Annotated in this window: 58 protein-coding genes (1 of these 58 only partly in view); 30 read left to right on the top strand and 28 right to left on the bottom strand. The window is 72.8% G+C overall.

The window, feature by feature from the left end:
- Together AB0L34_RS08175 and AB0L34_RS08170 are read right to left on the bottom strand one after the other, a co-directional pair.
- Positions 1-420, bottom strand: the 5' portion of a protein-coding gene (locus AB0L34_RS08175; RefSeq protein ID WP_363702972.1) for a hypothetical protein. Its footprint begins 105 nt before the window's first position; only the first 420 of its 525 coding nucleotides appear in the window; it begins with the start codon at positions 418-420; the stop codon falls past the left edge of the window.
- A gap of 78 nt (positions 421-498) precedes the next feature.
- Complete coding sequence (locus AB0L34_RS08170) at positions 499-1,722, bottom strand: erythromycin esterase family protein (protein ID WP_363702970.1); 1,224 nt, start codon at positions 1,720-1,722, stop codon at positions 499-501.
- 59 nt (positions 1,723-1,781) lie between these two features.
- Here AB0L34_RS08170 and AB0L34_RS08165 point away from each other — a divergent pair, with 59 nt between their 5' ends.
- On the top strand, positions 1,782-2,537 hold the full coding sequence (locus tag AB0L34_RS08165) for a TioE family transcriptional regulator (RefSeq protein ID WP_363702968.1): 756 nt from the start codon (positions 1,782-1,784) through the stop codon (positions 2,535-2,537).
- Between the two features lie 299 nt (positions 2,538-2,836).
- On the opposite strand, the gene AB0L34_RS08160 is transcribed toward AB0L34_RS08165, so the two are convergent.
- The 3 genes from AB0L34_RS08160 to AB0L34_RS08150 are packed head-to-tail and all read right to left on the bottom strand — an operon-like array spanning position 2,837 to position 5,049.
- Positions 2,837-4,066, bottom strand: a complete 1,230-nt coding sequence (locus AB0L34_RS08160; RefSeq protein ID WP_363702966.1) for an RNA polymerase sigma factor — start codon at positions 4,064-4,066, stop codon at positions 2,837-2,839.
- Positions 4,063-4,386 carry a YciI family protein gene (locus AB0L34_RS08155; RefSeq protein WP_363702964.1) on the bottom strand — a complete coding sequence of 108 codons (324 nt, stop codon included), beginning with the start codon at positions 4,384-4,386 and terminating at the stop codon, positions 4,063-4,065. Before AB0L34_RS08155 ends, AB0L34_RS08160 begins: the two co-directional genes overlap by 4 nt.
- A gap of 54 nt (positions 4,387-4,440) precedes the next feature.
- On the bottom strand, positions 4,441-5,049 hold the full coding sequence (locus AB0L34_RS08150) for a dihydrofolate reductase family protein (protein ID WP_363702962.1): 609 nt from the start codon (positions 5,047-5,049) through the stop codon (positions 4,441-4,443).
- A gap of 296 nt (positions 5,050-5,345) precedes the next feature.
- On the opposite strand from AB0L34_RS08150, the gene AB0L34_RS08145 reads away from it, so the two are divergent.
- On the top strand, positions 5,346-5,834 hold the full coding sequence (locus AB0L34_RS08145; protein ID WP_363702960.1) for an endonuclease domain-containing protein: 489 nt from the start codon (positions 5,346-5,348) through the stop codon (positions 5,832-5,834).
- Positions 5,835-6,147: 313 nt separating this feature from the next.
- Here AB0L34_RS08145 and AB0L34_RS08140 read toward each other — a convergent pair whose 3' ends face one another.
- Both AB0L34_RS08140 and AB0L34_RS08135 read right to left on the bottom strand, forming a co-directional pair.
- Entirely contained in the window at positions 6,148-8,187 is a 2,040-nt protein-coding gene (locus tag AB0L34_RS08140) for a glycogen debranching N-terminal domain-containing protein (protein ID WP_363702958.1), read from the bottom strand.
- Complete coding sequence (locus AB0L34_RS08135; protein ID WP_363702956.1) at positions 8,184-8,561, bottom strand: SCP2 sterol-binding domain-containing protein; 378 nt, start codon at positions 8,559-8,561, stop codon at positions 8,184-8,186. The genes AB0L34_RS08140 and AB0L34_RS08135 overlap by 4 nt, the downstream gene beginning before the upstream one ends.
- A 33-nt stretch (positions 8,562-8,594) precedes the next feature.
- On the opposite strand from AB0L34_RS08135, the gene AB0L34_RS08130 reads away from it, so the two are divergent.
- Positions 8,595-9,149, top strand: coding sequence for an SCP2 sterol-binding domain-containing protein (locus AB0L34_RS08130; RefSeq protein ID WP_363702954.1), 555 nt, complete (start codon positions 8,595-8,597; stop codon positions 9,147-9,149).
- Positions 9,146-11,209 (top strand): glycogen debranching N-terminal domain-containing protein, encoded by a 2,064-nt coding sequence (locus AB0L34_RS08125; protein ID WP_363702952.1) that lies wholly within the window; start codon positions 9,146-9,148, stop codon positions 11,207-11,209. Before AB0L34_RS08130 ends, AB0L34_RS08125 begins: the two co-directional genes overlap by 4 nt.
- A gap of 56 nt (positions 11,210-11,265) precedes the next feature.
- Here the strand turns inward: AB0L34_RS08125 and AB0L34_RS08120 are convergent, their stop codons facing one another.
- From AB0L34_RS08120 to AB0L34_RS08105, 4 genes are all read right to left on the bottom strand, one after another.
- On the bottom strand, positions 11,266-12,726 hold the full coding sequence (locus AB0L34_RS08120; RefSeq protein ID WP_357461954.1) for a hypothetical protein: 1,461 nt from the start codon (positions 12,724-12,726) through the stop codon (positions 11,266-11,268).
- Positions 12,727-12,883: 157 nt separating this feature from the next.
- Positions 12,884-14,428, bottom strand: a complete 1,545-nt coding sequence (locus tag AB0L34_RS08115; protein ID WP_363702950.1) for a glycosyltransferase family 39 protein — start codon at positions 14,426-14,428, stop codon at positions 12,884-12,886.
- A 77-nt stretch (positions 14,429-14,505) separates the two neighbouring features.
- Complete coding sequence (locus AB0L34_RS08110; protein WP_363702948.1) at positions 14,506-15,186, bottom strand: ABC transporter ATP-binding protein; 681 nt, start codon at positions 15,184-15,186, stop codon at positions 14,506-14,508.
- Positions 15,183-16,253: an ABC transporter permease gene (locus AB0L34_RS08105; protein WP_363702946.1), complete on the bottom strand. Its 1,071-nt coding sequence runs from the start codon at positions 16,251-16,253 to the stop codon at positions 15,183-15,185. Before AB0L34_RS08105 ends, AB0L34_RS08110 begins: the two co-directional genes overlap by 4 nt.
- 179 nt (positions 16,254-16,432) lie before the next feature.
- On the opposite strand from AB0L34_RS08105, the gene AB0L34_RS08100 reads away from it, so the two are divergent.
- On the top strand, positions 16,433-17,632 hold the full coding sequence (locus tag AB0L34_RS08100; RefSeq protein WP_363702944.1) for a sensor histidine kinase: 1,200 nt from the start codon (positions 16,433-16,435) through the stop codon (positions 17,630-17,632).
- On the top strand, positions 17,629-18,261 hold the full coding sequence (locus AB0L34_RS08095) for a response regulator transcription factor (RefSeq protein ID WP_363702942.1): 633 nt from the start codon (positions 17,629-17,631) through the stop codon (positions 18,259-18,261). Before AB0L34_RS08100 ends, AB0L34_RS08095 begins: the two co-directional genes overlap by 4 nt.
- A 57-nt stretch (positions 18,262-18,318) precedes the next feature.
- Here AB0L34_RS08095 and AB0L34_RS08090 read toward each other — a convergent pair whose 3' ends face one another.
- Entirely contained in the window at positions 18,319-19,539 is a 1,221-nt protein-coding gene (locus tag AB0L34_RS08090) for an MFS transporter (RefSeq protein WP_363702940.1), read from the bottom strand.
- 68 nt (positions 19,540-19,607) lie between these two features.
- On the opposite strand from AB0L34_RS08090, the gene AB0L34_RS08085 reads away from it, so the two are divergent.
- The 6 genes from AB0L34_RS08085 to AB0L34_RS08060 all read left to right on the top strand — a co-directional run bounded on the left by AB0L34_RS08085 (position 19,608) and on the right by AB0L34_RS08060 (position 22,780).
- Positions 19,608-20,105, top strand: coding sequence for a MarR family transcriptional regulator (locus AB0L34_RS08085; protein ID WP_363702938.1), 498 nt, complete (start codon positions 19,608-19,610; stop codon positions 20,103-20,105).
- Positions 20,106-20,161: 56 nt separating this feature from the next.
- On the top strand, positions 20,162-20,680 hold the full coding sequence (locus tag AB0L34_RS08080) for a DUF2087 domain-containing protein (RefSeq protein WP_363702936.1): 519 nt from the start codon (positions 20,162-20,164) through the stop codon (positions 20,678-20,680).
- A gap of 52 nt (positions 20,681-20,732) precedes the next feature.
- Positions 20,733-21,206, top strand: a complete 474-nt coding sequence (locus tag AB0L34_RS08075; RefSeq protein WP_363702934.1) for a MarR family winged helix-turn-helix transcriptional regulator — start codon at positions 20,733-20,735, stop codon at positions 21,204-21,206.
- Positions 21,207-21,282: 76 nt separating this feature from the next.
- Entirely contained in the window at positions 21,283-21,696 is a 414-nt protein-coding gene (locus AB0L34_RS08070; RefSeq protein WP_363702932.1) for a DUF6069 family protein, read from the top strand.
- A gap of 69 nt (positions 21,697-21,765) precedes the next feature.
- Positions 21,766-22,278 carry a GNAT family N-acetyltransferase gene (locus AB0L34_RS08065; protein ID WP_363702930.1) on the top strand — a complete coding sequence of 171 codons (513 nt, stop codon included), beginning with the start codon at positions 21,766-21,768 and terminating at the stop codon, positions 22,276-22,278.
- A 70-nt stretch (positions 22,279-22,348) separates the two neighbouring features.
- Complete coding sequence (locus tag AB0L34_RS08060) at positions 22,349-22,780, top strand: Hsp20/alpha crystallin family protein (RefSeq protein WP_363702928.1); 432 nt, start codon at positions 22,349-22,351, stop codon at positions 22,778-22,780.
- Between the two features lie 37 nt (positions 22,781-22,817).
- Here the strand turns inward: AB0L34_RS08060 and AB0L34_RS08055 are convergent, their stop codons facing one another.
- Positions 22,818-23,810 (bottom strand): WYL domain-containing protein, encoded by a 993-nt coding sequence (locus AB0L34_RS08055; RefSeq protein ID WP_363702926.1) that lies wholly within the window; start codon positions 23,808-23,810, stop codon positions 22,818-22,820.
- 232 nt (positions 23,811-24,042) lie between these two features.
- Here AB0L34_RS08055 and AB0L34_RS08050 point away from each other — a divergent pair, with 232 nt between their 5' ends.
- The gene (locus AB0L34_RS08050) at positions 24,043-25,041 is read left to right on the top strand and encodes a tyrosine-type recombinase/integrase (protein WP_363702924.1); all 999 of its coding nucleotides are present in this window, start codon (positions 24,043-24,045) and stop codon (positions 25,039-25,041) included.
- Positions 25,042-25,132: 91 nt separating this feature from the next.
- Here the strand turns inward: AB0L34_RS08050 and AB0L34_RS08045 are convergent, their stop codons facing one another.
- From AB0L34_RS08045 to AB0L34_RS08030, 4 genes are all read right to left on the bottom strand, one after another.
- Positions 25,133-25,504 carry a VOC family protein gene (locus AB0L34_RS08045; RefSeq protein ID WP_350705553.1) on the bottom strand — a complete coding sequence of 124 codons (372 nt, stop codon included), beginning with the start codon at positions 25,502-25,504 and terminating at the stop codon, positions 25,133-25,135.
- Positions 25,505-25,567: 63 nt separating this feature from the next.
- Positions 25,568-26,053 carry a TrkA C-terminal domain-containing protein gene (locus tag AB0L34_RS08040; protein ID WP_363702922.1) on the bottom strand — a complete coding sequence of 162 codons (486 nt, stop codon included), beginning with the start codon at positions 26,051-26,053 and terminating at the stop codon, positions 25,568-25,570.
- Positions 26,053-27,579: a potassium/proton antiporter gene (locus AB0L34_RS08035; protein WP_363702920.1), complete on the bottom strand. Its 1,527-nt coding sequence runs from the start codon at positions 27,577-27,579 to the stop codon at positions 26,053-26,055. Before AB0L34_RS08035 ends, AB0L34_RS08040 begins: the two co-directional genes overlap by 1 nt.
- A 55-nt stretch (positions 27,580-27,634) precedes the next feature.
- A complete protein-coding gene (locus AB0L34_RS08030; RefSeq protein ID WP_363702918.1) occupies positions 27,635-28,933 on the bottom strand; it encodes an ArsB/NhaD family transporter in 1,299 nt (432 codons plus the stop codon).
- A 470-nt stretch (positions 28,934-29,403) separates the two neighbouring features.
- Here AB0L34_RS08030 and AB0L34_RS08025 point away from each other — a divergent pair, with 470 nt between their 5' ends.
- The 3 genes from AB0L34_RS08025 to AB0L34_RS08015 all read left to right on the top strand — a co-directional run bounded on the left by AB0L34_RS08025 (position 29,404) and on the right by AB0L34_RS08015 (position 31,591).
- Positions 29,404-30,360 carry a HAMP domain-containing sensor histidine kinase gene (locus AB0L34_RS08025; RefSeq protein WP_363702916.1) on the top strand — a complete coding sequence of 319 codons (957 nt, stop codon included), beginning with the start codon at positions 29,404-29,406 and terminating at the stop codon, positions 30,358-30,360.
- Complete coding sequence (locus tag AB0L34_RS08020; protein ID WP_350705562.1) at positions 30,357-31,004, top strand: response regulator transcription factor; 648 nt, start codon at positions 30,357-30,359, stop codon at positions 31,002-31,004. The genes AB0L34_RS08025 and AB0L34_RS08020 overlap by 4 nt, the downstream gene beginning before the upstream one ends.
- 128 nt (positions 31,005-31,132) lie before the next feature.
- Positions 31,133-31,591, top strand: coding sequence for a hypothetical protein (locus AB0L34_RS08015; RefSeq protein ID WP_350705564.1), 459 nt, complete (start codon positions 31,133-31,135; stop codon positions 31,589-31,591).
- A 4-nt stretch (positions 31,592-31,595) separates the two neighbouring features.
- Here the strand turns inward: AB0L34_RS08015 and AB0L34_RS08010 are convergent, their stop codons facing one another.
- The 4 genes from AB0L34_RS08010 to AB0L34_RS07995 form a co-directional block, all read right to left on the bottom strand.
- Positions 31,596-32,264 carry a thymidine kinase gene (locus AB0L34_RS08010; protein ID WP_363702996.1) on the bottom strand — a complete coding sequence of 223 codons (669 nt, stop codon included), beginning with the start codon at positions 32,262-32,264 and terminating at the stop codon, positions 31,596-31,598.
- Positions 32,265-32,367: 103 nt separating this feature from the next.
- Positions 32,368-33,756, bottom strand: a complete 1,389-nt coding sequence (locus AB0L34_RS08005; RefSeq protein ID WP_363702914.1) for an MFS transporter — start codon at positions 33,754-33,756, stop codon at positions 32,368-32,370.
- A gap of 16 nt (positions 33,757-33,772) precedes the next feature.
- Positions 33,773-34,540 carry a glycerophosphodiester phosphodiesterase gene (locus tag AB0L34_RS08000; RefSeq protein ID WP_363702912.1) on the bottom strand — a complete coding sequence of 256 codons (768 nt, stop codon included), beginning with the start codon at positions 34,538-34,540 and terminating at the stop codon, positions 33,773-33,775.
- A 225-nt stretch (positions 34,541-34,765) separates the two neighbouring features.
- Positions 34,766-35,542, bottom strand: coding sequence for a lysophospholipid acyltransferase family protein (locus AB0L34_RS07995; protein WP_363702910.1), 777 nt, complete (start codon positions 35,540-35,542; stop codon positions 34,766-34,768).
- Positions 35,543-35,738: 196 nt separating this feature from the next.
- Between AB0L34_RS07995 and AB0L34_RS07990 the strand changes: the two genes are divergently transcribed.
- The 3 genes from AB0L34_RS07990 to AB0L34_RS07980 are packed head-to-tail and all read left to right on the top strand — an operon-like array spanning position 35,739 to position 39,231.
- The gene (locus AB0L34_RS07990; RefSeq protein ID WP_357464753.1) at positions 35,739-37,154 is read left to right on the top strand and encodes a cytochrome ubiquinol oxidase subunit I; all 1,416 of its coding nucleotides are present in this window, start codon (positions 35,739-35,741) and stop codon (positions 37,152-37,154) included.
- Between the two features lie 15 nt (positions 37,155-37,169).
- Positions 37,170-38,168 (top strand): cytochrome d ubiquinol oxidase subunit II, encoded by a 999-nt coding sequence (gene cydB, locus AB0L34_RS07985; protein WP_350705574.1) that lies wholly within the window; start codon positions 37,170-37,172, stop codon positions 38,166-38,168.
- Positions 38,169-38,193: 25 nt separating this feature from the next.
- Complete coding sequence (locus AB0L34_RS07980) at positions 38,194-39,231, top strand: nitronate monooxygenase (protein WP_363702908.1); 1,038 nt, start codon at positions 38,194-38,196, stop codon at positions 39,229-39,231.
- A gap of 235 nt (positions 39,232-39,466) precedes the next feature.
- On the opposite strand, the gene AB0L34_RS07975 is transcribed toward AB0L34_RS07980, so the two are convergent.
- Both AB0L34_RS07975 and AB0L34_RS07970 read right to left on the bottom strand, forming a co-directional pair.
- On the bottom strand, positions 39,467-40,156 hold the full coding sequence (locus AB0L34_RS07975) for a hypothetical protein (protein ID WP_363702906.1): 690 nt from the start codon (positions 40,154-40,156) through the stop codon (positions 39,467-39,469).
- Positions 40,157-40,227: 71 nt separating this feature from the next.
- Positions 40,228-40,689: a peroxiredoxin gene (locus AB0L34_RS07970; protein WP_357461936.1), complete on the bottom strand. Its 462-nt coding sequence runs from the start codon at positions 40,687-40,689 to the stop codon at positions 40,228-40,230.
- Between the two features lie 161 nt (positions 40,690-40,850).
- Here AB0L34_RS07970 and AB0L34_RS07965 point away from each other — a divergent pair, with 161 nt between their 5' ends.
- The 3 genes from AB0L34_RS07965 (at position 40,851) to AB0L34_RS07955 (ending at position 43,442) form a co-directional block, all read left to right on the top strand.
- Positions 40,851-41,579 (top strand): SDR family oxidoreductase, encoded by a 729-nt coding sequence (locus AB0L34_RS07965; protein ID WP_357461935.1) that lies wholly within the window; start codon positions 40,851-40,853, stop codon positions 41,577-41,579.
- A 2-nt stretch (positions 41,580-41,581) separates the two neighbouring features.
- A complete protein-coding gene (locus AB0L34_RS07960; protein WP_363702903.1) occupies positions 41,582-42,331 on the top strand; it encodes a methyltransferase domain-containing protein in 750 nt (249 codons plus the stop codon).
- Between the two features lie 142 nt (positions 42,332-42,473).
- The gene (locus AB0L34_RS07955; RefSeq protein WP_363702901.1) at positions 42,474-43,442 is read left to right on the top strand and encodes a peptidoglycan-binding protein; all 969 of its coding nucleotides are present in this window, start codon (positions 42,474-42,476) and stop codon (positions 43,440-43,442) included.
- 144 nt (positions 43,443-43,586) lie between these two features.
- Here the strand turns inward: AB0L34_RS07955 and AB0L34_RS07950 are convergent, their stop codons facing one another.
- Complete coding sequence (locus tag AB0L34_RS07950; RefSeq protein ID WP_363702899.1) at positions 43,587-44,420, bottom strand: hypothetical protein; 834 nt, start codon at positions 44,418-44,420, stop codon at positions 43,587-43,589.
- 276 nt (positions 44,421-44,696) lie between these two features.
- On the opposite strand from AB0L34_RS07950, the gene AB0L34_RS07945 reads away from it, so the two are divergent.
- The 4 genes from AB0L34_RS07945 to AB0L34_RS07930 all read left to right on the top strand — a co-directional run bounded on the left by AB0L34_RS07945 (position 44,697) and on the right by AB0L34_RS07930 (position 48,567).
- Complete coding sequence (locus tag AB0L34_RS07945) at positions 44,697-45,140, top strand: helix-turn-helix transcriptional regulator (RefSeq protein WP_363702897.1); 444 nt, start codon at positions 44,697-44,699, stop codon at positions 45,138-45,140.
- 10 nt (positions 45,141-45,150) lie between these two features.
- Complete coding sequence (locus AB0L34_RS07940; protein WP_357461930.1) at positions 45,151-45,561, top strand: VOC family protein; 411 nt, start codon at positions 45,151-45,153, stop codon at positions 45,559-45,561.
- Positions 45,562-45,591: 30 nt separating this feature from the next.
- Positions 45,592-45,804, top strand: coding sequence for a hypothetical protein (locus tag AB0L34_RS07935; protein ID WP_363702895.1), 213 nt, complete (start codon positions 45,592-45,594; stop codon positions 45,802-45,804).
- Positions 45,805-46,173: 369 nt separating this feature from the next.
- A complete protein-coding gene (locus tag AB0L34_RS07930; RefSeq protein ID WP_363702894.1) occupies positions 46,174-48,567 on the top strand; it encodes an excinuclease ABC subunit UvrA in 2,394 nt (797 codons plus the stop codon).
- A 127-nt stretch (positions 48,568-48,694) separates the two neighbouring features.
- On the opposite strand, the gene AB0L34_RS07925 is transcribed toward AB0L34_RS07930, so the two are convergent.
- Positions 48,695-49,756, bottom strand: coding sequence for a saccharopine dehydrogenase NADP-binding domain-containing protein (locus AB0L34_RS07925; RefSeq protein WP_363702892.1), 1,062 nt, complete (start codon positions 49,754-49,756; stop codon positions 48,695-48,697).
- 104 nt (positions 49,757-49,860) lie between these two features.
- Here AB0L34_RS07925 and AB0L34_RS07920 point away from each other — a divergent pair, with 104 nt between their 5' ends.
- Positions 49,861-50,799, top strand: coding sequence for a helix-turn-helix domain-containing protein (locus AB0L34_RS07920; RefSeq protein WP_363702890.1), 939 nt, complete (start codon positions 49,861-49,863; stop codon positions 50,797-50,799).
- A 526-nt stretch (positions 50,800-51,325) separates the two neighbouring features.
- Here the strand turns inward: AB0L34_RS07920 and AB0L34_RS07915 are convergent.
- From AB0L34_RS07915 to AB0L34_RS07905, 3 genes are all read right to left on the bottom strand, one after another.
- On the bottom strand, positions 51,326-51,910 hold the full coding sequence (locus AB0L34_RS07915) for a TIGR03086 family metal-binding protein (RefSeq protein WP_363702888.1): 585 nt from the start codon (positions 51,908-51,910) through the stop codon (positions 51,326-51,328).
- A 53-nt stretch (positions 51,911-51,963) separates the two neighbouring features.
- Positions 51,964-52,746, bottom strand: coding sequence for a metalloregulator ArsR/SmtB family transcription factor (locus AB0L34_RS07910; RefSeq protein WP_363702886.1), 783 nt, complete (start codon positions 52,744-52,746; stop codon positions 51,964-51,966).
- Between the two features lie 112 nt (positions 52,747-52,858).
- Positions 52,859-53,422: an AAA family ATPase gene (locus AB0L34_RS07905; RefSeq protein WP_363702884.1), complete on the bottom strand. Its 564-nt coding sequence runs from the start codon at positions 53,420-53,422 to the stop codon at positions 52,859-52,861.
- Positions 53,423-53,480: 58 nt separating this feature from the next.
- On the opposite strand from AB0L34_RS07905, the gene AB0L34_RS07900 reads away from it, so the two are divergent.
- The 3 genes from AB0L34_RS07900 to AB0L34_RS07890 are packed head-to-tail and all read left to right on the top strand — an operon-like array spanning position 53,481 to position 55,702.
- Positions 53,481-54,491, top strand: coding sequence for a tyrosine-type recombinase/integrase (locus AB0L34_RS07900; protein WP_363702882.1), 1,011 nt, complete (start codon positions 53,481-53,483; stop codon positions 54,489-54,491).
- A gap of 20 nt (positions 54,492-54,511) precedes the next feature.
- Positions 54,512-55,501 (top strand): hypothetical protein, encoded by a 990-nt coding sequence (locus AB0L34_RS07895; RefSeq protein WP_363702880.1) that lies wholly within the window; start codon positions 54,512-54,514, stop codon positions 55,499-55,501.
- A 33-nt stretch (positions 55,502-55,534) separates the two neighbouring features.
- The gene (locus AB0L34_RS07890; RefSeq protein WP_363702878.1) at positions 55,535-55,702 is read left to right on the top strand and encodes a hypothetical protein; all 168 of its coding nucleotides are present in this window, start codon (positions 55,535-55,537) and stop codon (positions 55,700-55,702) included.
- Positions 55,703-55,977: the final 275 nt, after the last annotated feature.

The following is a 55,977-nucleotide window of genomic DNA, read 5'->3' as shown; positions in this document are numbered from 1 at the left end:
CCAGGCCCCACCTCGGGCCATCGGCCATGAGAAGCGGTAGTTGATCTGCCAACGCACCCACTCACCACGCCTCAACCACACGGCCGGTGGCCGGCGCCACCGGCGAGGCATACCCCAGGGTGTCACCGCCAGTTCCACGCGCAGCCGGCCGTCGATCTCCTTCAACAACACGTCGGCCCGGTCCGGCTGCCCGTCCCGTGACGACTCCCGCGGCTCGAATCCGCGCGCCTCGTCCATCGACACCTCGTGGACGGCGGGGCACCTGAGCGTCGGCAGGACGAAACCCACCGGCGCCGCGTTCCGAAGCGCCGCCGGTGGCCCACCCCGGGACCGCTTGGTCCACGACGTCCGCACCCACTGCGCCGTAACATCCACAAACCGATCATGGTAGTCGTCGGGCTGGTCGCCGATGGCTGCCACGTCGGGCCGACCCCGGCGACCGCCGAGGCGCTCCCGGACGCCCGGTCGCCACCTGGACCGTCGACGACCTGTCGACGCTCATGCCACCGGCCACCACGTCTGCCCCGCGGGGGCGTCCTTGACGAACACGATCCCGTCACTGCTTGCCAGGTGGGCCGGGTCGAGCGGGGCGTAGCCGAACCAGGGGGACACGCGGGGAGCGGGCGTCACGTCGCCGAGGGCGACGGCCAGCCGGCGGGCGTTGACGACGTATCGGTCCTCCGGGAGCGCGTACAGGAGCCCTTCGATGGTGTCCGGCGGTGGGGTGTCCACACCGTGGTGGCGGATCGTGCCGAGGGCCGTGGCCAGGAAGGCGTACTCCTCGCCCAGTCGGGCGCTGACGATCGCCCCGGCGCTCCACCATTGCACCGGCAGGCCACCCATCCGCATCCCGCTCCTGTTCCGCTGCAGATGCCCGTTGTGGGCGAACGCCAGCGCCGGGCCCCGCTCGGCGATGGCGAGCAGGTTGGCGGCCATCATCGAAGCCCGGGCGCCCAGCAGCCGCGCCATCCGGCTCGGTGACGGGTCGGCCATCCAGAAGTGGTACCGCAGCAGGCCGGTGGCGGTACGACCGTACATGCGTGCCCGGTCCCAGTCGTCGGGTGCCGACGCCGCGATCAGGTGTGGCGTCTGCGCGTCGAGCAGGGCTACCAGGTCGTCGGCGAGCAGCCGCAACTGTTTGGCCTCGGGCGTCTGCCCCACGGACCGGGACGGGTCCATCATCGCGGCGGGATCGGTCCACCGGTCGTCGGCGCCGAGCAGGCGGTCGAGCGTTTCCGGGGTGCAGGGGAGCAGGTCGGCGTCCACCCGGGCGGTGAGGTAGGCGTGGAGTGCGGTGAGGGCCTGCCGGGGGCTCGCGGCGCCGGTGATCTCCAGCGGGCCGTCGAAACCGGCGAAGCGCAGCCGCTCGGGCGCGGGCCGGCCGTCGTTGTACGCGCGCATCCAGCTCACCAGCTCGCGGTTGGCCGCGGACGCGCCGAACCCGTGGCTGAAGCCACGCTCCATGACCTCGTCGAGGGTGCCCGTGCCCGACGTGACGTAGTCGTCCACGACCAGGCCCGTCAGGCAGTCGCTCTCGATCGCGATCGTCCGGTAGCCCTCCTGCTCGACGAGGTGCCGGAAGAGATCGTTTCGCACGTCGAGCAGAACGTCCTCGCCGTGGGTGGGCTCGCCCAGGGCGAGCAGCCGCGGCCGAGCCGACAGCAGCCCCATGACGGAGGCCGCGTCAACGACATGAACGGTGTCTTCGATAGCGGTGGTCATACCCCTAAACGGTATCGTTGAACTTACGGTTGAAAGTTATGCGCTGAATAGGCGGGGCAGTGCGGCGAAACCTTCAAAACAGCGGACAGCTCAGGCCGGTCGACCTGGCGCGCCGGCACGGTCTGTCCACCCAGGCGATCAGGAACTACGAGGCGGCCGGCATCCTTCCGGACGCCGAACGCACCCCGCACGGCTACCGCACCTACACGCCGCTGCACGCGCACGCCCTGCGCGCGTTCCTCGCCCTCGTGGCCGGGCACGGCCACCAGACGGCCGCGGCGATCATGCAGGCGATCAACCGGGACGCGACCGAGGACGCGCTGCGGCTCATCGACGAAAGTCACGCCCAGCTTCTCGACGACCGCCACACCCTCCAGGCCGTCGAAGCCGCGCTTCACGACCTCGGTCCCGTGCCGCAGGAACGCGGCGACACGTTCGTCGGCCCCCTGGCGAGAAGGCTCGGCTTACGCCCAGCCACCCTGCGCAAATGGGAACGCGCCGGCCTGGTCCAACCGCGCCGCGACCCGCAGACGGGCTACCGGGTCTACAGCGCGGCCGACGTGCGCGACGCTCTACTCATCCACCAGCTCAGACGAGGCGGCTACCTGCTGGAGCAGATCGCCCCGCTGATCGTCCAAGTCCGCTCCGCCGGAGGCGTCGCGCCCCTTGAATCGATGCTGCACGACTGGCATGCCCGCCTCTCAGCCCGCAGCCGCGCCATGCTCACCGGTGCCGCGGCACTGGACGCCTACCTCGGCTGCCGGCCGGACCCCGCCCGGAGGCAGGCCGATCTGCCACCAGTTCCGGATCGTTGAGGCGGTAGCCGTGGAGATCGGCCGGATCGATGGATCTGACCGGCGCTCGCCCGTGACGGCCCAGTACGCCCGAAGCTACGACCGAGGGTCAGGTAGCCGAGCTGTAGCCCACTGACCCTGGTGATTTGGCCGCGCCGGCGGGGGCTGGACAGGGCCTCGGTGGCTTCGTGGACGGCGGCGAGGCCCGGTTTGACGTAGCGCCGCACCGACCGTAGGGATTTGTGTCCGGTCCTGGGCATGATGACGTGGCGGAGACGCCCCGGCCGCCGCTTGGCGCGCCGGTCCGGTGGGGATCCCGGCTACCCCAACTGGTCGCGGCGGCGGGTCAGGTAGGCGGTCTCGGCGGTGTTGCCCGCCAGTTCGATGGCTTTGTCGTAGGCCGCGCGCGACTCCTGGCCGCGGCCCAGCCGGCGCAGCAGGTCGGCGCGGGTGGCGTGGTAGGCGTGATATCCGGCCAACCTGTGCTCAAGGCGCTCGACGGCCGCGAGTGCCACGTCCGGGCCATCGAGCTCGGCGACCGCGATGGCGCGGTTGAGGGTGACGATCGGGGAGGGGTCGAGGCGGACGAGCTGGTCGTAGAGGGCGAGGACCTGTGACCAGTCGGTGTCGCGGATGTCGCGGGCGAAGGTGTGCACGGCGTTGATCGCGGCGAGGATCTGGTAGCGACCCGGAGCCACCCCGGCAGCGGCGAGGCGTTCGCGCACCAGCCGATGACCTTCGGCGATCAGCGCCTTGTCCCAGGCACCACGGTCCTGCTCGTCGAGCGCGACCAGTTCGCCGCTGGCCGAGACCCGGGCGGTGCGGCGGGCCTCGGTGAGGAGCATCAGCGCCAGCAGCCCGGCCACCTCACCGTCGTCCGGCAGGAGGGCACGGATCAGGCGAGTGAGCCGGATCGCCTCGGCGGTCAGGTCGTGCCGTACCGGATCGGTGTCGGAGCCGGTCGCCAGGTAGCCCTCGTTGAAGACGAGAAAGAGGACGGCGAGCACGCCGGAGACGCGGACCGGGAGATCCTCGGCGGACGGCACCCGATAGGGGATGCGCGCCGCCTTGATCTTTGCCTTCGCGCGGGTGATCCGCTGCCCCATGGCACTCTCGGCCACCAGGAAGGCACGGGCGATCTCGGGCACGGTCAGACCGCCGACCATGCGCAGCGTCAACGCCACGCGGGCTTCCATCGCCAGCGCCGGGTGACAGCAGGTGAAGATCAGCCGCAGCCGGTCGTCGTCGATGGCGCCGAGAGGCTCGGGTGGTGTGTTGTCGTACACCATCTGAGCCTCCTTGTGCTTGTCGTCGCGCTTGTTCTCGCGCCGGATCCGGTCGATGGCCTTGCGAACGGCGGTGGTGGTCAGCCAGGCGCCGGGGTTGGGCGGCACGCCGTCGGCCGGCCACCGCTGCACGGCGGTCGTGAACGCCTCGGCCGCTGCCTCCTCGGCGACGTCGAGGTCACCGAAGCGCCTGGTCAGGGCGGCGACCACCCGGGCCCACTCGTCGTGGTGGGCCCGGGTGATCGCCTCCTCGACGTCGCTCACTGGAACGGCCGTACCTCGATCTTCCGATCGCAGACCTTCGACGCCTCGGCGGCGAGCATGAGCGCCACATCCAGATCGGGGGCCTCCCACACCCAGACGCCGGCGAGGTACTCCTTCGACTCCACGAAAGGCCCGTCGCTGAACACCGCCTGCTCGCCCCGGTTGTCGATGACCGTGGCCGCGTCGGTGTCCGCGAGTCCGCCCGCGAAAACCCAGTAGCCCTCGTCGATCAGTCGTTCGTTGAATGCGCTGATGGCAGGCTGTCTGTCCGTGCTGCCGGGATTGCTCCTGTCGTCGATCACGGAAACCAGGTACCGCATCTGAAGATCATCTCCTTTTGGTGTCAGGAAAGCGTGGTTCGGTGGTCAGGGACCTCAGGCCGTCGCATACCGCGGGCGCCCGGCCGGCCGGTAGACCTGGATCGTCACGCCCTTCGAGTCGACCCGCGACTCGATCAGGTCGAGCGCAAGATCCGGACCGGTCTCCGGGAACAGTCTCGTGCCCTGGCCGAGGATCACCGGGATCACGATCAGAGTCATCTCGTCGACCAGATCGTTCTCCAGCAGCCACCGGGTCAGGGCGCCACTGCCGTGCACCTGCAGCTCGCCCCCGGCCTTGGCCTTCAGCTCACCGATGGCCGCCGCGAGGTCACCGCGGAGAACGGTCGTGTCCTCCCAACGCGGCGCGGTGAGCGTGGTCGAGGCAACGTACTTGGGGGCCTCGTTCAAGGCCACGCCGAGGGGATGTGCGCGCATCTGGTCGATTGACCCCCAGGAGCCGGCGAACAACTCGTAGGTGCGCCGGCCGAACAGGAACGCCTCGGCACGCCGGTAGGTCTGCGTGATGAACGTCCTGGTCTCGTCGTCACCCGCCCCCCGAGCCCATCCGCCGCGCTCGAATCCGTTCCTGCGGTCATCCGACGCGGCGCCGTTTCCCTGCATCACCCCATCGAGGGTGACCTGGGTCATGGTCGTCAGCTTCATGATCGCGGTTCCTCACCTCGGCGCCGCCCCCTTGCGGGCGGCCTCACCCCTGCTACGAACACCACCGCCCCGATCCGACACCGCCACCCGGAATGCTTTGGAGAACCTTCCTGATCGAGCTGCCCGGATGCCGACACGCTCCCGGGCGGGCTGCGCAGAGCCGTCCGCACGGACTATCGGATTACCGGTAATGACAATCCGGTAATCGGTGCGGACAAAGCCGGCAAACCGGCGGCACACCATAATGACTGTTCTTGGGTAACAACAAGATGCGATATTGTTGTGACGTGTCTAAAGTGTGCAGACGCTGCGAGAAGACGCGACCGCTCGACAGCTTCATGAAGGCCGGACGCGAGCTGCTCTCGTGCGCCCCGTGCCGCGAGTACGCCCGCGCCAACAACCACAAGAACCGCAGGGCCAATCCGGACAAGGTCCGAGCCGACAACCTCTGGTCCTTCTATCGAATCAGGCCACAGGAGTACGACGCGCGGCGCGAGGCCCAGGACCACCGGTGCGCCATCTGCGGCAAACACGAGAGCGAACTGAGGGTCAGGTCCCGAGGCCGGCCACGACTTGACGGGACGCCGAACTCCGAGCCGTTCCGCCTCGTCGTGGACCGTTGCCACAACTCCCGGCGGGTGCGCGGCCTGCTCTGCACCGAGTGCAACGTTGGCCTCGGCGCGTTCCAGGACTCGCCCGAGGTGCTCATGGCGGCTGCCCGCTACCTCCTCGCACGGGAGGACGTGCCGCTCATGCTGGAATCGGGCCCTGCGATGCAGGCGTGATCCGGCGGGACGGTACGCACTGGGGGACGGCGGCCGAGATCGCCGCCGCCCCCGGCCCCGGCATCGCCTCCGGCCGTAGCCGCTACTGGTCGCAGCCACGCGTCGCCGGGCTGGACGACCGCCGCTACGTCGTGAGGGCTGCCCGTAACCGGTGGACCGGATCCGTCCGGTTGTCGCGGTGCCAGGCCAGGGCGATGCGGTGCCGGGGCGCGTCCCGCAAGGGCGCCAGAGCAGTTCCGCCGATCGAGGACGACGTGCGTATCACCGACGAGGGTTGGGCCTGGTCGACGATCCGGCGGGTGCCCGGCGACGGTCAGGGTCGCTTCGGGTGGGCGCGTCCGAGGGCACCGGCTCTGCCCCACCGTCCGGGGATGTGGAGCAGTTCGATCCGGCCCATGCTCGGGGGCACGGCCGGTCTGGTCACCAGGTGCTCGCCGCGTGGCTCCATGCCGAGCATGGTTCGCAGCAGCAACAGGGGCGTGCCTGTGGACCACGCCTGCGGGCTGCACGCCGTGGGGTACAACACGGGATACCTGGTCAGCGTCCGCTCGTATCCGCCGAACGCCTCGGGCAGCCGCCCGTCGAAGTGTTCCGCGGCGTCGATGATCCCCTCGGCGATGTGCCCGGCCTCCTGGTGGAATCCGTAGCGACGTAGCCCCCAGGCGATGAACGAGTTGTCGAACGGCCACACCGTGCCGACGTGGTAGCCGATCGGGTTGTAGCGCCCCTGCCCCTGGGCGAGGGTGCGTACGCCCCAGCCGGAGAACAGTTCGGGGCCGAGCAGGTGTTCGGCGATCTTTCCAGCTCGGGATTCGTCGACGATGCCGCTCCAGAGGAGGTGGCCGATGTTCGAGGAGAGCGCGTCGACCTGGCGGCCGTCGCCGTCGAGGGCGAGGGCGTAGTACTCGCCGTCGGAAACCCAGAAGTCGCGGTTGAAGCGTTCCTTGAGGTCGGCCGCCTCCCGTTCGAGGCGGTCGGCGTACGCGGGGTCGTGCCAGAACTCGCGGGCCAGCCGCGCACCGCGGATCTTGGCGTCGTACGCGTAGCCCTGCAACTCACACGTCGCCCGGGGCAGGCCGGCCAGCCGCCCGTCCCGGAACGAGATCGAGTCCCAGGAGTCCTTCCAGCACTGGTTCTCCAGCCCGTTGCGTTCGTTGCGGCGCTGGTACCAGACGTAGCCGTCGCCCATGATGTCGCCGTACTCGTCGATCCAGCGCAGGGCGGCTCTCGCGGAACGCTCGAGAGACCGCACCAGGGCGCTGTCGCCGGTCCACCGCTCGTATTCGTCGAGCAGGATGACGTAGAGAGGTGTCGCGTCGGCGCTACCGAAGTACGGCGAATGCGGTTGCTCCTCGAACGCGGTCGTCTCCCCGTACCGCATCTCGTGGAGAATCTTTCCCGGCTCCTCCTCCCGGAAGTCGTGCAGGACGACACCCTGCCGGAGGGCGAGCATGTGCAGCGTCGTGGCGGCGAGGTCGGGCGCGAACGGCAGCGCCTGGATGCTGGTGAGGATGCTGTCCCGGCCGAAGATCGCCATGAACCACGGCAGCCCGGCGGCGGGGATGGCATGTGCGCCGGCGGCCAGCGGCGCGAAACGCAGCGCGGAGAGGTCAGCCAGGCTGCGCCGGTAGGTCATCGCCAACGTGGGGGAGTCGCAGGTGAGGCGGGGCGCCTCCGCGAGCCAGTCGGCCAGGTCCTGTCGTATCTCCGATCGAGTTCGGCCGGGTCTGCCCTCCAGGCTCTCCCGAAGGTCGCGTCCGCCCAGGCCCAGCGCCTGCACGTGCAGGTTGGTGATCCACTGGCCGTGCGGTCCGAGCCGAACGTCGTACGTCAGCCCCTGCTCGTCGACGCGTGCCGGCGCGGTGGACGAGACCAGGGTCTCCCGGCAGAACCCCTCCCGCTGATAGCCGAGGCGTAGGCACCCGGCGTCGATCCGGGTGTAGTACGTCCCGGACTTGTTCCGCACGTCCTTGATCTCGAAAAGGTCGGCGAAGTCGCTCTCGACGTCGATACGGATCCGCAGGTCGACGGGCTCGGGTTCGTGGTTGATCACCGTCAGCCGCTCGGTGAAGCTTCCACCGATGGAGCGGTCGCGAACCGCCGAAACACCGACGTCGACGAGCGGACTGGGGAGGGCCGGAGCGACGACCATTCGACTCTCGAAGAATTCGATTTCCTCGACGGTGAGCGCGTTCACCCGCTCGTCGTTGATGGACAGGATCCATTTCGACAGGAATCGCGTGTCGAACGAGAAGAAACCGGTCGGGATGGTGGGGGACGCGTCGATGTCGCCCGTCTCCTCGCTGACCACGAACGTGTTGCCGTCCAGCAGCCGGACGAGGCCGTCGCTCATGCCACACGTCTCCGCTCACGGCCGAAATCCCGAGGGTGGCGGGCTCCGGGCGGCGCCGGTATGAGCCGGCCGAAGATACGGAACAGCCGGACATCACCGTCCGTTCTGATCTCGTTGCGCAACCACGCCGGGTACATCTGTGACTGGCCACCGAGGATCCGGTCGAAGGTCGCCCGGCTGCCGTAGAAGACACAGTCGGCCTCGCCCCCATCCCGGGAAACGCGGACATCGCCCCGTTCGATCTCCACGAACCAGCGGTCGACGCCCTGCTCGTGCGTGAGTTCGAACCGCATGGTCGCGGTGGCGTCTTCGACGAGGGTTTCGTGGCCGCGACGGGCGAGCGCCTGGAAGAAGCGCGTGGTGGGATCCGACACGTCCGCCTCCCTCCGGATGGGTGCCGAGCCAGGATGAGCCGCGTACCCACCCTGACCGGGAGCGAAGCGCCGCCGCACCACCCGGATCGGGTGAATTTTTCCGCGTCGCTCGCGGCCGCAGCCCAGGTTCATCCGATCCGGGTGAGGCCGGCCCACCCCGGCGCGAACGACGCTGCTCCTCGTCCGGCGGATTTCTACGGGGGTGGTGCCATGTCGGAGGCGACCAGGACGTTCTTCGAGGCGCTGGAACGACACGGCCACGAACGCCTGCTGAAGAAGACGAACGGCACCATACGCTTCGACCTCGAGCGCGGCCGCGAGGTCGACCACTGGTTCGTGGAGATCCGCGGCGGCGCCGTCCGGGTGTCACAGCAGAACCGCGATGCCGACATCGCCATCCGCTCCGACAACGCCTTCTTCGACCGGATGGCGCGCGGCGAGGCCAAACCGCTCCCGGCGTGGCTGAGGAACGACATCACGTTCGAGGGACAGTTCCGGCTCATCATCCTGCTGGAGCGGCTCTTCGCGCCGCCGCCCGGCGCGCGTCACCCGCGCATCGCCGCCCGTGACCGTGGGAGGCAGGGTTGAAGACCGACAACGTCAGAATTCTCGACGGCAACATCTTCGTGCTGAGCGACGGCAGTGGCGACATAGACGCGAAGCCCACCGTCCCGTGCGGGTACTTCGCCTTCGACACCCGGTTCCTCTCGCGGTGGCTGCTGACCATCAACGGCGAACGGGTCAGCCCGCTGGCCATGGACGATTCGTCGTACTTCGAGGTGCGGTTCTTCCTGGTGCCCGGGGCTCCGACGCACTACGTGGACGCCAAGGTCTCGGTGATCCGGGAACGATCGGTCGTCGGCAGCTTCGAGGAGCGGTTGACGGTGCTCAACCATTCCGGGGAACCGGCCGAGTTCACGGTCCGGGTGGACGCGGGCTGCGACTTCACCCCGCTGAACGTCGTCGGACAGGACCGTACGCCACCCGGTCGGCTGTACCGGCGCGTCGAGGACGGGCGCCTGCACCTCGGCTACGTGCGGGAGAAGTTCCGGCGGGAGACGGTGATCTCCACGACTGAGCCGGCGCAGGTCGACGAAGAGGGGCTGACCTTCCACATCCGGATCGAACCGCACGGTCGGTGGGCCACGACGTTGCATGTCCGGGGGCTGGTGCTGCGCCCCGACGGTCAGGACATCCGCGACCACGTGCATCCCAGCCGCGTGCAACGTGACCGGGCGGAACTCCAGGGCGACCTGCGGCAGTGGCTCGGCAAGGCCCCGCAGCTGAGCTGCGACTGGAAGCCATTGGAACGGACGTACCGGCGCAGCCTGGTCGACCTCGCCGCGCTCCGGTTCTCGCCGCTGACGCTACCGGCCGAGCCGCTGCCCGCGGCGGGGCTGCCCTGGGACGCCACCCTCACCGGCCGCGCCCCCATCCTCACCAGCCTGCAGGTGTTGCCGTTCGTACCGGACATGGCCGTCAACACCCTGCGGATGCTCGGCATCGACCAGGGCAGCGTGCTCGACGACGTGCTGGACGAGGAGCCGGGCAAGATCCTGCGCGAGTTCCGCTACGGCGAGCTGGTCGCGTTCGAGGAACGCCCGCACGCGCCGTACTTCGGTGCCGCCGACAGCACCCCCCTCTACGTCATCCTGCTCGACGAGTACGAGCGGTGGACGGGAAACGCCGCCGTGGTGCGCGAGTTCGAGGACGAGGCGCGCGCGGCGCTGCACTGGATCGACGAGTACGGCGACATCATGGGCGACGGCTACGTCTGGTACCAGCGCCGCAACGAGCGGACCGGGCTGGAGAACCAGTGCTGGAAGGAAACCGCGAACGCGATCTCGTTCCGGGACGGCCGGTTGCCCAGGCTGCCCCGGGCGACGTGTGAGTTGCAGGGCTACGCGTACGACGCCAAGATCCGCGGTGCGCGGCTGGCCCGCGAGTTCTGGCACGACCCCGCGTACGCCGACCGCCTCGAACGGGAGGCGGCCGACCTCAAGGAACGCTTCAACCGCGACTTCTGGGTCTCCGACGGCGAGTACTACGCCCTCGCCCTCGACGGCGACGGCCGCCAGGTCGACGCGCTCTCCTCGAACATCGGCCACCTCCTCTGGAGCGGCATCGTCGACGAATCCCGAGCACCGAAGATCGCGCAACACCTGCTCGGCCCCGAACTGTTCTCCGGCTGGGGCGTACGCACCCTCGCCCAGGGGCAGGGACGTTACAACCCGCTCGGCTACCACGTCGGCACGGTGTGGCCGTTCGACAACTCGTTCATCGCCTGGGGGCTGCGGCGCTACGGCTTCGACGAGGAGGCCGGGCGCATCGCCGAGGGGATCATCGAGGCGTCCCGGCATTTCCAGGGGCGCCTTCCGGAGGCGTTCGGCGGATACGACCGCGAGTTGACCCGGCACCCCGTCCAGTATCCCGCGGCGAACAGCCCACAGGCCCTGGCCACCGGGGCGCCCCTGCTGCTGGTGCGTACGCTGCTCGGCCTCGAGCCGTACGGGGATGACCTGGTGGTCGCGCCGGCACTGCCCGAACGGTTCGGTCGGATCGAACTGCTCGACATTCCCGGGCGGTGGGGCCGCGTCGACGCCATCGGCAGCGTGAAATCCCCGGCGGCGAACGCGGTCGGCAGCTGAGCCGGGCGACGTCGCGTCCGGGGTTCCAGGGAGCGGTGGGCCGCCGCGGGAAGCGGTCAGGCGCGCGCGCCGCCGAAGCCCAGCAGGACGGCGAGGCCCAGGGCGCTGCGCGGGGCGTACGGCACCCGCCACAGGCCGCCGTGCGCCGCGGCGTACGCCTCGTCCTGCCACGGGTGCGGCAGCGACGGCCCGCCGGTGCGCAGGGCGTGCACCAGCAGCGCGGCCATCAGCGTGTTGCTGGTCGCCGGCTCGAACACCTCGATGCCGAACCGGTGCGCGCCCGCGTACGCGGCGGCCAGCGCGCGGTTGCGCAGCACCGAGCGGGTGCGGGTGGGCGGCGCCACCGCGAACGACACGGTGGACCCGGCGTCGCGGGCCACCGTCGCCCGCCACCGTTGCAGCCGCTTCGCCAGCGCGTAGTTAGGTCCCTGCTGCGGGACGAGGCTGTCGTTGACGCCAGGGTCGACGCCCGGCGGGTAGTTGCGGTGCAGGAGCCTGCCCCCGGAGGCGACCCGCAGCGACCGGCGGACGATCCCGCGCGCCGCGTAGCCCCGTTCGGCGTGGCGTACCGCGTCGCCGGGGACGGCGAAGACGTCGGTGGGGGTGGCCAGGAAGGCGAGCGCCACGTCGTCGCGGCGGTCCTGCAGCCGCAGCGTGAGCGCGTCGACGGCCGTGGCGACCCGGACGTTGGTCGCGCCGTCGGCGTAGACGTAGTTGCCGAGCACGAGCCGGCCGTCGACGCCGAGCAGCCAGTCGGCCACCTGCGGGAGGTTGTGCAGCAGGTCGGCGCCGGCGTGGGCGGCCAGCGCCTCGTCGTCGGGGCCGGTGCCGGCGGGCACGGGCAGGTGGAGCCGGCCGCCGTAGCGGCGCGTCGTGTGCAGCAGCCGCCGCCAGATCTCCGGCCGCGGCAGGTCGACGGCGACCACGTCGCCGCCCCACCGCAGCACGGACGGCAGCGGGCCCATCTCGGCGCCCGCGCCGAGCACCACGATGCGCTGGTCGCGTAGGTCGAGCCAGTCGGGGTTCGCCATGACGGCGCGTACGGCCTCGGCGCAGGACGGCTCGACGACGCCGGCGGTGACCCAGGCGTCGAGCCGGCGGCGCAGGTCGTCGCCGCGCAGCCGCTGGCCCCGGTACGGCAGGGACAGCTCGCGTTGCACCTCACCGGTGCCGGCGACCGTCGCGGTGTGCAGCGGCGCGACGTCGGTGGCGGTGGTGAACACCTCGCCGAGGCCGATCTCGGTGCCGTCGGCGCGGACCACGGTCATCCGGCGGTGCAGCGCGGCGAGCCCGTCCCGGGCGATGGTGACCGCGGCGTCGCGGGAGAGCAGTCCGGCCTCGACGAGCCGCCGGAAGTGCCCGAGGTATCCGTGCCGCCAGTTCGTCTCGTGTTCGGCCGAGCGCGCGCCGACCGCGTCGACGGCACGCAGCGCGTCGGCGACGACGGCCCGCCCGAGCGCGGAGGTGCTGCGCCCCGCGTCGGTCTTGGGGAACACCACCCCGGTCGGACCCTCCACGGCCACCATCCTTCCGCCCGGCCCGTCGGGCCGCCCTCGGTCGTCGGGTGCCACTCTGCCGTACCCGGTTGCGCGGCGCAGAGCGGGCCCAGCGCCGCGACCGGCCTGACGCGGGCGTACGGGCCGTGAGTCGCCGAAGCGGGCCCCGGGTCGCCGGTCAGCCGCGGTGGCGTACCTCGGTGTCCCAGATCGCGGCCCACGGACGCCGCAGGCCGCGGCAGACCCAGATCGGCCCGCCGTTCTCGTCGTTGTCGACCTCGACCCGCTGGTCCACCCGGCCGGCGAGGGTGACCTCGGCGAACCAGCTGCGCAGCCGGTCCGGCCGTGCGAACCCGACCGCGAGCACCACGTCCGCGGTTTCCGGGGGGCGGCCGAAGGCGGCCATGCTGTTGTGTCCGGAGTAGGCGGGCGGCAGGTCGCGCGTCGGGCCGTAGCGGGCCACGGCGCCGGCCTCGCCGTAGTTGGCGGTGAGGATGACGGCCCGCTGCCGCTGGTCGGCGGGCAGGCCACGGTGGACGGTGGCGAGGGAGTCGGCGAAGGCGGGCCAGCCGATGGTCTCGCCGGCGTCGTAGTTGGCGGCGACGACGAAGCCGGGCAGCCGGTCGGCGGGCAGGACGGGCAGCAGCAGCACCGCGCTGCTGACGGCGGTCAGCACGGCGCCCACGGTCAGCAGGGCCCGGCGCGGCAGCGCGCGACCCCGGGCGGCCCAGCCGGCGGTGACGACCGCCCCGGCGGCGGTGAGCACCAGCAGCAGCGGGGCGTCGTAGTAGCCCTTGCCGCCGGCGAGCAGCACGATGGCGACCACCACGAGCCAGGCCCACCCGACGGCCCGATACGCCCGCCAGGCCGGCCGGCGTAGCAGCGTCACCAGCCCGGCGACCCAGATCGGCACCGTGAAGGGGCTGATGATGACGACCTGGAGGACGAGCGCGTCGAGCCGGCCACTGTAGGAGCTGTCGCCGTCGGCGATCGAGGCGGCCACCGACAGCTGCGGGAAGTCGTGTGCCGCCTGCCATGTCACGGTGGGAGCGGCGAGCAGCAGGAAGAGGGCCGCGGCAGCGAGCACCCACCGGTCGCGCAGGAGGGGCCGCGGCCCGGCGATCAGGAGCCCGGCCAGCAGGCCCACGGCGAGCAGGGCCGGCAGCAGCTTGTTGAGCATGCCGACGCCGAGCGCGAGCCCGACGCCGAGAGCCCAACGACTGTCCCCGGTGCGCAGCATCCGCACCGTGCCCAGCGCGGCCGCCAACCAGACCAGCAGGTCGACGCTGGTGGTGCTGAGCAGGTGACCGCCGGCGAGGACGATGCCGGCGGTCGCGGCGAGAAACGCGGCGTAGGTCTGCGCGCCGCGCCCGGCGCCGAACTCGCGGGCGATCGCGGCGACCAGCAGCACCGCGGCGCCGCCGATCACCGCCGACGGGGTGCGTAGCGCCACCAGGCTGCCCGGGGCGATCGTGTCCGTCAGCCGGGCCAGCGCCGGGACCAGGGGGCCCTGGTCGACGTAGCCCCAGTCGAGGTGCCGGCCGCAGAGCAGGAAGTACAGCTCGTCGCGGTGGTAGCCGTAGCGGCCGGAGAGCAGCAGGAGCACCGTCGTCGTGGCCGCCGCGACCGCCCAGGGGCCGGTGGCCCGGGGACCAGGTGGGGTGGGCCGGCCGTTCGCGGACGTCGCGCGGCGGGGTGTCCGGGTGGCGACGGGATCGGCCATCCGCACATCATCGCCCCGCACGGCCGGCCCGCGCTGCCCCGATCCCGTAAGCGTCCGCGTCGGCTGCCCGCGGCGGGTCAGGTCCGTGTCGGGACGCGCAGTCGGCCGTCGACCATCTCGGCGACCTCGTCGACGCGGTCGAGGTGCCCCCGGTCGTGGGTGACCAGGACGGTGGCGGTGCCGCGCTGCCGGGTGAGTTCGGTGAGCAGGTCGATGACGGCCGCGCCGCGCTCGTGGTCCAGCGCGCTGGTGGGCTCGTCGACGAGCAGCACCGCCGGGTCGTTCATCAGGGCGCGGGCGATGTTGACCCGCTGGCGTTGCCCGCCGGAGAGCTGGTGCGGCCGGCGGTCGGCCTGCCCGGTCAGCCCTACCGCGGCCAGTAGGCGGGCGGCGCGGTCGCGTCCGGCGCGGCGGGAGCCGCCGCTGAGGTGGGCGATGACCTGCAACTGTTCGGCGGCGGTCAGCGAGGCGATGAGGTTGGGCTGCTGGAAGACGATTCCGACCTTCGCGCGTCGCAGGGCGGTCGTCTGGCCCCGGCTGAGGCCGGTGGTGTCGGTGCCGGCGATGACGATCCGACCCGAGTCGGGGTTGATCAGGGTGGCGGCCACCGCCAGCAGGCTGGACTTGCCGGACCCGGACGGGCCGATGACGGCGGTGGTGGTGCCGGCCGGCACGTTCAGGTTGACGCGGTCGAGCGCGGTCAGCCGGGTGTCCCCGTCGGGGTAGGTCAGCGTGACGTCGGACAGTTCGAGGCTCATCGGGCGCTCCCCAGGGCGGTCAGCGGGTCGACGGAGGTGATACGGCGGACGGAGAGGGCGGCGCCGGCGGCGCCGAGCGCGATCGTCACGGCGGCCGGCAGCAGGACGGATCCGGCGGTGAGCGCGAACGGCACGGCGCCGGCCGCCGCGGCGCCGATCGCGACGGCGAGCGCGGTGCCGACGGCCGTGCCGGCGAGCAACAGCGCCAGGGCCTGCCCGAGGGCGTCGCGCAGCAGGTGGCCGGTGGTGGCGCCGAGCGCCTTCAGCACGGCGATGTCAGGACCGCGCTGGATGGTCCACACGGTGAAGAACGCGCCGATGACCAGGGCGGAGATCGCGAACAGCATGCCGCGCATGAGCTGGAGCGAGCCGTTCTCGGCGGTGTGCGAGCCGATCGCGGACAGCGCCGCCGTGCGGGTCACGGTGCGGGTGTCCAGCTGCCGGTCGGCGTCGGCCAGGTCGGCGTCGGGGGCGGTGGTCAGCGCGATGACGGTGGCGGAGTCGTCGGCGGCGCCGGGGGCCAGGTGCTGCCAGTCGGCCAGGTCGGTCCAGATGACCGGGGTGTGGCTGTGGGAGGCGTCGCCGGCGACCGCAGCGACGGTCAGTCGCCGACCGCCGACGACCACGTCCTGGCCCGGCCGGGCGGACAGGGCCTCGGCCGCCCCCTCGGACAGCACGGCCTGCCCGGCGGCGACGGCGCTAGGGGCCAGGTGCGAGTCGGCCGCGACGCCGAACGCGGACAGCGCGGCGGTGCGGTCGCCGGCGCTGACCCTGGTGGTGGTGATGCCGAGTGGGGCGGCGCTGCGCACCCCCGGGACGGCCCGCCAGCGCAGCCACTGCTCCCGGGTGACGGTCGACTCGGTGAAGGAGAGCTTCTGCCCGTCGGCCGGAGCGGAGAACACCAGGTGGTCGGCGGGCAGGTCGGTGATGGCCGAGGTGCTGTCCCGGCCCAGCCCGGCGGTCAGGCCGGACAGCAGCACGACCAGCAGCGTCATCAGCGTCACGACCGTTCCCATCAGGGCGAACCGGCCCTTGGCGAACCGCAGATCTCTCCACGCGACGAACACGAGCGCAGCAACCTTCCGTTGGTGGGCGGGGCCGCGGTGGCGGCCCGGCACCAACCCTCGCGCGGTCCACGCCGGTCGGCATCGCGCCGCGGATCGGGCCGGTGGCGTCGAAGTGCGCAGGCAAGGATCAACCCTTTGGTTGATGGCGGCCGCCGTGCACGCCCTAGCCTGGAGTCATCGTGAACCCGGAATCGCTTGCCCGGCCGTTGCGGGTGCTGCGCGTCTGCCTGCACCTGCTGGTCGGGGGTCTGCTCGTGGTGGTCGCCGGACGTGCCCTGGCGGGGCAGGCCCCGCACCGCTCCGCCGTGCTCGCCGCGTCGGCGGCGCTGGCCGTCGGCTACGCCGTCGGTGCCGCGTTGCCGCCGGTCCGCCGGTCCCGTCGCGCGGCGGCGGTGTGGCTGGCGGCGCTGACCGTCGGGTGGCTGGTGCTGCTCGGCCTGACCCCGGACGGGGTGTGGCTCGCGTTCCCCCTGTTCCTGCTGCACCTGCACCTGCTGCCGGTCCGGTGGGGGATCGCCGCGGTGGCGGCGACGACGGTGGCGGCGGTGGGTGGCGTGGTCGCGCACCAGGGGGCCGTCACGCCGGGCGTGGTGCTCGGGCCGGTCCTCGGCGCCGCCGTCTCCGTCGGCACGGTGCTGGGCTACCAGGCGTTGTACCGGGAGAGCGAACACCGCCGGCGGTTGATCGAGCAGCTGACCGCCACCCGCAGCGAGCTGGCCGCCGCCGAGCACGCCGCCGGCGTCCTGGCCGAACGCGAACGCCTGGCCCGCGAGATCCACGACACCCTCGCGCAGGGGCTGTCCAGCATCCAACTGCTGCTGCGCGCCGCCCAGCGGGCCCTGCCGGAGCGGGTGGAGGTCGCCGGCGACCACGTCGAGCAGGCCCGCCGGACGGCGCAGGACAACCTGGTGGAGGCCCGGCGGTTCGTGCGTGCCCTGGCGCCGCCCGGCCTCGACGGCGGCTCGCTGCCGGCGGCGCTGCGGCGGCTGTGCGCCACGACCGCCGCCCGGTCGGCGCTGGCGGTGGACTGTGACCTCGACGGGACGGCGGTGCGCCTGCCGACCCCGCACGAGGTGGCGCTGCTGCGCATCGCCCAGTCCGCGTTGGCCAACGCCGTGCGCCACGCCGGGGCCACCCGCGTCGGGTTGACGCTGCGGTACCGGGAGCACGGCGTCGTCCTGGCCGTGGTCGACGACGGCAGCGGCTTCGACCCCGACGCCGTCGCCGGTCGCGGTGACGGCGGGTTCGGGCTGGCGGCGATGCGGGCGCGGGCCGAGGAGCTGGGTGGCACGCTGACCGTGGAGTCGACGCCCGGCCGGGGCACCACGCTGACCGTCGCCTTCGCCCACCCGTACGACGGGGCGCCGGCGGGCGCATGAGCGATCCGATCCGGCTGCTGCTGGCCGACGACCACCCGGTCGTCCGGGCCGGCCTGCGCGCCGTCCTCGCCACCGAACCCGACCTCGAGGTGGTCGCCGAGGCCGCCACCGCCGAGCAGGCCGTCGCGCTCGCCGGACGGGACCGGGTGGACGTGGTGCTGATGGACCTGCAGTTCGGTGCGGGCATGCACGGCGCCGAGGCCACCGCCGCCATCACCGCGCGCGGGGGCGGCCCGGTCGTGCTGGTGCTGACCACGTACGACACGGACGCCGACATTCTCGCCGCGGTCGAGGCCGGCGCGTCGGGGTACCTGCTCAAGGACGCCCCGCCCGAGGAACTCGCGGCGGCGGTGCGCGCCGCCGCCGCCGGCAGGTCGGCTCTCGCGCCGGCGGTCGCCCACCGGCTGATGGACCGGATGCGCGCTCCGGGCACCGCGTTGAGCCGACGCGAGACCGAGGTCCTCCAGCTCGTCGCCGACGGGCTGTCCAACCAGCAGATCAGCAGGCGGCTGCACGTCAGCCACGCCACCGTCAAGACGCACCTGGTCCACGTCTACGGCAAGCTCGGGGTCGACTCCCGCACCGCCGCCGTCGCCGCCGCCCGGGCCCGCGGGTTGATCCGCCGCTGACCGGGCGGGCGACGTCGGGGTCACCGCGCCGCGGGGATGCCACGACGGGTCACCCGTTCACCGCACGGCGGCCGCGAGGGCGCCGTCGCGTGGCGCGGTGGTGAGTCGTCGTACGCCGGGCACGACGGCGGTGCCGGCGCAGGCGACGAGGACCAGCGCGCCCGCCGTGAGCAGCGGCAGGCCCTCGCCCCAGGCCCGCGCCGCGATCGGCGCGAGGGCGTAACCCAGCGGCATCGCGCCGAGGGAGACCAGCCAGTCGTACGAGGTGACGCGGGCGAGGACGTGGGGTGGGAACTGCCCCTGCACGACGGTCTCCCACACGGGGTTGAGGTAGCCGAGGGCGGCCAGCGCGACGCCGTAGGCGACGACGACCAGCGGGGCGGGGGCGGCGACGGCGAGCAGGGCCAGCGGCGCGGCGTAGCTGGCGAGGCCGAGGTTGGCCACCAGCACCGGGCGGCGGGGACGGATCCGGGCGGCGAGCAGCGAGCCGACGAGCATGCCCACCGCGCCGGCCTGGAGCATCAGCACCCAGACGCCCTCGCCGCCGAGGCGTCCCACGGTGACCGCCGGGCCGAGGGTCGTCAGGACGGCGGCGGCGCCGTTCCAGACGCCGTGGCCGAGCAGGCTGGTCCAGAACCAGTCGCGGCTGCGGACCTCCCGCCAGCCGTGGGTCAGGTCGGCGAGGACGCTTCGTTTCGGCATCGGGACGTGGCGGACCCGGACGACCGCGAGCAGCAGCGCGCTGAGCGCGAACGTGGCGGCGTCGAGGACGAACGCCCAGCCGGGGCCGGCGGCCCAGATCAGCGCGCCCGCGAGGGCGGGCCCGGCGAGGCGGCTGGCGTTGGCGGTGACGCCCATCAGCGCGTTGGCCTGTTGCCGTTGCGTCGCGTCGACGGTGCCGGCGACCAGGGGCGAGGCGGTGGGCAGGGCGAACGCGCCGGCGGCGCCGCCGACGGCGGCGGCCACCGCGATCACGCCGAGCGAGGCGTGGCCGAGGAGTTCGAGGCCGACGACGAGTTGCGCGACGCAGCGTACGAGGTCGGCGAGGATCGCGACGCGGCGGGCGTCGAGCCGGTCGGCGAGCACGCCGCCGAGGGGCAGCAGGAGCAGGCGGGGCACCATCGCGCAGGCCAGCACGAGGGCGAGGGCACCGGTCGAGCCGGTCGCGCGGAGCACGGCCAGGGCCAGGGCGGCGGGCACGACGGCGTCGCCGACGGCGGAGACGGTGCGGCCGAGGAAGAGCAGCCGGAACGGGCGTACGCGGAGGGGATGAGTCACCGGACCAAGATACTTCGACGACGAACCTTTCGACAACGAATATTTTGGCGACGGCATAGGGTGGGTCCATGACCGACCGCGACCGCGTCGACCGTCACGTCGAGCGCTGGCTGCCGATCCTGCCGACCCTCGACCCCGACGTCGAAGGCGCGGTGACGCGGATGCAGTTCCTCACCCGGCACCTGCGCGAGGTCAAGGAGCGGACCCTCGTCGACCTGGACCTTCAGGGCCACGAGTACGACACCCTGCACGCCCTGGCCGGCCGAGGGGGCCGGGCCGCGCCGTCGGACCTGGCGCGTGACATGGCGATGGCTCCCGCCTCCGTCACCGCCCGCGTTGACGCGCTGGTCCGGCGCGGCTTCGTGCACCGGATCCCGTCCACCACCGACCGGCGGCGGGTCGACGTGGAGCTGACCGAGGCGGGCCGGGCCGCCTGGCGGGGGGCCATGGACGTCGGAGGCGCCGAGGAGCACCGGCTGCTGGCCGCCCTCGCCCCGGACGAACGGCGACTGCTGTCCGACCTGCTGCGCCGGGTGGTGCTGCGCGCCGAGGCCCCGACCGACTGACCGCTGGGCGGAAATGCCGTGGCGGCGGGCGTACGCCGGCTGGCAGGGTGACCGGCATGACAGCGCAGGCGCTGGCGGGAGCGCTCGCCGACGACGTACGACGGCGGGTCTTCGCCGCGATCGCGTTGGGCGGCGCCGACGCCCCGGCGGTGGCCGAGCGCACCGGGCTGCCCGCCCGGCAGGTGGTCACGGCGGTCCGGCGGCTCGTCGACGCGGGCCTGGTGGCTGACGGCGACGGTGAGCTGCGGGTGGACGCCGACCGGCTGCGGGAGGCCGCCCGCACGCCGGCGGAGCCCCGACCGGCGGGGGAGCCGGCCGACCGCGTGCTGCGCACGTTCCTGCGCGACGGCGTCCTGGTCGGGTTGCCGGCGCAGCGCGGCCGGCGGCGGGTGCTGCTGGCGCACGTCGCGACGTCGTTCGAGCCGGGGGTGCGCTATCCGGAGCGGGCGGTGGACGAGGTGCTGCGGCGGTGGTGCGAGGGCGGGGGGTCCGACCACGTGACGCTGCGGCGGTACCTGGTCGACGAGCAGTTGCTGGCCCGGGAGCAGGGCGTCTACTGGCGTGTCGGCGGCTGATCGTCCGCGCCGCGAACCGTCTGTCCCCGGACCACCTTGTTAGCCTCGGCGCATGACCTCGTGTGCGCCGGGCGGCACCCCCGACCTCATGTTCATGTTCTCCTGGGCCAGTCACGCGTTGATGGCGGAGCATGCCGCGGGCCTGGCCGAACTCGGCATCTCGCCCCGGGCGCACTGTGTGCTGCTCAAGGCCCGGGCGGGTGGGCTGACGCAGCGCCGGCTCGGCGAGCTGTGCGGGATCGACAAGACCACGATGGTCGTCACCCTCGACCAGTTGGAGACGGCCGGGTTGGCGCGGCGGCGCCCGTCGCCCAGCGACCGGCGGGCCCGTCTCGTCGAGGTCACCGAGGAGGGCGAGAAGGTCCTCGACCAGGCGCAGCGGATCGCCGCCCGGATCCAGGAGGACGTGCTGGCGGCGTTACCCGAGGCCGATCGCGCGGTCTTCCTGCGGTCGATCGCGAGCCTGGTCGGCGGCCGGCTCAGCGGCACCGGGGCCTGCGGCCCCGGTGGGCGCGACGGATGTTAGTTCCGCGATAGATAGTCCCGGTCAAGACGATCTGATACGGTTGCATCCGTTGGTGTCCCTTCACCCAGGAGCAGCCGTGACCGCGACCGCAGAAACCGCCCCCACGACCCCGTCCGTCCGCCGGCGCGCGCTCGGCGTCGGCGCCGCCGTCCTGGCCTGCGCGCTGATCTGGACCGTCGGCGCGATCGCGGGGGTCGACTACACCGTCGAGAACCCCGGCCAGCCCGCCTTCACCGTCGGGCTCGCCCCCGTCGTCGTCTTCTCCCTCGGCTCCGCCCTGGTCGGCTGGGTCGGGCTGGTCGTGCTGGAGCGCTTCCTCGGCCGGCGGGCCGCCGTCGTCTGGGCGGTCCTCGCGGTGGCGCTGGCCCTGCTCTCCCTCGCCCCGGTCTTCGCCACCGAGGCCACCGCCGGGGCCAGGGTCGCCCTGGGCGCGATGCACCTGGCGGTGGCCGCGGTGCTGATCCCGCTGCTGCCGGCCCGCCGCACCTGACCTGCCCTATCCGCCGTGGCGGCGCCGCCACGGCGGATATTCCCTTGCCGGGCCCGTGATGATCGACGGGTGACGACGACAGACTGGACCGTGGCCCCGACCCGTCCCGACCACCCCGACGCGGCGGTCCTGCTCGAGGCGTACTACGAGGAGATGGTCCGCCGTTACCACGGCCGCCCGGTCCGCCCGGGCGAGGTCGCGGCGGCGATGGCCGACGACCCGAGCCACGACCTGACCGCCCCCACCGGATTCCTCCTCGTCGCCCACCGCGACGGGCGCCCGGCCGCCTGCGCCGGGCTGCGGTTCCTGCCGGACTGGGCCGAGCTGACCCGGGTGTACGTGCGTCCCGCGCACCGCGGTCGCGGCGGCGGCGCGCTTCTGCTCGCCGCCGTGGAGGAACGGGCGCGCGCCGCCGGCGTCGCCCGGATCCGGTTGGACACCCGCAGCGACCTCGTCGAGGCCCGAGCCCTGTACGCCCGGCACGGCTACCGGGAGATCCCGGCGTACAACGACGACGTCTACGCCGAGCACTGGTTCGAGAAGGTCCTCCAGTTGACGACGGCCGCGCCACGCGCTAAATAGAGAAGTGGCAAGTTGAGTCACTAGGACTCAACTTAGGACCTTCGGCCAGGAGAACCGAGGAGGCAGGACCATGCTGATGCGCACCGACCCGTTCCGTGAGATCGACCGGCTCACCGAGCAGTTCTTCGGCACCGCCGCGCGCCCCGCGGTCATGCCGCTGGACGCCTACCGCGACGGTGACTGGTTCTACGCGGCGTTCGACCTGCCCGGCGTCGACCCGGACAGCATCGACTGCACGGTGGAGCGCAACGTGCTGACCGTCCGCGCGCAGCGGCAGCGGCCCACCGGCGACAGCGTCGAGCTCGTCGCCGCCGAACGCCCGATGGGCACCTTCACCCGGCGGCTGTTCCTCGGCGACACCCTCGACACCGACAGGCTCGAGGCCGGCTACGACAACGGGGTGCTGACCCTGCGGATCCCGGTGGCGGAGCGGGCCAAGCCCCGCCGAGTCACCATCACCGCCGCGGCCGACGGCAACGGCCGCAAGCAGATCAACGCCTGAACATCCGACCGGGGGGCGCGGCCGTCCCGTCCCCCGGTCATGCCCGGCGGCACGCCGCGGGCGGATAGAGCGCGGCCAGGGCGTGCGCGGTGGCGGCGAGCCGGTCGCGCAGCTCGGCCGGCGCGAGCACCTCCACGTGCGCGCCGAGCTTGAGCAGCTCCACGTGGCCGTGCTTCACCGACTCGATCGGCACCGTCGTGTGCACCCAGCCGGCCGGGTCCGGCTCGGAGGCGGCCGCCCGCGCCGCCCGGCTCATCGCCGGCGGCAGGACGTGCGCCGCCAGCTCCAGCGCGGCCGTCGTCATCCGCACCCGGGCCTCGTCCCGGTACACGCCGCGCTCGTACCGGTCGGCGTGCTCCTGCCAGCAGCGGGCCAGGTCGAAGCCGTCCGGCCGGTCGAACCGTTCGTCGAGGACGGTCAGGGCCAGGATCGCCGCGACCCGGTAGGTGCGCACCTGCCCGCCCGCGTCGGCCACCAGGTACCAGCGGCCGGCCTTGAGCACCACGCCCAGCGGGGCCAGCGTCCGGGTCACCTCCCGCGGGGCCTTCCACCGTCGGTAGCGCACCTCGACTCGCCGGTCCTCCCACACCGCCCGGGCCAGCTCGGCCAGGTGCGGCGTGGGTTCGGGCTCCCGGAACCAGGTGGGGGCGTCGAGGTGGAACCGCTGCCGGATCCGGCCGCCCCGGTCGGCCAGCTCCGCCGGCAGGGCGGCGCGCAGCTTCAGCTCGGCGGCGGCGAGCACCGACCCGAGGCCCAGCTCGGCGGCGGGGCCGGGCATGCCGGCCAGGGACAGCGCCTCCGCCTCGCCGGCGGTCAACCCGGTGAGCCGGGTGCGGTAGCCGTCGACCAGCCGGTAGCCGCCGGCGGGGCCGCGATCGGCGTAGACCGGCACCCCGGCCGCGCCGAGCGACTCCACGTCCCGGTAGACGGTGCGCACCGACACCTCCAGGGCCTCGGCCAGCTCCGGGGCGGTCATCCTGCCCCGGGTCTGCAGAAGCAGCAGCAGGGAGACCAGCCGACTCGCGCGCACCGCCCGACCGTACCGCCCCCGGGCGGCGGCAGACCGGTGGCCAGGGGCGGTCGAGCCGTGCCGGGCCGCCCTCGTGATGGCTACGCCACGGCGCCTGGTTCGCCGAGGCGGTCGGCTTCCGCCGGCGCTGGCGGATGGTCGACCGGCGGGTCGCCGAGAAGCCGGCGGCGGCGCCGATCACGTCTGGCGCGCCTCCTCCCGTTTGCCAGCCGGAGCTGAGAACCTTTTTCACATGCTGTCCCCGAACGCCCCGGCGCGGTCCCGCCAGTCGCCCCCGCCGGCCCTGCCCGTCGGGCCCACCGACTTCACCGAGGCGTGGCTGCGCAACCGGCGGCTGTCCGAGCACACCCGCGACGCGTACCGGCGGGACGTCGCCGGGTGGCTCGCCTGGTGCGCCGCCCGCGAGCTGGACCCGCTGCACGCGAACTTCCTGCACGTCAACGAGTACGCCCGGGGGCTGGAGGCGACGCTGGCCGCGCGCAGCGGCAAGCCGCTCACCCCGGCCACGGTCGCCCGCCGGCTCTCGGCCCTGTCGAGCTGGTACGACTTCCTGGTCAAGCTGCGGGCCGTGGACGCCAACCCGGTCGCCGGCGCCGACCGGCCCCGCATCGACCGGGACCACTCCGCCACGGTGGGGCTCAGCCCGGAGGAGGTGGACGCGCTGCTCGCCGCCGCCGAGGCCGACACGGGGCCGACCGCCGCCCGCAACCGTGCCGCCATCGCGCTGCTGGCCGACCTCGGGCTGCGCGTCGGGGAGCTGGTCTCGCTCGACCTGACCGACCTGGGCGCCGAGCGGGGCCACCGCAGCGTCCGGTTCGTCGGCAAGGGCGGCAAGTCCCGCCGCCGCGCCCTGACCCCCGGCACCGCGTACGCGGTCGACGCGTACCTGGCCCAGCGGGCTGCCGCCCAGGGTGTGGCGGTGCACGAGCTGACCGGCCCGCTGCTGGTCACCGCGACCGGGGCCCGGCTGGACCGGCACGCCGTGTTCCGGCTGGTACGCCGGCTGGCCCGGGCGGCCGGCATTCCGGCCTGGGCGAAGCTGTCGCCGCACTCGCTGCGGCACGCCTTCGCCACCACCGCCCGGGCCGAGGGTGTCCCGCTGGAGGACGTGCAGGACGCGATGGGCCACGCCGACCCGCGCACCACCCGCCGCTACGACCGGGACCGGCACAACCTCGACCGCGACCCCGCGTACGCCATCTGGGCGGCCCGGGCCCGCCGCCGCGGCTGACACCGACGTCCGCGCGCCCGGTGGTGCCACGCGGCGTTTCCTTCGCGCGCGGCACCACCGGAGCCTGCCGTGGGCCGCCGCCTGGAGTGGGTCAGCCCTGCGGGCGGGGGCAGATGCAGAACGGCTGCCCGGCCGGGTCGGTCAGCACCACCCACCGGTCGCCGCCGGGCTGGAAGTCCGGCTTCGTGGCGCCGGCGGCGACGAACTCCTTCTCGGCCTGCGCGAGGTCGTCGACGTACAGGTCGAGGTGGTAGCGCTTGCCGGCGCCCTCGTCCGGCCAGGACGGCGGCCGGTACCCCTCGACCAGGCCGAAGCCCACGGCCACGCCCCCGGCGGTGACCATCGCGTACTCCGGCTGGCTGTGGGTGATCTCCCCACCGAGGACGCGCTGCCAGAACGCGGCGTGGGCGACGGGGTCGGGGCTGTCGAGGTTGACCATGGCGAGGTCGGCGGTGACTGTCATGCCCGGCAGTCTGCCGCGCGTACCTGACATCCACTGTCAGGTACGCGAGCATCTTGCGGCGGTCTACGGGTCCGCGAGGGCGAGCAGGCGGCTCAGCGCCCCGATGCCCTCCTGGGTGCCGGCCGCGACCAGGACGTCGCCGTGGGCGAGGACGTGCCCGTCCCCGGGCGCGGTGATCGTCCGGCCCGCGCGGAGCACGGCGATGACGGTCACGCCGCCGGTACGCGCGACGGCGTCGGCCAGGGGCCGGCCGTCGTAGGGCGACGCGGCCGTGACCGGCAGCTCGGCGACGCTGATCGCCTCGGGGTGCCGCTCCAGGTGCGTGACGTGGTCGACGGTGGCGACCGGGTGCAGCAGCTCGGCCACCTCCTGCGCCTCCGCGGGGCTGAGCGGCAGCGACCGCTCGACGGTGTCCGGATCGCCGGGCGCGTACAGGACGAGGTCGCGCCGCCCGCCGCGGTGGCAGATGACCCCGAGCAGCTGCCCCTCGCTGGTGTGCACGGTGTAGCCGACGCCGATACCGGGCAGCGGGACACGTTCGATCTGCATCATTGCCTCCTGTCCTGGGATGGTGCGGTGTGCGCCTGGCCGGTCTCGCCGAACCAGGTGGCCAGCCGCCCGGCGCGCGCGACGGCCCGCAGGCGCCGTTCGGTGGCGTCGCGTACGGGTGGGGTGGTGAGCACGACGAGCTGGTCCCCGACGCGTAGCCGGGTGTGGTGGTCGGGCACGAAGGTGTCGTCGCCGCGGACGACGAGGGTGGTCGCGGCGGGCGGCGGCAGCCGCAGCTCGGGCAGGTAGACGCCGTGCAGGCGGGAGCCGGCCTCGACGGTGACGTGGATGAGGTCGGCGTCCATGGCGTCCAGCGGCGCCAGTTCGATCTGCAGGTCGGGCCCGACGTCGCGCGACGCGAGGCGGAGCCGGCGCGCCAGCCAGGGCAGGGTGGGCGCCTGGATGACCGTGAACACCACGACGAGCACGAAGACGATGTTGAAGACCTGCTCGCTGCCCGGAGCCCCCGCGACGACCGGGATGGTGGCCAGCACGATCGGCACGGCACCGCGTAGTCCGGCCCACGACAGGAAGGCCTGTTCGCGCAGCGGGATGCGGAACGCGGCCAGCGAGACCAGCACCGACGCGGGCCGGGCGAGCAGCAGCAGGGCCGTGCCGACCACGATCGCGGGGACGATCGCGGCGGGCAGCTCGCTGGGCGTGGCCAGCAGGCCGAGCATCACGAACAGGCCGATCTGGGCGATCCAGCCCAGCCCCTCGGCGACCGAGTGGGTGGCTCGCCGGTGTGCCAGGCCGGAGTTGCCGAGCACCAGCCCCGCCAGGTAGGCGGCGAGGAACCCGCTGGTCTGGGTCAGGCCGGCGACCGCGAACGCCAGCACTCCGCAGGCGACCGTCGCGATGGGGTACAGGCCGGAGGTCGGCAGGGTCAGCCGCCGCAGCAGCCACACGCCGGCCGCCCCGGTCACCACGCCGATCGCGCCGCCGGCGACCAGCTGGTAGGCCATCGCGCCGATCAGGGGCAGGGGGGCGACGGTGTCGAGGGTGGCGGCGCTGAAGGTGAGCACCAGGATCAGCGTCGGGGCGTCGTTGAGCCCCGATTCGGCCTCCACCAGGCTCGTCAGTCGTCGGGGCAGCGGCACCGACCGCAGGACGGAGAACACCGCCGCCGCGTCGGTGGACGACACGATCGCCCCCAGCAGCAGCGCCATCCGCCAGTCGACGTCCAGCAGCAGGTACGCCGCCCCCGCGGTGACCGCGACGCTGACGAACACGCCGACGGTGGCCAGCACCGACGCGGGCGCCAGCACACCGCGTACGTCGCTGAACCTGGTGGTCAGGCCGCCCTCCACCAGGATGACCGCCAGCGCCGCCAGGCCCAGGGCCTGTGCCAGGGCCGCGTCGTCGAAGGGGAAGCCGGCGACGTCCTGGCCCAGCAGCAGGCCGACGCCGAGGTACGCCAGCAGGACCGGCATGCCCAGCCGGGTGGCCAGCCGGGCCGCGCCGACGCTGGCCAGGACCACGCCGGTGCCGACGGCCAGCGTCACGTACAGCTCGCCGAGGTTCACGTCGACCCCCTCGCGCCCGGGGCGGACGCGTCGTCGCGCCCGCCCCGGACGCCGGCTACGCGGCGAAGTAGCGCAGCCACACGTACCCCCACGCGATCACCGTGGTCAGCACCGTGGTGACGATGCCGTACCGGGTGAACTGCCAGAAGCTGATCGGATCGCCGGCGCGGGCCGCGATGCCCAGCACGACGATGTTGGCGCTGGCCGCCACGGCCGTGCCGTTGCCGCCCAGGTCGGCGCCGAGGGCGAAGGACCACCACAGCGCCTCGCCGGTGACGGGATCCGGGGCGCCGGCGACGAGGTTCTCCACGATCGGCGCCATGGTCGCCGTGTACGGGATGTTGTCGAAGAACGCGCCGAGCACCGCCGAGCCGAAGATCAGGCCGGTGGCCGCCGTGAAGAAGTTGTCGCCGACGGCGTCGCTGGCCCATTCCCCGATCAGCCCGATCACCCCGGTCTCGGTGAGGCCGGCGACCATCACGAACAGCCCGGTGAAGAAGACCAGCGTCGGCCACTCGACCTCGGCGAGGTACGCCGACGTGTCCGCCCGGGTCACCAGCACCATCAGTCCGGCGCCGAGCAACGCGACGACGGCCACGTCGACGTGGATCACCGTGTGCAGCATGAACCCGGCCATCACCAGGCCGAGCACGACCAGGCAACGGACCAGCATCCGCGGGTCGGTGATGGCGGCGCGGGCGTCCATGTCGCGTACGGCCTCGAACCGTTCGGGGTGGTGCACGAACGAGCGGCGGAACATGACCCGCGCCAGCACCAGGAACGCGAGGAACATCAGCAGCGTGACCGGCGCCATGTGCATCAGGAAGTCGTTGAAGCTCAGCCCGGCCCGGCTACCGATGATGATGTTGGGCGGGTCGCCGATCAGGGTCGCGGCGCCGGCGATGTTGGAGGCGAGCACCTCGGCGATCAGGTACGGCGCGGCGGGCACGCCCAGCCGGCGGCACACCGAGATGGTGATCGGGGCGACCAGCATGACGGTGGTGACGTTGTCCAGGAACGGCGACAGGGCGGCGGTGATCGCCATGAGCAGCACCATCAGCCGGAACGGGCGCCCCCGCGAGCGCTGTGCCGCCCAGATCGCCAGGAACTCGAACACCCCGGTCTGTTTGATCACCCCGACGATGATCATCATGCCGAGGAGCAGGAAGATGACGTCCCAGTCGATGCCGGCGTGCTGCTCGTAGAACACGTGCGACCCGGGCACGAGCCCGAGCAGGGCCATCAGGCCGGCGGCGCCCAGCACCACCGCGACCCGGTTGATCTTCTCTGTGGCGATGAACACGAACGCGACCACGAAGATGGCGGTCGCGGCCAGGGCGGGCCAGACGCTCACGGGCGCCCGCCCGGCGGGCCGTTCTCCGTGATGGTGGGCCGGTGCCCACAGGCAAGGATCGCGGCTTCCGGTGGCACGGGTGCTGACAGCACCAGGTGACGGTTCACGGGGTCCTCCCAGGAGGGATTCGGCACAACGGGGCAGCGCACCGGCAGGCGGTGCGGCCGGGTGCGCAGGAATGGGCCCGAGCGGTCCGGGCCTGTCTTCATGGTCATCCGCCCGGTGCGGGCCGACATCGGGGCTGACACCCATTTGCCGCCGTCGCCTCCGACGGTCGTCCCGGCCCGGCGGGTCGCGGCGGATAAATGGGTGCGGGCACGCATTTACACCACGCGCGCCGCCGGGCAGGCTGGATCATGAAGAGGGGGACCGCTGCGGAGCGTGACCACCCGCCGCCCGCCGGCCTGTGGACAATTGCCGATGTCGGCGCGGGCCGGCGGGGCACCGGGGCCGGGAAGGGAGGCGTCGTCGTGTCGCTGTTCTGGCGGATCTTCCTGCTCAACGCGGCCGTCCTCGTCACCGCCACGTTGCTGCTGCTCGGCCCGGTCACGGTCTCCACCCCGGTGCTGCTCACCGAGGCCGTCGTCCTGACCGTGGGCCTCGCCGCGATGCTGGTCGCCAACGCCGCGCTGCTGCGGGTCGGCCTGGCGCCGCTGCGCCGCCTGACCCGGGCCATGACCACCATCGATCTGCTCCAGCCCGAGCCGCGCCCGGTCCCGACCGGGCAGGCCGGCATCGCGGAGCTGATCCGCGCCTTCAACGCCATGATCGACCGTCTGGAGGCGGAACGGGCGACCAGCGCGGCCGCCGCCCTGTCCGCGCAGGAGGCCGAGCGCCGCCGTATCGCCCAGGAGCTGCACGACGAGGTCGGCCAGACGCTGACCGCGGTCCTGCTCGAACTGAAACAGGTCGCCCGCCACGCGCCCGACCCGGTTCGCGCGCAGCTCGCCCAGGTGCAGGAGACCACCCGCGACAGCCTCGACGAGATCCGCCGCATCGCCCGCCGGCTACGCCCCGGGGTGCTGGAGGAACTCGGCCTGATCAGTGCCCTGAAGGCGCTCGTCACGGAGGTCACCGGGCACACCGAGCTGGCCGTGCGCCAGCACCTCGGCGCGGACCTGCCGGCCCTCGACGGCGAGGCCGAGCTGGTGATCTACCGGGTCGCCCAGGAGGCCCTCACCAACACCGTCCGGCACGCCAGGGCCACCACCGTCGAGGTGTCCCTGGCCGCTCAGCCGGGCCACGTGCAGCTGCGGATCCGCGACGACGGCCGGGGCGTCGGCGACGCGCCCGAGGGCGCCGGCATCCGCGGAATGCGCGAGCGGGCCCTGCTCATAGGCGCTCCGCTCGCCGTGACCTCCGGCCCGGCCGGCGGCACCGAGGTGCGGCTGCGGGTGCCGCTGACGGACCGGGACGGCCGGCCGTGACGACCCGCATCCTGCTCGCCGACGACCACGCCCTGGTGCGCCGCGGGGTCCGGCTCATCCTCGACAGCGAACCGGACCTGACGGTCGTGGCCGAGGCCGGCGACGGCGCGGAGGCCGTCGCCCTGGCCCAGGCCGAGCGCCCCGACCTGGCCATCCTCGACATCGCCATGCCCCGGATGACCGGCCTGCAGGCAGCCCGGGAGCTGTCCCGGCAGCAGCCGGACCTGCGCATCCTCATCCTGACGATGTACGACAACGAGCAGTACTTCTTCGAGGCCCTCAAGGTCGGCGCCAACGGCTACGTGCTCAAGTCCGTCGCCGACCGTGACCTGGTGGAGGCGTGTCGCGCCGCCGTACGCGACGAGCCGTTCCTCTATCCCGGCGCGATCAACGCCCTCATCCGCACCTACCTGGAACGCACCGCCCGCGGCGAGAGCCTGCCGGCGCGGGCCATCACCGAACGCGAGGAGGAGATCCTCAAGCTCGTCGCCGAGGGCCACTCGTCGAAGGAGATCGCCCGCCTGCTGTTCATCAGCGTCAAGACCGTCGAACGACACCGGGCCAACCTGCTGCAGAAGCTCGGCCTCCGGGACCGGCTCGAGTTGACCCGCTACGCCATCCGGGCCGGCCTCATCGAGCCGTGAGCCGGCCCGGCGGGGCGGGCCCGTCGGCGGGCTCGCGGGGCGCGCGCCGACGGGGGACGACGCGGCGCCCGTCCGGGCCGGGCCGGCTTTTCCTGCGGGCGGCCCCACCGGTTCTCTACGGTCGACGGGTGGGCGCTGAGCAGCCGTGGAGCCGGCCGGCCCGGCGGCGCCGCCCGATGCGCACCGGGCTGGTGTTCGCGGGCGTCGCCGTGCTGCTGTGCTGCGTCGGGGTGGCCGGGCTGGGCGCCTGGAACGTGCAGGTGGTCACGCAGGCCAGCGGCCCGGTGCGGGAGACCGCCGACGGGTTCCTGCGCTCGGTCGCGGCGGGCGACACCGACGGCGCGTACGACCGGCTCTGCGCCGACGCGCGCACCCGGTGGAGCCCGATCGGGTTCACCAGCTGGCTGCGCACGCCGCCGGTGGTCAGCGGCTACGAGATCCTCGACGTGTCGGTGGCGACGCGCGGCGGCCGCCCGCAGGGCACGGTGACGGTGCGGCTGACCCGCGACAACGGGCTGACCGAGGAGCGGAAGCTGTCGGTGGTGCGGGAGGGCGGCGACTGGCGGGTGTGCGGTGACCCGTACTGACGTGTCAGCGGCGCGGGCCGAGCTCGCCGGCCCGGTAGTGCCGCCGGCACAGCACCTGGTAGCGCACCTCCGCGCTGTCCACCGTGTCGCCGATGACGACCTGTTCGCCCTCGCGGACGACCCGCCCGCCGACCACCCGCGCGTTGAGCAGCCCTTCCCGGCCGCACCAGCAGAGCACCTCGACCTGGATGCGGGCCACCTCGTCGGCGAGTTCGAACAGCCGCTGCGCGGCCGGGAACAGGCAGGACCGGAAGTCGGTGGCCAGCCCGAACGCGTACACGTCGACGTCGTAGCTGTCGACCAGCTCGGCCATCTGCTCGATGTGCTCCAGGTTGTAGAAGGAGGCCTCGTCGCAGATGAGGTAGTCGACGCGGACCCCCTCGGCCCACGTGTCGCGCACCAGCGTGCGCAGGTCGAGGTCGTCGGTGACCTCGACGGCCTCGTGGGCCAGCCCGATGCGGGTGGTGACCCGCGGGCCCAGCGAGCGGTCGATGCGGGTGGTGACCAGGCCACGGCGGCCCTGCCGGGCGTGGTTGTGGTTCATCTGCAGCGCCATCGTGGACTTGCCGCAGTCCATCGGCCCCCAGAAGAACTTCAACGCCGCGGCGTGCAGCGGACGCCCGTCCACGCCCCGCGCCGCGGCGCACCGGGCGGGGGAGTCGTCGGGGCCCAGCGGCGGGCGCGCCAGACAGGTCGGGGCGGCGGCGTGGTCGGTCACGGTCGGGCAGCCTAGCTGATCGACGCCCCCCGATCCGGCCGGTGCGGTCCGCGCTGCCTCACAGCACCCGGGGCGGGGTGTTGCCGGCGGCGACGATCGCGCGGCGGATCGGCACGGCCAGCAGCAGCAGGAACCCGACGACGAAGAAGATGAGCAGGGAGACCAGGCCCACCCGGTACGAGGAGGTCAGCTGGAACACCAGGCCGAAGGCCAGCGGGCCGAGCCAACTGGTGCCCTTGTCGCTGATCTCGTAGAAGCCGTAGTATTCGCCCTCCTTGCCGGCGGGGATGAGCTGGCTGAACAGCGACCGGCTCAGCGCCTGGCTGCCGCCGAGCACCAGGCCGATGGCCGCGCCGAGGACCATGAACGGCAGCGGCGCCTCGGCGGGCAGCCGGAACGCGCCGAGGATCACCCCGGTCCACAGCACCAGGCTGATCAGGACGGTCTTCCAGGCGCCGATGCGCTTGGCGAGCGCGCCGAGCAGCAGCGCGCCGCCGAAGGCGAGGAACTGCACCAGCAGGATGGTCACGATCAGGGTGCTCTGGCCGAGCTTCAGCTCCTCGGTGCCGTACTGGCTGGCCAGGGCGATGACGGTCTGGATGCCGTCGTTGTAGACCAGGAACGCGAGCAGGAAGAACAGCGTCAGCGGGTACGCCTTGATCTCCCGCAGGGTGCGGCCGAGCTGCCGGAACCCGTCGGTGACGGGGTTGCCGCCGGCCAGCGCGGCGGCGGTGGGGTGTTCGCGCAGCCACCGCAGCGGAACCAGGGTGAACACCGCCCACCACAGCCCGGCGGACACGATCGACCAGCGGGCCAGGTCGAGGGTGCGCTGGTGGTTGCCCTCCTCGCCGAGCATGCTGACCGCGACCAGGTTGAGTGCCAGCAGCAGGCCGCCGCCGAGGTAGCCGAGGGCCCAGCCGCGGCTGGAGATGCCGTCGCGGTCGTCGGGGCCGCCGAGCTGCGGCAGGAACGAGTTGTAGACCACGACGCCGGCGCCGAAGGCGATGTTGGCGACGAGGAACAGCAGCCCGCCGAGCAGGTACCGGTCGCCGGTGACGAAGAGCATGCCGACGGTGGCGCCGGCGCCGGTGAAGGCCGCCGCGGCGAGCAACCGCTTCTTGTGCGCCGACCGGTCGGCGACCGCCCCGATGACGGGCAGCACGAACACGGTGAGGAACACCGACAACGACACCAGGTAGGGGAAGTACGAGCCGGCGGCGATCTTGATGCCCAGCGGGTACACGTACCCGGAGCAGGTGTCGGCGCCGAGTTCGCAGCCGGCGGCCAGTTCGGTGACCGTGGTCAGGAACGGGCCGAGGAACACGGTGATCACGGTGGTGGAGAAGGCGGACATCGCCCAGTCGTAGAAGTACCAGCCGGTGCGTTCGCGGCGGGTGCTCGCCGGGGCGGGGGTGTCGCCGACCGTGGGGGTGGCGGTCTCGGCCATCGGGGTCCTTCGGCGCTCAGGCGGCCCAGTGGCCGCGGCTGCGGTAGACGTCGCGCAGCACGCCGACGTGATCGGTCATGATGCCATCCACTCCAAGATCAAGTAACTCGTGCATATCGGCAGGTTCGTCGATCGTCCAAACGTGCACCTGCAGGCCGAGTCGGTGGGCGTAGCGCAGGAACCGGCGGTCCACCACGCGCACCCGCCCGTAGCGCACCGGCACCTGGGCGGCGACGACCGACGGGGGCAGCCGCAGCGCCCGGCCGGTCAGCGAGGCCATCCGCAGCCGGGCCACCCCGCGCATGCCGAGGCTGGTGGCGATCCGGCCTCCGGTGCTGGCGCGCAGCCGGGCGAGCCGGGCGTCGCTGAACGAGGCGAGCAGCACCCGGTCGCCGGCGTTGGCGCGCGCGACCGTGGCCACGGTCGGGTCGACGCCGCCGTCGGCCTTGACGTCGATGTTGAACCGGACCTCGGGCCAGGCGTCGAGGACCTCGTCGAGGCGGGGCACCACGGCGGCGCCGCCGACGCGTACCGAGGCCAGGTCCGCCCAGCGCAGGTCGGCGATGCGCCCGGGCTCGCCGGTGACCCGCGTCAGGGTGGCGTCGTGGAAGACCACCGCCACGCCGTCGGCGGTGCCGTGCACGTCGGTCTCCACGTACCGGTAGCCGAGCCCGATCGCGCGGGCGAACGCCGCGGCGGTGTTCTCGTCGCCCTCGGCGGCGCCGCCGCGGTGGGCGAAGGCCAGCGGCGCGGGGGCGTCGAGGTAGGGGTGACGGGTCAGCACGCGACGCAGTATGCCGGTCTCCGGTTGCCGCGCGGCAACCAGCCCGTGGCCGTTGATCGCCGGCGCGGACCGCCTCCCGAACGGCCACCGTGGACGCGGGTCGCGCAGGGGACCCGGGAGTCCGGCGGGGTGTCGCCGCGTCGATCCGCCGGGCGGGGCCGGTTCGTCCCGGTGGCGGCCGGGGCGAGGCTCGCGCCGCGGGTGGCGGCCGGGACGAGCGCGTGCTCAGGCGGTGGGGCGACGGCGGTGCGAGCGGCTGGTGTCGGCGGGTCGGCCGGGGTCGACGTGGCGCGGCCGGTCGGGCTCGTCGGGCCGCAGCGGGGCCAGGCCGTCGGTTATGGCGTCGATGATCCGGTCGGTGGCGCGCCGGGCCGCGCCGGGCGTGACGGGCGTGATGTCGCCCAGGTCGACCGGGTCGCCGAAGTGCACCCGGACCACGGGGCGCCGCCACATGGCGCGGGCGACGCCGCGCAGCAGACCCTTCGGGGCGCGGTAGGGAAGCACCTCGTGCGACCCCCACTGGGCGATCGGGATCACCGGCGCGGCGCAGGCCAGGGCGAGGCGGGCCACGCCGGTCTTGCCGCGTTCGGGCCACATGCCGGGGTCCAGGCCGATGCGGCCCTCGGGGTAGACCAGGATCACCGAGCCGCCGGTGACGGCCGCGGCGGCGTCGTCGAGGGCCTGGTGTACGGCGCTGGTGCCGCGGTCGACGCGGATGTGCCCGGCGCGGCGCATCGCGGCGCCGATGACGGGGGCGCGGAACAGCCCGCCGGTGGCCATGATCCGGGGGGCGACGCCCCGGGCCCGGCAGGCGGCGGCGAGGACGACCGGGTCGAACGGGCTGATGTGGTTGGCGGCCAGGATCAGCGGGCCCCGGCGCAGCGCCTCGGGCACGTTCCCGCTGACCTCGAGGCGGGCCACGAGCGCGACGACGGCGCGGGCGAGCAGCTGCGCGGCGCGCCAGATCAGCGGGGGCTGCCACGTCGGGTGGGCGGTGTCCATCAGCCGGCAATGGTCGCACGCGCGGGCCGGGCGGCGGGGGCGGGGGCGTCGGCACGGCGACCGCCGGGGCCGTCCGGCAGAGGTGATCAGGGTCATTGGTCCCGGGCCGGTTAGGGACCCCCGCCCCTGCCCGTTCGTCTACGACGGGAAGTAGTATTTACTACGTCTCGTAGTATGCACAGCTGGGGGTTCTCTGGTGGACGCGTTGGACGTCGCCCGCTGGCAGTTCGGTGTCACCACCGTCTACCACTTTCTCTTCGTGCCGCTGACCATCGGCCTGTCCGTGCTGGTGGCGATCCTGCAGACGATGTGGCACCGCACCGGCGACGAGAAGTACCTGAAGCTCACCAAGTTCTACGGCAAGCTCTTCCTGATCAACTTCGCCATGGGCGTGGTCACCGGCATCGTGCAGGAGTTCCAGTTCGGCATGAACTGGAGCGACTACTCCCGCTTCGTCGGCGACATCTTCGGCGCGCCGCTCGCCATCGAGGCGCTGGTCGCGTTCTTCCTGGAGTCGACCTTCATCGGCCTGTGGATCTTCGGCTGGGACCGGCTGCCCAAGCGGCTGCACCTGGCCGCCATCTGGGCCGCCGCGATCGGCAGCAACCTCAGCGCGTACTTCATCCTCGCGGCGAACTCGTTCATGCAGAACCCGGTCGGCTACCGGATCAACCCCGACACCGGCCGCGCCGAGCTGACCGACTTCATGGCGGTGCTGACCAACAAGGTCGCCCTGATCACCTTCCCGCACACCATCGCCGGCGCGTTCCTGGTGGCCGGCTCGCTGCTGGTCGCCGTCGCCATGTGGCACCTGGTACGCAACCGCGACTCCGCCGACACCCCCGCGTACCGGTTCGCCGCGAAGTTCGGCTCCTGGGTCACCCTGCTCGCCGCCGTCGTCGTCGGCTTCACCGGCGACATCCAGGGCAAGATCATGACCGAGGTGCAGCCGATGAAGATGGCCGCCGCCGAGGGCCTCTACACCACCGAGTCGCCCGCCTCGTTCTCCGTGCTCACCGTCGGCAGCCTCGACGGCAGCCGCGAGGTGTTCGCCCTCAAGATCCCGCACCTGCTGTCGTGGCTGGGCACCGGCGACCCGAACGGCACCGTGCACGGCATCAACGACCTCCAGGCCCAGTACGCCGCCCAGTACGGCGCCGGCAGCTACACCCCGATCATCCCGGTCACCTACTGGAGCTTCCGCTTCATGATCGGCTTCGGGATGGCCGCCGCCGCGATCGCCCTGCTGGTGCTCTGGAGCCAGCGCAAGGGCCGCACGCCCACCAGCAAGTGGCTGCTGCGCGCCGGCCTGGTCATGCCGCTGCTGCCGCTGGCCGCGAACTCCTTCGGCTGGATCTTCACCGAGATGGGCCGCCAGCCGTGGATCGTCTTCGGCGAGATGCTCACCCGCGACGGCGTGTCCCGCAGCGTGTCGATGACCGAGGTGCTCACCTCGTTCACCGCCTTCACCCTGATCTACGCCACCCTCGCCGTGGTCGAGGTCAAGCTGCTGCTGCGCTACGCCAAGGCCGGCGTGCCCGACCTCACCCCGGCGCCGGAGACCGACGACACCGACGACGACGCCGAGCGCCCGCTCGCCTTCGCCTACTGACCACCGGAGCCCACCGTGGAACTCACCACCATCTGGTTTCTGCTCGTCGCGGTCCTGTTCACCGGGTACTTCATCCTGGAGGGCTTCGACTTCGGCGTCGGCATGCTGCTGCCCGTGCTCGGCCGCAACGACCGGGAACGCCGCGTCCTGATCAACACCATCGGGCCGGTCTGGGACGGCAACGAGGTGTGGCTGATCACCGCCGGCGGCGCGATGTTCGCCGCCTTCCCCGAGTGGTACGCCACCCTGTTCTCCGGCTTCTACCTGCCGCTGCTGCTGATCCTGCTGGCCCTGATCGCCCGCGGCGTCGCCTTCGAGTACCGCCACAAGCGCCCCGAGGCGTCCTGGAAGCGGCGCTGGGACACGGCGATCTTCGTCGGCTCGCTCGTGCCGGCGGTGCTGTGGGGCGTGGCGTTCGCCAACATCCTGCGCGGCGTGCCGCTGGACGCCGACCACGAGTACGTCGGCGGCCTGCTCGACCTGCTCCACCCGTACGCCCTGCTGGGCGGCGCGACCACCGCGGCGCTGTTCCTCACCCACGGCGCGGTGTTCGTCGCGCTGAAGACCGTGGGCGACGTCCGCGAGCGTGCCGGCGCGCTCGCGGTGCGCCTGGGCGTGGTCACCGCCGTGCTCGCGGTGGCGTTCCTGTCCTGGACGTTGACCATCCGCTCCAGCGCGGCCGCCGTCGTGTTCGCCGTCGGCGCGGCCCTCGCCCTGCTCGGCGGCCTCGCCGCCGCCCGGGTACGCCGGGAGGGTTGGGCGTTCGCCGGCACCGCCGTGGCGATCGGCCTGGCCGTGGCGACGCTGTTCGCGGCGCTGTTCCCGAACGTGCTGCCGTCCACCCTGGACGCGGCGGGGACGCTGACCGCCACCAACGCCGCCTCCACCCCCTACACCCTGAAGATCATGACCTGGGTGGCGGTGGTGTTCACCCCGATCGTGCTGGCCTACCAGGGCTGGACGTACTGGGTGTTCCGCAAGCGCATCGGAGTGGCCCACATCCCGCAGCACTGACCCGGCCCGGGACTAGGGTGAGGCGATGACCGGCGACGCGTGGACCAACCTGTTCGGCAGCGCGACGCCGGTCGTCGCCGCCCCCCTCGCCGGGGGCGCCACCACCTGCGCCCTGGTCCGCGCCGTCGCCGCCGCCGGCGGCTTCGCCTTCCTCGCCGCCGGCTACAAGACCCCCGAGGCGGTCGCCGCCGAGCTGGCCGAGCTGCGCGCCACCGGGACGCCGCACGGGGTGAACCTGTTCGTGCCCGGCGGCCGCGACATCGACGAGACCGCCTTCCGCCGGTACGCCCACCAGATCGCCGCCGAGGGCGCACCGTACGGGCTCGACCTGGCCGCCGCGCCGCTGGTGCACGACGACGACCACTGGCCGGACAAGATCGACCTGCTGCTGGCCGCCCCGGTGCCGGTGGTCAGCTTCACCTTCGGCCTGCCCGACCCGGCGGCGGTGACCGCGCTGCGCCGCGCCGGCACCCGGGTGCTGGTCACGGTGACCTCGGTGGACGAGGCGCTCGCCGCCCGCGAGCTGGGCGTCGACGGCCTGGTCGCCCAGGGCACCGAGGCCGGCGGGCACAGCGGCACCCACACCCCACACCGGCCGGCCCCGCCGACCTCGACCCGCCCCCTGGTCCACGACGTGCTCCGGGCCACCGGGCTGCCGGTGGTGGCCGCCGGCGGCGTCGCCGGCCCCGACGACGTCCGTGCCCTGGTCGCCGCCGGCGCCACCGCGGTGGCCGTCGGGACGTTGCTGCTACGCACCGACGAGAGCGGGGCCAGCCGCACCCATCGCGACGCCCTGGCCGACCCGGCCCGCACCGGCACCGTGCTCACCCGCGCCTTCACCGGACGGCCGGCGCGCGGGCTGCGCAACGCCTTCATCGACCGGTACGAGCCCGTCGCGCCGCTCGGCTATCCGGAGCTGCACCACCTGACCCGGGGCATGCGCGCGGCGGCGGCCGCGGCCGGGCACGCGGACCGGGTGCACCTGTGGGCCGGCACCGGCTACCGGCACGCCACCACCGGCCCCGCCGCCGCCGTGGTCGAGCGGCTGACCGCGACGCTCTGACCGGGCGGCGCCGGCCGGAAACGAACGTCCACCAGGCGACGCGGACTCCAGCGCATGGGGGAGACCCTCGCCGGCGTCCAGGACACTCTGCTCGCCCCGCTCACCCCCACCGAACGCGACCAGCTCACCCGCCTGCTCGGCAAACTCCTCGCACACCACCGGCAGCACCACTGACCGGCGAAACGCCGGCGGGGCGGACGGCGCCACCGCCACCCGCCCCGCCGGCGCCCACCGTTCAGTGGGCCTCGCGCAACTCCGCCAGCCGCGCCTCGATCTCGGCCAACTCCGCGCGCAGCTTCTCCGCCTGCTGCTCCGCCTCGGCACGCTCCGCCGCCATGATCTGCTCCACCGCCTCGTGCACCCCCGGCACGTCGACCAGCGCCACCATCCGCAGCGCCTCCGCCGGCTTGACCACGTACGGCTTCGCCAGCGACTTGCTGCCCTGCTGCGCCGCGACCGTCCACTCGCCGTCGGCGTACGCCAGCGTGACCGTCAGCCCCGTCGGGCCCTTCGGCTTCGCCGCCTTCACCGGCCGCCGTGCCGGCTTCGCCTCCGCCGTCTCCACCTTCGGCTCCTCCCGCTGCTCCCGCGGCGCCGGCACCGGCGCCCGGTCCAACACGAACTCCGGCTCCGCCGGCACCGGCTCCGGCTCGGGCTCCGGCTGCGGCTCCGCCGCCTTGCGGCCCACGCCCCGCGGCGCCACCGCCACGTCGGCGGGGGAGAAGGGCAGCTCGTCGCGACCGAACCGGACCACCACGAACTCGTCGGAGACCGCCGGGTCGGTCAGCTCCACCACCTGCCCCACCTGCCCGGCGATCTGACCCGCCGACGCGGTGAACACCACCTTCGGCTTCCGCCCCGCCGCCAACGCCTCCCGGAAGGTGCGCACGTCCTCGTCGGACAACCCCTGGCCAGCGCCACCCATCAGCAACCTCTTCCCTCGTACACCTGTTCAGACGCCTGCCTTGATACCAGCCGGCCCCGACACGCGCGAGATCAACCCCCCAGCGCCCGCAACGCCGCGTCGGCGTGCGCGTTCATGTTCAGTTCACTGTGGACCACCCCGATCACCCGCCGGTCCGTGCCGATCACGAACGTCATCCGCCGCGTGCTCAACGCGCCCAGCGGAAGCCGTCGCCGCACCCCGAACCGGTCCGCCACCACACCGTCCGGGTCGGACAGCAGCGGATAGTCGAACCCGTGCAACCGGGAGAACTCCGCCTGCCTCGCCACCGGGTCCCGGCTGATGCCCACCCGCTGCGCGCCCACCGCCGCGAACTCCGCCGCCAGGTCCCGGAAGTGGCAGCTCTCCGCCGTGCACCCACGGGTCAGCGCCGCCGGGTAGAAGAACAGCACCACCGGGCCGGCGGCCAGGAACTCCGACAGCCGCCGCGGCGCACCCGTCTCGTCGGGCAGCGCGAAGTCCTCCACCACGTCCCCGACACCCACACCCGCCACCGCACACCTCCACCGTCGTCACCCGGGCCGCGCCGAGCGTATGCGGCGACCCGGCCACCCACACCCACCACCACGGCCCGCACATGTGACCATCCCCTCCCGCATCGGGCGTGCCGGTCGCGGTACCGTCGGCCCAGCAGCCACGGCAGGGGAGAAGTGCATTGAATCCCGTCACCGTCATCACCGGCGGCAGCCGCGGCATCGGCGCGGCCACCGCCCGCCGCCTCGCCCACGCCGGTCACCACGTCGTGTTCGGCTACCGCCGCGACCGCGACGCCGCCGACAAGGTGCTCGCCGACCTCCACGCCACCGGCGTACGCGGCCTCGCCGTGCCCGCCGACACCCGCGACCCCGAGCGGGTCGCCGCCCTGTTCGACGCCGCCGCCGACCTCGGCCCGATCACCGGCCTGGTCAACAACGCCGGCGTCACCAGCCCCATCGGCGCCTTCGTCGACCTCGACCCGGCCGACCTGCGCCACGTCGTCGACGTCAACCTCGTCGGCTACGTCCTGTGCGCCCAACAGGCCGCCCGCCGGATGGGTAGCGGCGCCGCCATCGTCAACGTCTCCTCCGTCGCGGCCACCCTCGGCAGCCCCGGCGAGTACGTCCACTACGCCGCCGTCAAGGCCGCCACCGACACCCTCACCACCGGCCTCGCCAAGGAACTCGCCCCCCGCGGCATCCGCGTCAACGCCGTCGCCCCCGGCATCATCCGCACCGACATCCACGCCCTGTCCGGCCAACCCGACCGACCCGACACCGCCGCCGACCGCATCCCCCTCGGCCGCCCCGGCGAACCCGACGAGGTCGCCGCCGCCATCGCCTGGCTCCTCGGCCCCGACGCCACCTACACCACCGGCACCGTCCTGCGCGTCGCCGGCGGCCTGTAGCCGTGGGCGTCTTCGGCGACGTCGCCGACCTCTACGACGACGTACGCCCCGACTACCCGACCGAACTCGCCGACCTCATCCGCGCCTACCACGGCCGTACCCCCGACACGGTCGTCGAGATCGGCGCCGGCACCGGCAAGGGCACCGCCGTGCTGCTCCGCCTCGGCGCACCCGTCACCTGCGTCGAACCCGACCCCCGCATGGCCGCCCGGCTCACCGCCCGGTTCCCCCGGGCCCGCGTGGTCACCTCGACCTTCGAACGGTGGCAGCCACCCGCCGGCGGCGCACCCCTGCTGGCCTGCGCGCTGGCCTGGCACTGGCTCGGCCCCGCCACCCGCAACCGGCGCGCCCACGACGCGCTCACCCCCGGCGGCACCCTCGCCGTCTTCGGCCACACGTACGACTACGCCGACCCCGGGCAGTCCCGCGCCCTCGACGGCTTCTTCCGCGCCACCGGCCCCAGCACGGTGAAGCGACCCGCCGGCTGGTTCGAGCGCGACATCACCGACAGCCGACTGTTCACCGACGTCCGGGCCGCCCACCTGCAGCGTGACGTCCCGCTGCCCGCCGAGCGTTACCTGCAACTCGTCCGCACCTTCGGCCCGTACCGGATCCTCACCCCCGACGAGCAGGCCCGCGGCCTGGCCGCGCTGCGCCGCCTCGTCGACGGCCTCGGCGCGCCGGTCGTGCTGCGCCTGCGCACCACCCTCGTCCTCGCCCGCCGTCCCCGGCTCGTCGACGCGGGCTCGTGAACGGAGGCGGCCGGGCAGGGCGCCGCCACCCGATCGGTAGGAAAGTTTCACCGATTGCCCCGACCGATACAGATCATTTACGATCGACGCCCATCACTCGACCGGGTGCCCGGACACCACGGGCCCGAACAGGGGAGACCCGATGAGCGACGACCTGGAAACACGCCGCCTGCTCGACACGCCCGCCCGGCGCCGCACCCTCCTCACCGCACTGGGCGTCGGCGTCGGCGTCGGCGTCGTCGGCATGCCGAGCCCCGCCATGGCGGCGGCCGCCGGCTGGAGCAACCCCACCCTCGGCACCCTGACCTCCGGCTACAAGACCCCCAGCCGCCCCACCCACACCGGCTGGGACGTCGCCAACAGCCAGGGCACCCCCGTCTACGCCACCGCCGACGGCACGGTCCGCGACATCAAGACCAACTCGTACCCGGGCGACACCACCAGCGGGCCCCTGCCCGGACGCACCGGCAACAGCGTCCACCTCAACCACGCCGACAGCTACTTCTCCTACTACGGCCATCTCCACCGCGTCCTGGTCAGCGTCGGCCAGCGGGTCAGCTGCGGACAACTGATCGGCCTCATGGGCAACACCGGCAACTCCAGCGGCCCGCACCTGCACTTCGAGATCCACCGCCCCCGGCTGACCTCCACCGACCCCCGGATCTTCCTCGCCAACCGCGGCATCACCCTCGGCGCGACGGCCCCCGTCGGCAGCACCGGCTACCCGAGCGTCAGCCAGGGCGCCTCCGGATGGGTGCCCCGCACCATCCAGTACCTCCTGCGGGCCCGCGGCATCTCCGTCGTCGTCGACGGCGTCTTCGGACCGGCCTGCACCTCCGCCGTCAAGTCGTTCCAGACCAGCCGCGGCCTCTACGCCGACGGCCTCGTCGGCCCGATCACCTGGACCGCCCTCATCCTGCCCCTGCGGGAAGGCAATTCCGGCGACCTCGTCCGCGGCCTCCAGACCGCCCTCAACGCCCGCGGCGCCGACCTCCTCGTCGACGGTTCCTTCGGCTCGGTCACCGCCGACGCCGTACGCGGCTTCCAGAGCCGCAACGGCCTCGTCGCCGACGGCATCGTCGGCCCCGTCACGTGGAGCGTGCTCATCTGACCCCGGACACCGACCCGCCCGGCGTCACCGGCAACCGCCGTGTCGGCCCGCCTTCTGGTCGCGTCTGCGGCTGCCCGACGTCCTCGTGAAACGGCGCTGCCCGGCCGGTGATCTCTCCGGCCGGGCAGCGCGTTCTGGCTCTGGTCAGTTGCCGGTGGACGCGTCCTTCAGGCCCTGCAGCATCTCGGCGAAGTCGGCGGTCTCCGCCGCGGGCGGCGTCTCGATGTTGACCGCCTTGCCGTAGTCGGTGTAGTCGACCGTCATGTCGCCCATCTTGCCCATGTCCAAGCCCGCCCGGCGCGGCCGGTACTGCTCGTCGACCCAGAGGTCGATCGTGAGCTCCTTGACACCCTGCTTGGCGTACTGCTGCTCGACGCCCGACCGCAACTTGGCGTCGAGCTGCCCGAGGTAGGTCGCCACGGGAGCAGTGACGGTGTAGTGCACCGTGCGCGCCCCGTTCACCGTCTCCTCGCCGACGACCTTGACACCCTCGGTGGCGAGCAGCGTCTTGACCTGCTTGGTCGGGTCGATGTCCTCGAACTGCTTGGTGAAGTCCATCCCCGCCTGCTCGGCGGCCGCGGTCAGGTCCAGCTTCATCCAGCGCTTCCCGCCGAGGCTCGCGCGGTCCTTCGCCGGGATCTCGACGTAGATCACGCTGCCGATCATCCGGACGGTGGTCGGGGTGCCGTCCGGGCCCGCCGTCGTCATCTCGGCCTTGACCGGGTCGCCCAGATCGACCACGCCCTGCACCGAGATCTTCTCGCCGCCCGCCGTGCCCTGCATCGTCACGGTCACCGAGTCGCTCTTGTCGGTGGCGTCGATCGTCTTCTGCAACGAACCCTTGAGATCACTGGCGAGCAGCTCCAGCACGCTGGGCTGCTTCGGCGCGTCCGAGCCGGGCTTCGCGCCGCAGGCGGTCATCGCGAGTGCCGTGAGCGCGGAGACCGCCACAACAGTGGTCTTCTTCCAAAGTGACACGTGACAACTTCTTTCCCCGAAGGACTCTGGAGATCTCCCCAGATAGAGCGACGCCACGCTATCCCATGCGGTCAACATCGAGGCGCATCCCCGCCGGATCTTTGGCGGGAACCGACACGCCGGCAGGGGAGCGGCGGCGACAATCGCCCCATACCGCCCAGCCGTGGCGTCGGCCGTCGCCTCCGGGCGCCTGCCACAACCCGGCGCCGACCGCGCCGACCGCGCCGACCGCGCCGACCGCGCGACCTGGTGCCGACCGCGACGTACGATCCGCAGGTGACCAGCAGACCGGACCTGGAGCAGCGCCTGCGCGACCTCGCGCGGCTGCGCCGCGTCCGCGACCGGATCGACCGGGAGTACGCGCAGCCACTGGACGTCGAGGCGCTCGCCCGCGGCGTGAACATGTCGGCCGGACACCTCAGCCGCCAGTTCCGGCTCGCCTACGGCGAGTCGCCGTACGCCTATCTCATGACGCGGCGCATCGAGCGCGCCATGGCGCTGCTGCGTCGCGGCGACCTCACCGTCACCGAAGTCTGTTTCGCGGTCGGCTGCTCCTCACTGGGCACCTTCAGCACCCGCTTCACCGAGTTGGTCGGCGTGCCACCCAGCGCCTATCGGGCCCGGGCAACTCCCGCGACGGCGCAGATGCCGCCGTGCGTCGCGAAACAGGTGACCAGACCGATCAGGAATCGAGAAGCCCACGCCCCGAGCCGCAACTAGCGTGACTGCCATGAACGTCACCATTCACTCGAGCTTCCTCCCGCACACCGACCCGGACGCCTCCCTGGCCTTCTACCGCGACACCCTCGGCTTCCAGGTCCGCAACGACGTCGGCTACGGGGGGATGCGCTGGATCACGGTCGGCCCCGCCGACCAGCCCGACACGTCCATCGTCCTGCACCCACCGACCGCCAGCCCCGGCATCACCGACGACGAGCGCCGCACCATCCTCGAGCTGATGGCCAAGGGCAGCTACTTCGGCGTCAACCTGGCCACCCCCGACCTCGACGGCACCTTCGCGAAGCTGGAGGGCCGCGGCGCCGAGGTGGTCCAGGAGCCGACCGAGCAGCCGTACGGCGTCCGCGACTGCGCGTTCCGCGACCCCGCCGGCAACATGATCCGCATCCAGGAACTGCGCTGAGCCTGGCGACCGCAGCCACGCCCAGGCACCGTGAACGAGCCCACGTACGACAACGGAGGCGGCCCTCCGGCGGCCACCGTCACCGACCCCGACAACAACGTCCCCGAGCCCGCACCACCAGCGAACGCCCCCGCTCCCGCGCCCAGCGTCGTCACGACACCGAGCATCGACTCAACCCACGACATCGACGCCTGGGCGCCGGTGACCGCTTCGACCCGCGCGCCGGCCACGCCGTACCGCTGACTCCGCATCTCCCCGCGCCGCATCCATGCCTGGCGCGAGGTGAACCAGATGCCCGACCACGAACGGATGCGCGACAGCCGCCGGTTGGTCTGACACCCGGGCCGGGCGCGCAGCGTGGCCCAGGCCACAGGGACACCCCGGCCCAGAACCGGCCTGGATACGGTGGTCGTCGCGAAGAGCACGCCCCGGCCGGCTGACGTCGGCCGGGGCGTCGGGCCCCCGGCCGACACCGCCGATCCGGCAGGCAGCGGCCGTCGCCGCGACCGCACCGACACCCCAGAACCAGGCATACTGCTCGCGCTGGTCAGATCGAGCCAGGCGACGCCCAGGGAGACCGCCACGGCGGCTCCGCACGATGATGGAGGCACGATGAGCATGGCCCCGAGGACCGACATGCAGTCGCCCGCTCCGCACGCTGCCGACAGCCACGACCTGATCCGCGTGCACGGCGCGCGAGTGAACAACCTCAAGGACGTCAGCGTCGAGATCCCGAAGCGCCGGCTGACGGTGTTCACCGGCGTCTCCGGCTCGGGCAAGAGCTCGCTGGTCTTCGGCACGATCGCCGCGGAGTCGCAGCGGCTGATCAACGAGACCTACAGCGCCTTCGTGCAGGGCTTCATGCCGACCCTGGCGCGGCCGGAGGTCGACCGGCTCCAGGGGCTGACGACCGCGATCATCGTCGACCAGGAACGGATGGGGTCCAACCCGCGCTCCACCGTCGGCACCGCCACCGACGCGAACGCGATGCTGCGCATCCTGTTCAGCCGGCTCGCGCAGCCGCACATCGGCCCGCCCAACGCGTACTCGTTCAACGTCCCCTCGGTGAAGGCCAGCGGTGCCATCACCGTCGAGCGCGGCGCCGGCAAGACGAAGACCGAGAAGGCCACCTTCACCCGTCTCGGCGGCATGTGCCCGCGCTGCGAGGGCATGGGCTCGGTCAACGACATCGACGTGACCCAGCTGTACGACGACAGCAAGTCGCTCAACGAGGGCGCGATCACCGTTCCGGGCTACAACATGGACGGCTGGTACGGCCGCATCTTCCGCAACGGCGGCCTGTTCGACCCCGACAAGCCGATCCGCAAGTACACGAAGAAGGAGCTGGACGACCTCCTCTACAAGGAACCCACCAAGATCAAGGTCGACGGGATCAACCTGACGTACCTGGGACTGATCCCGCAGGTCCAGAAGTCCTACCTGTCCAAGGACGTCGACGCGCTCCAGCCGCACGTCCGCGCCTTCGTGGAGCGGGCGGTGACGTTCACGACCTGCCCCGAGTGCGACGGCACCCGGCTCAGCAAAGAGGCACAGTCGTCCAAGATCAAGGGGAAGAGCATCGCCGACCTCTGCGCGATGCAGATCAGCGACCTGGCCGACTGGGTCCGGGGCCTCGACGAGCCGTCGGTGCTCCCGCTGCTCACCGGGCTGCAACACCTCCTCGACTCGTTCACGGAGATCGGGCTGGGATACCTCTCACTCGACCGGCCGGCGGGCACCCTGTCCGGGGGAGAGGCACAGCGCACCAAGATGATCCGGCACCTCGGCTCGTCGCTCACCGACGTCACCTACGTCTTCGACGAGCCGACGATCGGTCTGCACCCCCATGACATCCAGCGGATGAACGACCTGCTGCTGCGGCTGCGGGACAAGGGCAACACCGTGCTCGTCGTGGAACACAAGCCGGAAGCGATCGAGATCGCCGACCACGTCGTCGACCTGGGCCCGCGCGCCGGCACCGAGGGCGGCGAGGTGGTGTTCGCGGGCACCGTCGAAGGGCTACGGGCCAGCGACACACTCACCGGGCGGCACCTCGACGACCGGGCCACCCTCAAGAAGTCGGTGCGGTCGTCCTCCGGCACCCTGGAAATCCGCGGCGCGTCGACGCACAACCTCCAGGACGTGGACGTCGACATCCCGCTCGGGGTGCTCTGCGTCGTCACCGGCGTGGCCGGCTCCGGCAAGAGCTCGCTGATCCACGGCTCCGTCGCCGGCCACGACGGCGTGGTGGTGATCGACCAGGGCGCCATCCGGGGCTCCCGACGCAGCAACCCGGCGACGTACACCGGCCTGCTCGACCCCATCCGCAAGGCGTTCGCGAAGGCCAACGGCGTGAAGCCGGCGCTGTTCAGCGCCAACTCCGAGGGCGCGTGCCCCACCTGCAACGGCGCCGGCGTCATCTACACCGACCTCGCAATGATGGCCGGCGTCGCCACCACCTGCGAGGAATGCGGGGGAAAGCGGTTCCAGGCATCGGTGCTGGAGTACCACCTCGGCGGCCGCGACATCAGCGAGGTGCTCGCGATGTCGGTCACCGAGGCCGAGGAGTTCTTCGGCACCGGCGAGGCACGCACGCCCGCCGCGCGCACCATCCTCGGCCGGCTCGCCGACGTCGGGCTCGGCTACCTCAGCCTCGGCCAGCCGCTCACCACGCTGTCCGGCGGCGAGCGGCAACGACTCAAGCTGGCCACGCACATGGCCGAGAAGGGCGGCGTCTACGTCCTCGACGAGCCGACCACCGGTCTGCACCTCGCCGACGTCGAGCATCTGCTCGGCCTGCTCGACCGGCTCGTCGAATCCGGCAAGTCGGTCATCGTCATCGAGCACCACCAGGCGGTCATGGCACACGCCGACTGGATCATCGACCTCGGTCCCGGCGCCGGTCACGACGGCGGCCGGATCGTCTTCGAGGGCACACCCGCCGACCTCGTCGCCGCCCGTTCCACCCTCACCGGCGAGCACCTGGCGGCCTATGTCGGCAGCTGACCGTGGCCCATTCATCGTGAGCCACCCCAACCGCCCCTGACCTGGGCTGGCCCAACCTGTGTCGCTCGCGAGGGTGCGGCACGCCCGGCAGCGGGAACCATCCGGGCCGTCACCTGCGGTCCGGCGATCAGGCGAACCGTGGCACCCGAGACTCGTGACGCGGCTCGAGCGCGATGTGCGCGGACAGCGCACGGAGGAAGTCGGGCGCGTCGAAGATCTCGCCGGCGGAGGCCACACCGCCCGTCCTCGTCCGACCGCCGAGAATGCGACGGACCGCTTCGACCGCCAGCGGCGCGCTGACGGCGTAGATGTCCTGGCCGCTGGCGACGACGCGCCGCTGCGTGTCGCCGGCACGCACGACGACGTCGACGGTGAACGTCTGCGCGGACCGGCCGAACTCGTCGACCGCAGCCGGTGCGGGCGCGTCCGGAGCGGCAAGGTCCTCGGCCGCGTCGGTGGTCATGTACGTGCGCACCTCGGGGATGGACAGGTGGCTGGGGACCGTGACGACGTCAGCCATCGTGAACCCGGCCAGGACGCTCCGACGGCCCATCGGAGCGGGAAAGTCCCATTCCACGGTCGGCAGGTCGCACCCGTCGACGTAATACTCCAGCCGGCCACCGGTGTAGCGGACACGTCGGCCATCACGCCGTTCCCGGGAGACGATGCCCGAGGCGAGAGTCCCGGCCGTGGGGTGCCAACCACTCAGTCCGTACGCGACGTGCGCCTCGTCGGCCACCGTCCAATCACCCATCGCCGTCGTGACCAGCAGATCGCCGAGTCCGCCGAAGAACGCCACCGCCGGGACCACCGCGACGCCCGCGGCCTGAGCACGGTCCGTGAAGTGCGTGAACGTGTCGAGGTTGGCCTCGATCTCAGCCGCCACGTCCACGTACGGAACCCCGGTACGCAGGGCGGCCTCGATCACGGGCGCCGCGGTCGAGGCGAACGGACCGGCACAGTTGATGACCGCGACCGCGCCCTTCAACGCCTGGTCGAGCGAGGCCGGATCGTCGACCGACGCCACCCGGAATTCGAGCCCCGGATGCGACGCCGCCAGCGCCTGAAGCCGGCCCACGTCGCGACCGACGAGAAGCGGGACGAACCCGCGATCACGCAACTCCGCCACCACGAACCGCCCGGTGTGTCCGTACGCCCCGAACACCGCCACGGTCTGACCCGAACCCATCTGCAACTCCTCCATGCTCCGCGAAAGATCGACTGAGGAGATCCTCTCGGCAGCGGCCGGCCCGGACCAGTGTCCGCAACGCCACGCCCCATACAATTTCGGACATGGCCACTGTCGCGCTCGCCGCCACCGACGCGATGCTGCACTTCGAACTCGCCATGGCCTGCGAGGTCTTCGTCCGCGACCCCTCCGGCCTGGCAGACCCGTGGTACGACCTCGTGGTCTGCGGCCCGGGCCCGGTCCGGATCGGCAGATTCCGCATGGAACCCGACGACGGGTTGGACCGGCTCGCCCGCGCCGACACCGTGATCATCCCTGCCGTGGAAGACATCGACGCGGACGTGCCACCCGACCTGCTCGACGCCGTCCGCGCGGCCCACGATGCGGGCGCCCGGATGGTCTCGCTGTGCACCGGAGCGTTCGTGCTGGCCGCCGCCGGCGTGCTGGACGGGCTGCGCGCGACCACCCACTGGGCTCACACCGACGCGCTGGCCGCCCGCTACCCCCGGGTGCAGGTCGACCCGGACGTGCTCTACGTCGACAACGGCAACGTGCTCGCCTCCGCCGGCAAGGCCGCCGCGCTCGACCTGTGCCTGCACCTGATCCGCCGCGACCACGGCGCGACGGTCGCCAACGCCGTCGCCCGCCGCCTGGTGGTGCCGCCGCATCGCGCCGGAGGCCAGGCCCAGTTCGTCACCACCCCGGTGCCCGCCCGCGACGACCACCCCCTCGCCGACCTGTTCCCCTGGGCGATGGAACGGCTGAACCGTCCGCTGACCGTGGAGGATCTGGCCCGCCAGGCGAACATGAGCTCCCGCAACCTGGCCCGCCACTTCAAGTCGGCAACAGGCACCACCCCGCTGCAGTGGCTGTCGACGCAGCGGATCCGTCGGGCCCAGGAGCTGCTGGAGAACACCGACAACAGCATCGACGCCATCGCCCAGGCGGCTGGCATGGGAACCGCCACGACGCTGCGCCGACACTTCAACCGCACCGTCGGCGTACCTCCGGACGCCTACCGTCGCACCTTCCGCAGCGCCTGACCCTCACCGGGACTCTGATCGCCCCATTTGCCCCTATTGATGCAGTCAGCGATGCGACGACAACGCGATGCCGACCATACGGGCGTCTGGGACACGGGGGAGCGGTGCCACCTGCACATCGATCCACTTCTCGCGACATCTGGAGCGCTGGGAGGCATCCAGCCGCACGAGGGAGTTGGGTCGGCGTGTGCGGCGTTCGGGCAGTGACGCGGAGCGCTCAAGCGGTCGCGCAGGCCGGCGATGCCTTCGCCGTGGAGCGATGTGCCCACCTGCGGAACGCCTGCCGGCTGATGCCGTAGCACCGAACGCGCCGTCGCCCGCCAAATCCTCGGCGGGACGCAGGACCGCCAGAGCGGCGCGCCATGGCGGGCCTGCTGACCACGGCTCACTGACCGCCCAGGACGGCACGAGAAGAACAACCAGGTCACTCGCCGGTCCGCCCTCATTCGATAATGCACATTATGTCAAGTAGACCGAATGTCACCCCTCCCCGCCGCCCGCCCACCCCATGCCACCGGGGGCGACCTCACGGACGCGCGGCGGGCTGCCTGCCGAGGAAGGCCACGAGGCGGTCGCCCGGAGCCGCACCGGACGGGACCGGCACGGGCGGGCCGAACCGGGACTGGCGGGCCTGCTCTCCGACCAGTGCCGCGGACAACGCGAGAAGCTCGGTGGCCAGCCCGGCGGGCATCTCGCGGTCCGCGCCGCAGGCGGTGGCGATGTCCCACCCGTGCGCCGCGAACTCGATCGCGCCCCCGCGCGCGGCACCGCCCGCCCACGCGGCCCGGGCGGGGTGCGCGTCGTCGTGCACCGCCGTACGCACGGCATCGAGCAGGCGCTGGATGAGCTCCCGTGCGACGGCCACGGGGTCGGCCTCGCCCGCTCGCGGTGACGCCGGAAGGACCAGCTCTCCCGTGGCGGCGAAGTCGGTGAGGGCGTCGGCGGCGTCGGCGAGATGCAGCACCAACGTCCGCAGGTCCCAGCCGGCGCACGGGGTCGGCCGATCGAGGTCGGCGTCGCCGACGGTCGACAGGGCGCCGAGCGCGTAGTCGGTGGACCGCTGGAACAGCGCGACACTGTCGGCGAGCGTGGTCGGGGGTGATGCGGTCACGAGGGTCTCCTTCGGCAACGGGTGGCGAGGGTGGCGTGGCGCGGGGGGCGGTCTCAGGCGTTCGTCGGGGACATCTCCCAGGGGGCCGGGGAAAGGACATTCCCGGTTTCGAGCAGCGACTTGAGGTTCGCGAGCACGGCGGGCCACCCCTGCGAGATCCCGGTGTGCATCGCCTGGTCGGTGAGGTTCTCGTGGGTCACGGTGAGGCGGACGATGTCATGGTGCGGTTCGACGAGGAACGTGACGACCGACGGGCCTCCGGGCGGTTCGTCGCCGGGCGCCGCGAAGGTGATCACCAGGCGCGTCGGCGCGTCGGCCTCGACGACTCGCCCGACGACGTCGACGTCGCCTGACCCAACGCGCCGATGCTCCCAGGTGGACCCCGGCTGCCAGTCGGAGACGTTGGCGTGTCCCCAGTAGGCGGCCGTCAGGTCCGCGTCCGTCAGGGCCTGCCACACCTGTTCGGCGCTGGCGCGGATGTACGTGACGTAGACGTAGGTCGGCGGGGCCGTGGGTGCGTCGGTCATGGCGTGCTCCTCTGCCTGGTTCCTGATGGCACTGATGGTTTGCAGGCGGCGCCTTTCGAAGCCCGAGATCCAGCGCTCCTCGATCTCGTGGATCGGCGTCGGGTTCAGGTAGTGCAGTCGCTCGCGTCCGCGCCGTACGACGGTGACGAGATTGGCCCGGACGAGGACGTCGAGGTGCTGGGTCGCCGACTGGCGCGCCATGGCGAGGCGCTCGCAGAGCTCCCGCAGCGTCTGCCCGTTGTGTTCCCGCAGGCGGTCGAGCAGGAGCCGTCGGGTGGGGTCGGCCAGTGCCTTGAAGACCGGGTCCATCTCTCCCGCCTCTGCGCTCACCCCGCCGATTATGCAGGTATCCACCTGCATAATCCACCCCCTCCATCGATCGGCGTGCCGAGCGTGGCGTGCGGAGACCCCGGCCCTCCGGTCACCCGGGGCCCGGCGGGAGACCGACGAGCCGCCGCAGGTGCGCCTCCACCAGCGCGACCCGTTCCGCCACCGGGGCGGGCGGGACGGCGATGAGTTCGTGGCCGTGCTCCCGGTAGACCTGCTCGTGGACGCGGGCGAACGCCAGCGACTCGGCGTAGTCGATCCGGCGGGCGGCGGTGCGGGTCACGAAGCCGAGCGGCTCGACGAGGAACACCGGACGCTGGTAGGCCCCCTCCCGGAGCACCCGCTCCACCTCGGCGGCGAGCGTCGGCCCGACGGGGCGGCCCAGGTACCGGGCGAGCGCGAGGGTGCACAGCGGAGACCTGTCGTGGACCTGCACCGGCCCTCGGACCCCGGCTGCCTCCCGCCGTTCGCGCTGCAGCCGCGCCACGGCGTCGACGAAACCCGCTGCGCGCCATGGTTCGTCATCGCCGCGCGCCTGCCCCGCGGCGATGACGTCGGTGGCCGCCTCGGCGACGACGCTCCACCCGCGACGTCGTAGCGCGTCGGCGAGTGTCGTCTTCCCCGCCCCGGGCGCGCCGGTGAGCACGTATCGTTGCACGCTCTCCCCCTCTTCCCGCCGTTGCCGGCGAACACGAAATTCATGCATAATAGTGCTTATGCATGACAAAAAGGACGAATCGGTAATGCGGTTGATCGAGGAGTTCCTGACCGCCCGCGCCACCCGCAAGCCCTCCCCCCACACCCTCGAGGCGTACCGGCGGGACCTGCGCACCGTCGCCGCGCTGGCGGCCGAGGAGACCACCCCTCCCCTCCCCCTCGACGAGTTGCCGCTCACCACCCTCACTCCCCGGGTCATGCGGGCGGCCTTCGCCCGCTTCGCCACTCCCCGGGCGGCCGCCTCGGTGCACCGGGCCTGGTCCACCTGGAACAGCTTCTTCTCCTTCCTGGTCGCTGACGGCGTCGTCGCCGGCAACCCGATGCCGGCGGTCGGGCGGCCCCGGGCGCCGCTCCCCCAGCCCAAGCCCCTGCGCGGGGCGGACACCCCGGAGCAACTGCTGGCCTCGGTGGCGCGGCAGGAGGGCCGGCAGCGCGACCCGTGGCCGGAGCGGGACGTGGCGGTGCTGGCGTTGGCGCTGTGCGCGGGGCTGCGGCTGTCGGAGCTGCTGGCGTTGCGGGTGGGTTCGCTGGCGGGTCGCCCGGGTGAGCGGCGCGTCGACGTCGCCGGTAAGGGCGGGCGTCCACGCGTGGTGCCGGTCGAGCCGGAGCTGGACCGGGTGCTGGTGGACTACCTGGACAGCCGCGCCCGCCGGTTCGGGTCGCGGACGGTGCGGCCGGACGCGCCGCTGCTGGTGGACCGCCGGGGTGAGCCGCTGCGCCGGGGCGGACTGCAGTATCTGGTGGAGTCCTGCTACCGGCGGGCCGGCATCACCGACCGGGTGCCGCGCGGGGCGCGGTTGCACGCGTTGCGGCACACGTTCGCGACACGGCTGGCGGAGGACGGGGCGGGCGCGGCGGAGATCATGCGGCTGCTGGGGCACGCGTCGCTGGCGTCGTCGCAGACCTACATCGAGGTGACGGCCGGGCAGCAGCGGGAGGCGGTGCGGTCCAACCGTACCAACCGGGCGTTGGCGGCGCTGGCCCCGGCGGAGCGGGGGGCGGGGTTGTGAGGGCGGGTGCGGCGCGCGCGGTGGCGGCGGCATGGGTGCGGGCGTACGCGGCGCGGGAGCCGGGTGTGGAGGGCGCGGTGCTCAGCGGGTCGGTGCTGGGGATGGCGGCGGGCGAGGTGGTGCCGCCGTGGTCGGACGTGGACGTGCTGGTGGTGCGGTCGGAGCCGGCGGAGAAGTTGGGGAAGTTCCGCTGGGGTGGGGTGCTGCTGGAGGTCACGTTCGTGACGTGGGAGGACCTGGGGTCGCCGGAGGACGTGTTGGGCTCGTTCGTGTTCGCGGGGTTGTTCCGGGGCGACGGGGTGCTGCTGGATCCGACCGGGCGGTTGGCGTGGTTGCGGGCGCGGGTGTCGGCGGGGTTCGCCGACGCGGTGTGGGTGCGGCGGCGGTGTGCGGGGGTGCGGGCGCGGATCGAGGCCGGGTTGCGGGGAGTGGGCGACTCGGGGGCGTTGCACGAGCAGGTGACGGGGTGGTTGTTCCCGACGTCGTTGACGGCGGTGTTGCCGCTGGTGGCGGGGTTGGTGGAGCCGACGGTGCGGCGGCGGTACGTGGTGGCGCGGGAGGTGTTGGCGGCGTACGGCCTGGTGGACCGGTATGGGGCGGTGCTGGACCTGTTGGACGGTGGTGGGGTGTCGGCGGGCCGCGTGGCGGGGCATCTGGCGGGGTTGGCGCGCACGTTCGACGTGGCGGCGGAGGTGGCGCGGACGCGGTTCTTCTTCAGTGCCGACATCACGCCGGCGGCGCGGGTGGTGGCGGTGGACGGCAGTGCGGCGTTGGTGGCGGCGGGGTGGCACCGGGAGGCGATGTTCTGGATCGTGGCGACGTACGCGCGGTGTCATGCGGTGCTGGCGGTGGACGCGCCGGAGCGGGGGGTGGAGTTGGCGCCGGCGTTCGAGGCGGCGGTGGCGGATCTGGGGGTGTCGTCGGCGGCGGATCGGCGGCGGCGGACGGACGAGGTGTTGGCGTTCCTGCCGGGGTGGTGGGCGACGGTGGAGCAGATCGTGGGCCGGTGAGCGCCGCGCGGCGGGTCAGCGGGTGGCGCTGCGGTGTCGGTCGTCCTGGCCGGGGCGGGGTTGGTCGCCGCCCTCGATGGTGGCGAGCAGGCGCAGTGCGGCGGCGGAGCGGGGGTCGCGGTGTGGGTGAACGCCCTCGCTTGCGTGGGGGCGGCGGTCCTCGCCGGGTTCGTCCTTCCGTCGGCGTGCGAGGGTGCGTGACTGTCCGGCACGTGCGGGCGTTCGCTGGTCTCTGCGGGGTCACCGAGCTGGTGTGCGGGGCCTGCGTGGAGCGGGACGAGTTCCCGCTCCACCGGCGCTCTGATCCGGGAACCGGGGTGCCGGCGCCGGGTGCGGCCCGCGGGTGGTCGGGGTGGACCGGGGGTACGGCGGCCGGTCCACCCGTGGCGGTTCGCCTCGTGCAGGAACGCCACCGTGCCGCCGACCTCGGTCCGTACGCCGGGCGTCGTCAGGGCCGGTCGCAGGTCCTCGTACGC

The organism is Micromonospora sp. NPDC052213 (assembly GCF_040679695.1).
In the GTDB taxonomy this organism is placed as follows: Bacteria; Actinomycetota; Actinomycetes; order Mycobacteriales; family Micromonosporaceae; genus Micromonospora.
The sequence above is the reverse complement of the archived record's forward strand: the minus strand, read 5'-3'. Positions and strand labels throughout refer to the sequence as shown.

What these genes read in the sequence shown, in the direction of transcription:
- AB0L34_RS08170 (WP_363702970.1), bottom strand. Translation starts at nt 1,722, where the DNA reads ATGACCACCGCTATCGAAGACACCGTTCATGTCGTTGACGCGGCCTCC.
- AB0L34_RS08155 (WP_363702964.1), bottom strand. Translation starts at nt 4,386, where the DNA reads ATGCGGTACCTGGTTTCCGTGATCGACGACAGGAGCAATCCCGGCAGC.
- AB0L34_RS08150 (WP_363702962.1), bottom strand. Translation starts at nt 5,049, where the DNA reads ATGAAGCTGACGACCATGACCCAGGTCACCCTCGATGGGGTGATGCAG.
- AB0L34_RS08140 (WP_363702958.1), bottom strand. Translation starts at nt 8,187, where the DNA reads ATGAGCGACGGCCTCGTCCGGCTGCTGGACGGCAACACGTTCGTGGTC.
- AB0L34_RS08130 (WP_363702954.1), top strand. Translation starts at nt 8,595, where the DNA reads ATGAGCCGCGTACCCACCCTGACCGGGAGCGAAGCGCCGCCGCACCAC.
- AB0L34_RS08115 (WP_363702950.1), bottom strand. Translation starts at nt 14,428, where the DNA reads ATGGCCGATCCCGTCGCCACCCGGACACCCCGCCGCGCGACGTCCGCG.
- AB0L34_RS08110 (WP_363702948.1), bottom strand. Translation starts at nt 15,186, where the DNA reads ATGAGCCTCGAACTGTCCGACGTCACGCTGACCTACCCCGACGGGGAC.
- AB0L34_RS08095 (WP_363702942.1), top strand. Translation starts at nt 17,629, where the DNA reads ATGAGCGATCCGATCCGGCTGCTGCTGGCCGACGACCACCCGGTCGTC.
- AB0L34_RS08085 (WP_363702938.1), top strand. Translation starts at nt 19,608, where the DNA reads ATGACCGACCGCGACCGCGTCGACCGTCACGTCGAGCGCTGGCTGCCG.
- AB0L34_RS08080 (WP_363702936.1), top strand. Translation starts at nt 20,162, where the DNA reads ATGACAGCGCAGGCGCTGGCGGGAGCGCTCGCCGACGACGTACGACGG.
- AB0L34_RS08075 (WP_363702934.1), top strand. Translation starts at nt 20,733, where the DNA reads ATGACCTCGTGTGCGCCGGGCGGCACCCCCGACCTCATGTTCATGTTC.
- AB0L34_RS08060 (WP_363702928.1), top strand. Translation starts at nt 22,349, where the DNA reads ATGCTGATGCGCACCGACCCGTTCCGTGAGATCGACCGGCTCACCGAG.
- AB0L34_RS08050 (WP_363702924.1), top strand. Translation starts at nt 24,043, where the DNA reads ATGCTGTCCCCGAACGCCCCGGCGCGGTCCCGCCAGTCGCCCCCGCCG.
- AB0L34_RS08045 (WP_350705553.1), bottom strand. Translation starts at nt 25,504, where the DNA reads ATGACAGTCACCGCCGACCTCGCCATGGTCAACCTCGACAGCCCCGAC.
- AB0L34_RS08040 (WP_363702922.1), bottom strand. Translation starts at nt 26,053, where the DNA reads ATGCAGATCGAACGTGTCCCGCTGCCCGGTATCGGCGTCGGCTACACC.
- AB0L34_RS08005 (WP_363702914.1), bottom strand. Translation starts at nt 33,756, where the DNA reads ATGGCCGAGACCGCCACCCCCACGGTCGGCGACACCCCCGCCCCGGCG.
- AB0L34_RS07995 (WP_363702910.1), bottom strand. Translation starts at nt 35,542, where the DNA reads ATGGACACCGCCCACCCGACGTGGCAGCCCCCGCTGATCTGGCGCGCC.
- AB0L34_RS07980 (WP_363702908.1), top strand. Translation starts at nt 38,194, where the DNA reads ATGACCGGCGACGCGTGGACCAACCTGTTCGGCAGCGCGACGCCGGTC.
- AB0L34_RS07975 (WP_363702906.1), bottom strand. Translation starts at nt 40,156, where the DNA reads ATGGGTGGCGCTGGCCAGGGGTTGTCCGACGAGGACGTGCGCACCTTC.
- AB0L34_RS07955 (WP_363702901.1), top strand. Translation starts at nt 42,474, where the DNA reads ATGAGCGACGACCTGGAAACACGCCGCCTGCTCGACACGCCCGCCCGG.
- AB0L34_RS07940 (WP_357461930.1), top strand. Translation starts at nt 45,151, where the DNA reads ATGAACGTCACCATTCACTCGAGCTTCCTCCCGCACACCGACCCGGAC.
- AB0L34_RS07930 (WP_363702894.1), top strand. Translation starts at nt 46,174, where the DNA reads ATGAGCATGGCCCCGAGGACCGACATGCAGTCGCCCGCTCCGCACGCT.
- AB0L34_RS07925 (WP_363702892.1), bottom strand. Translation starts at nt 49,756, where the DNA reads ATGGGTTCGGGTCAGACCGTGGCGGTGTTCGGGGCGTACGGACACACC.
- AB0L34_RS07920 (WP_363702890.1), top strand. Translation starts at nt 49,861, where the DNA reads ATGGCCACTGTCGCGCTCGCCGCCACCGACGCGATGCTGCACTTCGAA.
- AB0L34_RS07910 (WP_363702886.1), bottom strand. Translation starts at nt 52,746, where the DNA reads ATGGACCCGGTCTTCAAGGCACTGGCCGACCCCACCCGACGGCTCCTG.
- AB0L34_RS07900 (WP_363702882.1), top strand. Translation starts at nt 53,481, where the DNA reads ATGCATGACAAAAAGGACGAATCGGTAATGCGGTTGATCGAGGAGTTC.